Below are 48,847 nucleotides of genomic sequence, written 5' to 3' on the forward strand. Positions count from 1 at the left end.
ATCGCTCGTCGGAGAAAGCGAGTGACGTCGAAGGGTTCATCGAGAAGTTCGGCAAGCGGGCGTGCGTGAAGATCGTCGACCAGAAGTCCGAGCCGTCCGTGCGCAGAGACCAGTTCGCGAGGCCGCACGATGATGTCCGGGTCGAGGTCCCGTGCGATCTCGAATTCCTGCGCAAGGCGCTGAGCGCCTGCCGGGTCGCTCGGCTCCCCCAAAAGCAGCAAGCTTGCCGGATCAGTTCCGTCTTGAAGTTGATAGATCTCGTACGGCCCGCTCCGCCGCACGATTCGCAATGGGGCAGTGATGACGCGCAGCGAATCCGGTCCACCCTGGAGCGGAGCCGGGGCCATCAGTTCGATCCGCTGTCGTTGGGCGACGCGATTGCCCGGTGGATGCACTCCACGAGAACCTGGGCGTCGAACGGCTTGCTCAAGAATCCGATGGCTCCCAGCGCGCGTGCCCGGGCCTCGATCCGTTCGTCAGGAAAAGCCGTGATGAAGATCACCGGAGGTGCGCGACCTTCGGCAAGTAATCGTGCATGAAGGTCCAGACCATTGAGGCCGGCCATTTGCACGTCGGTGATGAGACATGCCGTAGCCGCGATCAGCTTTGAGTCGAGATATTCGTGCGCGGACGCGAAGCCAAAAGCGGCGAGGCCCAGTGATTTGACGAGGCCCTCAATGGCGATTCGGACATTTTCGTCGTCGTCAATCACCGAGATGATCTTGCCGATGGTCAAGTCTGCCATCCTCAAGCGGGAATCCAGCACGATCCGGCGACGTCCGACACTGCGGTAGCGGTCCCAGCCTTATAAGTCATACGATGGTTTTATGCCGGTTCCGTCCGAGCCGGGGCCGATCAATTCCGCCATCCTGACAAGATCGGCAAGCGAGCGCGCGCCCATCTTCTTCATGACGCGGCCGCGATGAATTTTGACCGTAATCTCGCTCAGGCCGAGGTCTGCGGCGACGATCTTGTTCATCGATCCCGCTGCCACCATTTCGAAGATCTGTTTCTCGCGCGGGGTCAGAACCCGGACGCGCTGCAGGAGCTCGTCACGTTTGCCATCCGCCTCGCGACGCTTGCGATCGAGCTCGGTCGCAGCGGCGACGGCGTCGAGCATCTCCTGATCGCGAAAAGGTTTGGTGAGAAAGTCGACGGCTCCCGCCTTCATGCCGCGGACCGTCATGGGGACATCGCCGTACCCGGTCATGAAGATGACCGGGATGCGGACGTTCAGCCGCGACAGAATGTCCTGCAGATCAAGGCCGCTGGTACCGGGCAGGCGGACATCGAGGATCATGCAGTTTGCGTCAGCCGGGACGCCGGCAGTCAGAAGCTGCTGAGCTGACGAAAACAAAGCAACTCTGTTACCTACCGAAAGAAACAGGCCGGCCAGCGCCTCTCTGATACCGGCGTCGTCATCGACGACGACCACGAGTGGGCCGGGCGCTGAAGTCATGAATCCCGCTGCTAGTTTTCGACCAGCGCAACATTAGCCAAAGTCATGGGGCTGCGCCAGTTGGCGGCGTGCCACGGGTAGAGCGGCGCCCATGCAGCAATTGCATCGCTCGCGTGAGCAACCGTCGCAGACGTCATTTCGGAGACGCGTTCGATAGTGTCGCTGTGGACAGCAGGATCAAACTGCAGCGCGGCGAGGCCGGTCTCGTCGGGGAGAGCCGCCTCGCCGAGGGCATAGAGCTACTTCGATTTCTGCCGATTCTTGCTGCTTTCGGCGGCCTTTGCCAAGGCCGCGGCGAAAGCGCCGCCGCCGCCGCTCGTCTCGGGGCGGGGTTTGTGGCGATCAATCAGCTTGGCACTGGCGCCGCCACCGCCTGCCTGACGTCGCTCGCCTGGCTTTGGAATCGGATCGGACATCCGCAGCGTCAGGCCGATGCGATTGCGCGGCACGTCGACCTCGAGCACCTTGACCTTCACCACTTGGCCCGGCTTTACGACTTCGCGCGGGTCGTTGATCCGTCGTTCCGACATCGCCGAGATATGGATCAGGCCGTCCTGATGCACGCCGATATCGGCGAAGGCGCCGAACGCAGCGACGTTGGTGATGGTCGCCTCGAGGATCATGCCGGGCTTGAGATCGGTGATCTTCTCAACGCCTTCCTGGAAGGTAGCGGTCTTGAACTCGGGCCGCGGATCGCGACCGGGCTTGTCGAGCTCCTTGATAATGTCGGTGACGGTCGGGATGCCGAACTTATCGTCGGCGAATTCTGCCGGCCGCAACGTCTGCAGCGTTTTGGTCTGGCCGATCAGCGCTTTGATGTCGCTTTTGGTCGCCGCGAGGATCTTCTTGACGATCGGATAGGCTTCCGGATGCACGCCGGAGGCGTCGAGCGGGTTCTCGCCGTCGCGGATCCGTAGGAAGCCGGCGCATTGTTCGAACGCCTTCGGGCCGAGCCGCGGCACTTCCTTGAGCTTGGCGCGGCTGGGGAAGGGGCCGTTGGCGTCGCGATGTGCGACGATGTTCTGCGCCAGGGTTTCGCCGATGCCCGATACGCGTGCCAAAAGCGGCGCCGAGGCGGTGTTGAGATCGACGCCGACGGCGTTCACGCAGTCTTCCACTGTCGCATCGAGCGCGCGCGACAGCGTGTATTGATTGAGGTCGTGCTGATACTGGCCGACGCCGATCGACTGCGGCGGCACCTTCACCAGTTCGCCCAGCGGATCCTGCAGCCGCCGCGCGATCGAGACCGCGCCGCGGATCGACACGTCGAGATCGGGGAATTCCTTCGAAGCGAATTCGGAAGCGGAGTAAACCGACGCGCCGGCCTCGGAGACGATCGCCTTGGTGAGCTTGAGATCGGGCTTCGCCTTCATCAGGTCGGTGACCAGCTTCTCGGTCTCGCGTGACGCGGTGCCGTTACCGATCGCCACAAGCTCGATGCGATGCTTGACGCAGAGTTGCGCCAGTTCGAGCATGCTCTCGTTCCACTTCCGCGCCGGCTCGTGCGGGTAGATCGTGGTGTGATCGACGAACTTGCCGGTGCGATCGATCACCGCGACCTTGACGCCGGTGCGGAAGCCGGGATCCAGGCCCAGCGTGGCGCGGCCGCCGGCAGGGGCGGCAAGTAGCAGGTCGCGCAGGTTAGCCGCGAACACCCGCACCGCTTCCTTCTCGGCCTGCTGCCACAGCCGCATGCGGACGTCGAGCGCCAGCCCGGTCTTGATGCGGGTGCGCCACGCCCAGCGCACGCAGTCGGATAAAAAGCCGTCGGCCGGACGGCCCTTGCGCGAGATGCCGAAGGTGGCGGCGATGCGGTTCTCGTACTGCGTCGGCTCCCTGGACTCGGGATCTTCGCCGTCGCCGAAATCGAGCGACAGGATCTCTTCCTTCTCACCGCGCAGCAACGCCAGAATACGGTGCGACGGCAGCTTCTCGTAGGGCTCCGAGAAGTCGAAGTAATCGGCGAACTTCGCGCCCTCGGTCTTCTTGCCGTCGCGCACGCTGGCCTTGATCTGGCCGCGGCTCCACATCGCCTCGCGCAGGCTGCCGGTGAGGTCGGCGTGCTCGGAGAAGCGTTCGACAAGAATGGCGCGCGCGCCCTCGAGCGCCGCTTTCACGTCGGCGACCGGGTGCTCGCCCTCGGTTTTCACATAGACCGCGGCCTCGACCTGCGGATCCTTGTCCGGATTCTGCAGAAGCAGATCTGCGAGCGGTTCGAGGCCAGCCTCACGCGCGATCTGCGCCTTGGTGCGGCGCTTTTCCTTGAACGGCAGATAGATGTCCTCGAGCCTCGCCTTGGTGTCGGCGGCGAGCAGGGCTTTTTCGATCTCCGGCGTGAGTTTGCCCTGTTCCTTGATGCTGTCGATGATGGCAATGCGGCGCGCGTCCATTTCGCGGAGATAGGTCAGGCGCTCTTCCAGAGTGCGCAATTGTGCGTCATCGAGCATGCCCGTCGCTTCCTTGCGGTAGCGTGCGATGAACGGGACGGTCGACCCGCCGTCGAGCAGGTCGATGGCGGCTTGGACCTGCTCTTCACGGACGGCGAGTTCGGTGGCGATGATGGACGCGATTTTCGGCACTTGAAGTCTCTCGAAACGATGGCAAGGACGTCGACGCTTCGCTGAACGGCGCGGCGAATCGAAGGCAACCTACGACATCTCGGCAGGGAGGTGGACGGCCTGCAGGCGGTGGCCCACAGGCCTGTTCAGATGGGCGGCCGATTGCTCGCAGAAATTCGGTTGAGCGTCAGGCGGCCGGCACGCCTCGGGCGCGCGGGGAGAACGCGCCACGGACCGTCCGTCCAAGGCGAATCCCAGGCAACTCCACGAAGGAGTAGCAGATGTATGCGAGTGTCAGCGCCACGATGGTGCTGGCCGAGAAGATCAGCAGCGCAATCGCCGGCCGCGGCATTCCTACAGTGTCGATCAGCCAGACCAGGAACTCCGGATGATTCCACACCGGCGTGATCGTCAGGAAATGAAACAGGTAGTAGCTGAACGACAGTTTGCCCAGCCAATGGGCGGCCGGGTGGTCGAGCACGTTGAGAAGCGATGCGCGAGGTCCATAGGCGACAAGATAGATCATCGCCCAGGCGCTGAGGGAGTTGACCAGAAATCGCCAAGTCGATGCCGGGCCGAGCAGCGGGCGCGCAGTGAAGAACAAGATGATGAAGATCGCGATCGCGATATTGACCTGCATCGGCGTCAGTCGCGACGCCAGACGGCCGGACGATGCTGCGCAGAAGCAGCCGAATGTGAAAGCGTAGAACAGCTGCAGCGGCGGCTCGCCCAGGATTTTGTGGATGGAGGGATCGAACGACGTCACGACCAGAGCCAACGATATCGCGATCGAGCCAAGTGTCGCGAGCCGCGTTCGTCGCCGCAGCAGCAGATACATCACATAGATCACGGGAATGGCCATCAGCTCGAGCTGGAGTGACCACATTACGCCGTTCAGGGACGTGCTGATCAGCGCCATGTTCTTGACGATGGTCGATGGTGCGGGTGCTGCACCGAGCAGCGCCAAGGCGGCGGCGAACAGTCCGATCGCGAAGATGATCGCGGGATACAGCCGGAACAGGCGCGCAATTACGAAGTCCACCACCTGAGCAGGGGAGGGGTTCGGCTCCCGCAGCAGAGAACGCGTCAGGACAAATCCGCTGAGCACGAAAAAGAAGATCACCGCCTGCAGACCATCGACGGCGTGAACGATGGTTGCGTACAGCAAACGGCTGCCGGTGCCGAGTTCGACACCCGGGTGGGTCAGCAATTCGGTGGTCGGACCGGTCGGGGCCTGCACCACATGAGATGCCGCGACCAAAAGGGCGGCGATGCCGCGCATCGACTCGAGGCGCGGGATGAAGGTCTGGGTTCGGGTCATTCGGAGATGCGTCTGCAGATCTGACGATCGACGTTAGAAGCCGCGACCGGGGTCGTAAAGGGTCGGCGGCCAACCGCCCCAGCCCGACATTGGTGGTTCATGGGTATCTTGATCCGGGTCCGGGCTGCGCGTTGATTTCAGGATAATTCACATCGACCGATTGCGCGCGACGGGTTAGCGCGCGGCCAACCACTGGTGGAACTTGCGCTTTCCCTTTGCCACATCGAGGTGCATCACAATTGTCAGAAGCATCGTCCTGATTGAGCCGGCTCTGACGCAGGCCGACTTAGCCAAGGACCAGCGCTTTCGCAATGCGCGCCTCCGAGCTCGGTCTCTCAGTCCCAGCCCGAAGCTTTCGTTGCGAACCGACTGTCAGCGCCGAGACCTCCCCCGGTCGGCGGTGACTGCAGCCCCGGGGCTTTCCCCGCCCAGCCCCGGGGCTCCTTCTTTTGGCGTCCGTCTCCTCCAGCTCTCTCCTTCTTCTTAGAGTTGCAATCGGCCTGGATCTCTGGTTCTTTAATGCGAATAAGTCGCATTTGCATATGGGCCATGGGAGGGCGGATTGGCGGAAACAGAGCAGGAAGCCCGGTGGAGGTCGCCGCGGAGCCGGATTTCGCCTTGGCTGTCAGCAACTCTGTTGTCCTTCGGCGTGCTCGGCGAGGCTCCGTCGGTGCTCGCTGAGGAGGAACGGGCTTCGAAAACGGCCGGCAGGCCGCTGCAGACGCCCGTTGGCCATCCAGGAGGCAATGAGTCGTCCGGTCATGCTGACGGCGCGGATACCGAGCACATCTTCGGGTTCACCATGGGATCCGACATCGGGCGGGTGGGCGAAATCGAACTGGAAATGGAGAACGTTGCCGCGTTCGGAAAGCGTGACGGCCGCTATGCCACGCTCGCGACGCTCAACCAGGTCAAGTACACGCTGTCGGATCGTTTCCGCATGGCGCCAGGCTTTGCCTTCGGTGCGCAGCGGATCGATGGCGTTGCGGGCTTTGACGACCGCCATCATGTCAGCTTCAACGGCGCCACGTTGGAATTTCGCGCCAAGCTGATCGATCGTGCCAATGCTCCGTTCGGATTGACCTTGCATGCGCAGCCCGGTTGGAACCGGGTCGACGACGGCAGTGGTTTGCGGGTCGAGCAATACGGTGCCGAGTTCGCAGCGCTGTTCGATAAGGAACTGGTCGAGGATCGCTGGTTCGCCGCCTTCAACATCTGGTACGGGATAGGCGCGACGCGTGTTCATGCAACGGGGCTAACGGCACACGACTCCGAATTCGCGCTGCACGGGGCTCTATCTTATCAGCTCAGGCCTGGCCTGCTGATCGGTCTCGGCTCCCGCTATCTGCGCAGCTACGACGGTAGCGGACTGGATCGCTTTGTAGGGGAGGCGGTCTATGTCGGCCCCACGTTTTCCTACAGCCTCACCAGCACGCTTGGACTATCCGGCACCTGGCAGGTCCAGGTCGCAGGCCGGGCTGTCAACGACAGTCGGTGGCTCGATCTCGACAATCACGAGCGCCACCAGGCGATGCTTCGGATTAACGCACATTTCTGAGCGACATCCGGCCACAACGCGCTGATGCCATCTCACCATAATCTGGTCCGAATTCACAACTAATCGTTGTGAGGTACGAACCTGCGGGGGCGTTGGTCGTGCGCAATTGTCGCATCATCCGGATATGCCCATGCAGCCTGCCGCCGAACCGGCCGCTACCCCGTCGTCAACTTCTTCCACTGATTACGCCACCAAGCTGGTTCCCTCATCGCTGCAATTGTCGCGCGGGGTAGATCGGCTCGAGGTGATGCTCAAGCTCACCACGGCCATCCTCGCACTCGGCGCCGGCGTTTACACTTATCTGGGCGTTCGCGAACTGCTCAACGGCAGTCCGACCACGGTGTTCTTCGCCGCCCTGATCTATTCAGTCGCGGTCTCGGTCGGCATCTACGCGTTCTGGGTTTTCCTGATGCACTTCATGCCGCACGTGGTCGATCGCACCGGGCGTGCGCTGATGTTCGGATGCATGATCTTCGGCTCGCTGATGATCGTCGCGATGTCGTCCTGGCTGAATGCGTCGGCTCTGGCCGGCGCAGCCGCCATTCGTCAACATCTGTCCATCACGGTGCAGGATTATACGCGTGATCTCGATGCCGCGAACAGCAACGCCATCGCCGCGCAAGGTCTGTTGCCGGACATCCAGATCGCCGCATCCCGCTTCGCCAAGCTTGCAGACGCCGAGCGCGCGGGCTCGCTGACCGGCACCTCGGGCTCCGGCACCGTGGTTCAGCTGCTCACCCAGATGTCGGCCCAGCTCGACAGTCTTGGCAAGGAAGTCGAATCCTCGGGCAAACGGGTAGCCGCGCTGTTCGAGGAGGGCGGCAAGCACCTCGCGAAGATGCGCGAGCTAGTGTCGGATCGCGGTCCGATCAGCGAGCGCAGCGATGGTTTCGCTACCGAATCGCTGGCCCTGATGGGTGTTATCGCCAATCTGCAGCAGACCTCGGTCGCACCCGCGGTCAAGCGCGCTGCAGCTTCGCTGTCGTCCACTTTCATCGCGCCGTCGGCGGGCGGCCGCAGCCTCGATCTGGCAGAGCGACAGACGGCGGTGGTCGGCAAAGTCGAAAGCGCGATTGCCGCGCAGGCGGCGTCGCTCGCAGGAGCGGCCGACAAGATCCTGGAGATGCCTCGGATCGAGCCGGGCCGGTTCCAGGCGATGTCTCCGGCCGAGGCCGTGCTGCGCTACGCTGGCGACTTCATTCCGAGTTGGGCAGGCGCGATCTCGATCGACCTGATGCCCGCCGTCCTTGTGCTGATCCTGTGCGTCGTGCACGCCGCAATTCGCCGCGAAGGTCTCCCGGTAGCGAGCGCCTCGGCTATGACTGCCGCCGAGATGATGGCGGCGCTGAAGATGGCGCGTGAGGTCGAACAGGCGAGCCGCGCTGCACAGGCGCCGGCTGACACCGACACGCGCATGCCTCCGGCTGCGCCCCCCGAGCCCGCCGTCGCGGCGGCCGAAGAGAACGTCACGGCGTTGTCCTCTGCTCGGCAAGTCAAGTGAGTGACGGCAGATCGATGGGCGGTCTGACGCAGCGGTTCCAAGAGTGGATGTCGGGGAATCCCGACGACGCTGTGTTGCGCTTCGTGTTTCGAGGTCTCTTGGCCGTTTCGATTGGCGCGTTGGGTTTCGATCTCGCCAGCGCCAATGGCTGGATTTCGCCGGAGGCGGACGACACGGTTCCGGCTGTCCAGCGCGAGGCCCCGGAAGGGCTGCCGTCCTTGCCATCGATCCTGTCTCCGTGGCTGCCGGGACGCGATCGTCTCGCGCCGCTGCCGCAGCCGGACGGCGCGCTCGGCAAGCCGATGACGTTCGATCTGGTCGGCGGCAACCGGCTGCTCGCGTCTGGCACGATTACCCCGGGCACGGCGACAGCTTTCGCCGCAGCGATCGAACGGCACGGCGAGTACATCAAGACGGTCGTGTTGAATTCCCCCGGCGGTTCGGTCGGTGACGCATTGGCGATGGGCCGGCTCATTCGCGAGCGCAAACTTGCGACTGCTGTCGAAGCCGGGAAATACTGCGCCTCCTCTTGTCCGCTGGTTTTCTTCGGCGGCGTGGAGCGCCGTGCTGGCGACAAGGCGGCGATAGGGGTCCATCAGGTCTTTGCGGCAAAATCGGCAGACGCGACGCCGGTTTCTCGTGATGGCATGAGTGATGCGCAGCGGATCTCAGCGAGGTGCCAGCGCTATCTTGGCGAGATGGGCATTGATCTGCAGGTGTGGATCCACGCGATGGAAACACCGAAGGATCGGCTGTTCGTGTTCAAACCGGACGAACTGACCAAGTTTAATATCGTCACGTCTCAACCATCAATCGTCTCGAAGCCCTGACCCCCGTGCAATTCCGAGGCGTAACCATCGCGCCTGCGAAGGTGGAGCGTTGCCGTACGCGTTTTGCTGCGTTTTCGAACGGCAATTGTCCGGTTCCGGCAACCTTTCAAATATTGCGCGGTTATGGAGCCACGGTCATCTTGCGAAGGGAGTCGATATGAAGAAAACAGCTTTGGTTCTCGGTGCAGCAGCGACACTGGCGGTGGTCACAGCCTCCGCTCCCGCGCACGCGCAGCGCGGCTGGGGCCCGGCAGCCGTCGTCGGCGGCATTGCAGCCGGGGCTTTGATCGCGGGCGCCGCGTCCGGCGGTTATGGCTATGGTTGGGGCCCGGGTTACGGATACTACGGCGGCGGCCCTTACTACGGTTACGGCCCGAGCTATGTCGGCTACTATGGTGGCCCGGGCTATTACGGCGGCTGGGGCTATGGCGGCCCGCGCTATTACGCCCGTCCGCGCGCGGTGTACTACGGCGGCTACCGTCCGTATGGGGGCTATCGGTCTTCATACGGATATTACCGGGGGCCGGTGATCCGGGCCGGTTATGGTGGGCCCCGGTTCGGCCATGGCCACTTCCATCGGCACTGGTAAGCGAAGCTAGGCCAGATACGTATGGCCGAAAGTCGAGGCGGCGGCGCGTGGCGTCGCCGCCTTCTTTGTTACTCGGCGGCCGTCGGCCGCCCGGCGTGGAGCGCCTGGACGAGCGCTTTACGCAAGGTGTCGAGCGTGTATGGCTTCTGAAGTAAGGGAAATCCCTCGGCCAGCGCCGATGCGCTGCGATCGCTGTAGCCGGAGGCCAGCACGACCGGCGTCTCAGGATGATGGTCCCGGATCAAGCGCGCGAGTTCCAGGCCGCTCATGCCCGGCATCACGATGTCACTGAAGACCAGATCGATGTCGCGACGCTTGTTGAGAACGTCGAGCGCCGCCTCCGCGGAGGCCGCCCTTACGACCGCGAAGCCGCATTGTTCCGCATAATCGGTCGCAACCGCTGCGACGTCGGGATGATCTTCCACGAGCAGAAGCACCGCACTCCTGTCGGCCTGAACGGGGGCAACGTCGGCATCTGCGGGGGCTTCGGTCGGCGGTTCGGCCGAGCGTGGCAGGAACAGGTCGAAGCGCGTGCCGCGGCCGATTTCACTTTCGACTGTGATCGCGCCGTTCGACTGCTGCACGAAGCCGTAGATTTGACTGAGCCCCAGGCCAGTGCCGCGGTCGACGGGTTTAGTGGTGAAGAACGGCTCGAAGATGCGGTCGCGGATTTCCTCCGGAATGCCGATGCCGGTGTCGGCGAAACCGAGGATGGCGTAGTCGCCAGTCAGCTTGCGGGGACCAAAGTTTTTCAGCGTCTCGGTCCGGATTGAAACCGTGATGCGACCGCCGTCCGGCATCGCATCGCGCGCGTTCAAGGCCAAATTCAGCAGGGCGATCTCGAACTCGTTTGGGTCTATCTGCACCACGATTTGTTCGGTCGGCGGCTCGATGTCGATCGTGATGTCGCTGCGCACAGACTGACGGAGAACATCGGCGAACCTGGTCACGCTGTCGCCGAGGTCGACGAGCTTTGCCGCCATGTTGTGCCGGCGCGAGAACGACAGCAGTTGCCGCGTCAAACCGGCGCCTTTCGCGACCGCAGAATCGATCATGTCGAGCGTGCGGCGATCCTGCAGATCGGTGTGACGCCGCCGCAGCTTCTGTACTGAGCCGCCAACCACCATCAGCAGATTGTTGAAATCGTGAGCGACTCCGCCGGTCAGGCGACCGAGCGATTCCAGCCGCTGGGATTGCTTGAGCGCATTCTCGGCGATCGCGCGGCGGCCGGCTTCTTCGTACAGGCGACGTGTTCTGGCGAGCGCGAGCAGCACAATCGCGATCAACGCCGCGGTTGCGGGCAGGCCGACCAGCAGATAGGCGCTGAGTTGCGACAGCCACATGTTGCGGATCGTGCGCGTCTCGAGGCCCGCATATACGTAGATCGGCAGGTTCGGAAGCTTGCGATACGCGACACGTCGTTCAATGCCGTCAAGCGAGGACACTTGGGTGATCGTGCCTTCTACGCTTCGCGCCGTCATCGCCCTGCCGATCAGGCCGTCGGTCTTGACCGTCGCGTCATTCTGCTCGATGGCCGGATAGCGGGCGAGGATGGCGCCGTCCTCACGAACCAGCGCCGCATAGCTGCCGCTCTCGCGGCCGACCTTGGCGTAAAAGCCCTCGAAGTAATCCGGCAGGACCGACGTTTCGATCACTCCCGCAAAATTTCCATCCGGCGCGTTGCGACGAACGCTGACGCTGAAGAACGGCGCGCCGTCGAAAGGCGGCCGAGGCTGCAGCGTGCGGCCGACGTACAGTCCCGTTGCCTTCGCCAGGTGCGCCTGGAAGTAATCGCGATCGGAAAAATTACCGGGCGGCGAGGGATACAACATGCTGTTGACCAAGGCGCGCCCGTTCTTGTCGAAGATCCACATCGACTTGATCTGCTCGGAACCGTCGGCCAGACGTTTCAGCCTGTCGTGGAGTACGGCCTCGTTGGCGCGGATCTGATCGTCCGACATGTCGCGGATGATCTCTGCCGTCTCTGCAATCGACCGCTCGACAGATTCGAAGATTTTCAGCGCATGTTCGGTGACGATATCGCGGGTCTTGTCGATCTGACGCTCGGCACTGTCCTCGTTCGAGCGATAGGCGAGCCAGCCTGCGTAGCTGAACAGGGCCGCCGGCAGAATGATCGAAGCGACCAGGATTGCGCGCAGCAGGCGGAGGGAATCGCGCTGTGCGGTCAACATCGGAGAGAGGTATTGGAGCTAGTTGCCATTGACTATCAATTAAGCATTTTTCTTCGCAGCGGGAAACCTTTTGCAGGCCGCAGCGCGATGAACGGTATTCCCGGCCGAGGGTCTAACTATCGGGAGTGGAACCTATGCGGTAAACAGCTAGGATCTCCGGTTTCGCCGATTGCGCGGCTTTACGGCCGACCGTCGCACAAGAGGATTTAAGATGCGTGCATTGATGCTCTCACTGGCGCTTCTGCTCACCGCCAATGTCCCTTCTTTCGCAGCCGATGTCGTGAACGGCGAAACGCTGGCAAAACGTTGGTGCGCCAGCTGCCATCTGGTGTCGGAGGACCAGCGCAAGGGCAGCGATCTGGTGCCATCCTTCGCATCCATCGCATCGCGCCCGGACTTTGACGAAGACAAGTTGGCGGCCTTCCTGCTCGAGCCGCATCCGAAGATGGAGAGCATGGCGCTCAGCCGAATCGAAACCCGCAACATCGCCGCCTTTATCGCGGAGCAAAAGCGGCGGTGACGCATCCGCGCAGGACCTAGGTGCGCATTCGCATCAGCGTCTCGACGCAAGTGGGGTTGGACCTTTCCCGGCATCCTCGCCTGACGCGAGCTGCCGGGTGCCATCTTGACCGACTCCCTTTTTTATACCGCCGACCACGTTGCCTTCCGCGACGTCGTGCGTCGTTTCGTTCAGAAGGAAATCGAACCATTCGCCACTGAATGGGACGAGGCAGGCGGCTTCCCCCGCGAGCTTTATGAGAAGGCCGCGGCCATCGGTCTGCTGGGGCTCGGTTTCCCCGAGGAATACGGCGGTACGCCGACCGACCAGTTCATGTGGATCGTCGCAACCCAGGAATTGGCGCGTGCAGGCGCTGGCGGGGTCAGCGCCAGCCTTAACAGCCATTCGATCGGCGCGCCGCCGATCGCGCGGGCCGGGTCGGCCGAGCTGAAGGCGCGGGTGCTGCCGGAAATCCTGTCCGGCAAGAAGATCTCCGCGTTGGCGATCACCGAGCCGTCCGGCGGCTCCGACGTCGCCAATCTGCGCACCCGGGCGGTGCGGGACGGCGACCACTACATCGTGAACGGCGAGAAGACGTTCATCACCTCCGGCATGCGCGCCGACTACATCACCACGGCTGTGCGCACGGGTGGCGATGGCCCGGGCGGCGTCAGCCTGCTGCTGATCCCGGGCGATACGCCGGGCCTGACGCGCACGCCCCTGAAGAAGATGGGGTGGTGGGCGTCGGACACCGCGACGCTGCATTTCGACAATTGCCGTGTCCCGGCCGGCAACCTGCTCGGGCAGGAAGGCGCCGGCTTCATGATCATCATGATGAACTTCAACAGCGAGCGCTTGACCATGGCGGCCGGCTGCATAGCCGCGTCGCGCGTCTGCCTGGAGGAGTCGATCGCTTACGCCAAGGAGCGCGTCACCTTCGGCAAGCCGCTCACCAAGCATCAGGTGATTCGTCACAAGCTGGTCGACATGGCGCAGAAGATCGCGGCGTCGCAGGCGATGCTGGAGCTGCTGGCCTGGCGCGTGCAGCAGGGCGAGAGCCCGGTCGCCGAAATCTGCATGCTGAAGAACCAGGCGACGCAGACCATGGCGTTCTGCGCCTCCGAAGCGGTGCAGATCTTCGGCGGCGCCGGCTACATGCGCGGCGTCAAGGTCGAGCGCATCTATCGCGACGTCAAGGTCAACGCCATCGGCGGAGGCACCGAGGAAATCATGAAAGATCTCGCCAGCCGGCAGATGGGGCTGTGAACGTGATCTCAAAGTTCGTCATTCCGGATTGCGCCCGAAGGGAGCAAGTTCGGAATCCATAACCACCGTCGGAGATGATGGATTCTGGGCTCGCGCGGAGCCTGTCATCGGGCCGGGCGTAGGCCGGACCCAGTGGCGCGCCCCGGAATGACGAACGATCGGAAAGAACGATAATAACAAATCAGATCCCGGTTCGCCCGCCTGCGGCGGCCGCTCCGGAAGGACGAGGGAAGAGACCGATGCTATTCAGCCAAGAACACGAAGAACCGCGCCGCGTCCTGCAGAAATTCATCGCCAGCGACGTCAATCCGCATGTCGAGGAATGGGAAAAGGACGGCATCTTTCCGGCGCATGAGCTGTTCAAGAAGCTCGGCGATCTCGGCTTCCTTGGTCTCAACAAGCCGGTCGAATATGGCGGGCAGGGCCTCGACTACTCCTACGCGCTGATGATGGCCGAAGAGCTCGGCGCCATCAATTGCGGCGGCGTGCCGATGGCGATCGGCGTGCAGACCGACATGGCGACGCCGGCGCTGGCGAAGTTCGGTTCGGACGAGCTGCGCAAGGAATTCCTGGCGCCGTCGATCGCCGGCGACTTCGTCGCCTGCATCGGCGTCTCGGAGCCGAGCGCCGGGTCCGATGTCGCCTCGATCAAAACCACCGCGCGTTCGGACGGCGACGACTACGTCATCTCCGGCGGCAAGATGTGGATCACCAACGGCACCCAGGCCGACTGGATCTGTCTGTTGTGCAACACCGGCGAGGGCCCGGTGCATCGCAACAAATCGCTGATCTGCGTGCCGATGAAGACCAAGGGCGTCACTATCGCACGCAAGCTCGACAAGATGGGAATGCGCTCATCCGACACCGCGCAAATCCATTTCGACGAGGTTCGGGTGCCGAAGCGCAACCGCATCGGCGAAGAGGGCAAGGGCTTCGTCTATCAAATGGTTCAGTTTCAGGAAGAGCGCCTGTGGGGCGCAGCCGCCTGCCTCAAGTCGCACGAGAAGACGATCCAGGACACCATCGACTACACCCGCAGCCGCAAGGCGTTCGGGAAGCCGCTGCTCGACAATCAGGTGATTCACTTCCGGCTCGCCGAGTTGCAGACCGAAGTGGAGCTGCTGCGCTCACTGGTTTACCGCGCCGCCGAACAGTTGGTGGCCGGCGAAGACGTGACGCATCTCGCCACCATGGCCAAGCTGAAGGCTGGCCGGCTCGGCCGCGAACTGCCGGACGCCTGTCTGCAATTCTGGGGCGGCATGGGCTTCATGAACGAAACGCTGGTGACGCGCTCCTATCGCGATAGCCGCCTGACCTCGATCGGCGGTGGCGCCGACGAGGTGATGCTCGGCATTCTGTGCAAGGCAATGGGCACGTTGCCGGGGAAGGCGTAAGCTACAGCAAAGAGCAAATTTCGTCATTGCGAGCGAGGCAAAACAAGCCAACGCCGAGGATGGGGCTGGATCGCTTCGTTGCTTCGCACCTCGCAATGACTACAAAAGGGAGCACGCACCGATGATCACTCTGTACCATTGCCATGGCGCGCGGTCGTTTCGGCCGTTGTGGATGCTGGAAGAAATGGGGCTCGATTACGAACTCAAGATGCTGCCGTTTCCGCCGCGGGTGCTTGCCAAGGAGTATCTGGCGATCAATCCGCTCGGCACCATTCCGTTCATGATCGATGGCGAAACCAAGATGACGGAATCCTCCGGCATCTGCCATTATCTCGGCACCAAACACGGTCCGACGCCGCTGGTGGTCGATGTCAACGAAACCGATTACGGCACCTATCTGAACTGGATGTTCTTCAGCGACGCGACGCTGACGTTCCCTCAGACTCTCGTGCTGCGCTACGGCACGTTGGAGCCGAACGAGCGGCGGCAACCTCAGGTGGTCGAGGACTACGCCAAATGGTTCCTCGGCCGGCTGCGGGCGGTCGAGGCGGCGACGGGGCAGACCGAATGGCTGGCCCAGGGCCGCTTCACCGCCGCCGACGTGGTGATCGGCTACGCACTGCGGCTTGCCGAAAATCTCGGCCTGGCGGCCCAGTTTGGCCCGAACGTCGCCGGCTATTGGCAGCGGCTGCAGCAGCGTGAAGGCTATCGCAGGGCCGCCGAGGCCGAAATCCGGGCCGGCGACGAGCAGAAGGTGGCCCGTCGCGCCTGACCGCCGCCCCAGCGCGCCCACCCGGGCGCGCGTTCCGCGGCAATCCTGCCCGGTGACAATGCCTTTCGATGTTGTATTCTGCGCCCGCTCCGAAAGAGGGCGCCGCACGCAAGTGCGGGAACGGGTGCAGATCCCGGGAGGACCCATGAGTGACGAGGCGTGTCCGGCGTCCGGACATCTGATGCTGATCAGCCCTGAACGGGTGTTCTATGCCGGCCTGCTCGGCCGGCCCCGCCGCCGGACCAGCGGCGCCTATTCGATTTACGTCTCGCTGCACGGGCAGTTGCGGGTGACGATCGAAGACGGACAGGCTCAGACCGGGGCCATGGCCTTCGTGCCACCTTACGTTCCTCACAATGTCGACTGCGACAGCCGCAGCGTAATCTGCCTGGTGATCGAGCCCGAGACGGTGCTGCCGACGCCGATGGCGGCCCTCGGTGCGCGGATTGCCGGCTCGGCTGACGGCGCGCTTGCCGAGCGGGTGCGGCAGGCGCATCGCTCGCTGGTAACGACCGGGCGGAGCGAGGGCTTCACGACATCGGAATTCGACAATTTGTTCTTCGGCGAAACGCTGCCGACGCGTCGGGTCGACCGCCGCATCGCGGGTGCGCTGGCGCGGCTTAACGACATCTCCGGCGCTGCGGTGACTGCTGAGGATTGCGCAGTGGCGGCGAACCTGTCGCAGTCGCGCTTCCTGCACCTGTTCAAGGACGAGACTGGCGTCTCGTTCCGCGCGCTACGCGCCTGGAAACGGGCGCGGCATCTGCTGCACTTCGTCAATTCCGAGATCAACCTCGCGCATCTGGCGCAGGATATCGGCTATCCGGACTCGACTCACTTCAGCCATTCGATCCGCCGCTTCTACGGATTGCAGCCGCGCGCGATCTTCTCGGGTTCGCGCGATCTGGCGATCTGGCGCAGCGATCCTCAGGCCGTGAACGCTGCGGAGTTCCGGCAGGGACGCCCCTGACGCAAACGCTCCGCGTGTAGCAGCGCGTGCACGCAAGAAGCCTTCGCCCTGCTTCCGCATCATCCTGATCGACTGGTCTGCGCCGCGGTTCGTTCGCTGGCGCAGCATCACCGAAAGGGTTGATGAGGAATGAGCGACAAGGCCGTAATCACCTGCTCGCTGAACGGCGTGCTGACCGATCCCAAGCAGCATCACGTTCCGGTGACGCCGGAAGAGATGGCGCGTGAGGCGAAGGCCGCGTTCAACGCGGGCGCTTCGATCATGCACATCCATTTGCGCGACCAGCGGCCGAACAAGGGGCATCTGCCGACCTGGGACGTCGCGGTGTCGCGCGAGATCCAGCAGGCGATCCGCGAAGCATGCCCGGGTGTCATCATCAATCATACGTCAGGCACGTCCGGTCCGCACTATGAGGGGCCGCTCGCCTGCATCCGCGAGACTAAGCCGGAGATCGCCGCCTGTAACGCCGGTTCGCTGAACTACCTCAAGGTCAAGGCCGACAACAGCTGGGCCTGGCCGCCGATGATGTTCGACAACTCGGTCGAGAAGATTCAGGATTTTCTTGGCGCCATGAAGGACGCCGGCACCATTCCGGAGTTCGAATGCTTCGACGTCGGCATCGTCCGCTGCGTCGGCATGTATGTTCAGAACGGCATGTACTCGGGCCCGCTCGAGTACAACTTCGTGATGGGCGTGGCGTCCGGCATGCCGGCCGATCCGGACCTGCTGCCGATTATCCTGAAGCTGAAGCGCCCCGACGCGCATTGGCAGGTCACCGCGATCGGCCGTGCCGAGATCTGGCCGCTGCATCAGGCCTGCGCCGATCACGGCGGCCATCTGCGTACCGGGCTCGAGGACACGTTCTACCTGGCCAATGGTGAGAAGGTGACGTCGAACGGCCAACTGATCGAGGAGATCGCCGGCTGCGCGCGTCGGGCCGGGCGCGAAATCGCGTCGCCTGAAGAGGCGCGAAAGATCTACGGCCTTCTCAACTAGCGAGTCGTCATTGCGAGCGAAGCGAAGCCAGAGTTCGGTGCACGGAGCCGGATTGCTTCGTGGTGGAGCCTGTACTCGGACGGCGCTAAGCGCCGATCCGGGTGCTCCTCGCAATGACGGAAGTCGTGCAGCTTTCATCCAAGCAGCCGCAAGAGCTGCCTCACATCGAGGGGAATCCCATGAGCAGTCTTGAGGCGACCGGCGGCGTGCCGAGACCGGGCCGGATCGGCCGCGTTGCGATCGGCGACATCCTGCGCAAGTCGGCGATCCGCTTCGCCGACCGCATCGCGCTGACCGACGGGGCTCGCCAGGTCAGCTATCGCGAACTCGATCGCGACGCCAATCGCTTCGCCAATGCTCTGCTCGCCCGCGGTCTGAAGCCCGGCGACAAGATTTCGACGATTTGCAACAACTCGGTCGACTTCGTCAAAGCGCTGTTCGGCATTCACCGTGCCGGGCTCGTCTGGGTGCCGATCAACACGATGCTTGGTCCCGGAGACATGGGCTACATCCTCGACCATGCCGAGGTGAAGTTCGCGCTGATCGACGACAACCTGCACGCCCAGCCGGAGCGCCGCGCCGCGCTCGAACAGCGCGGCATCTCCCTGGTCGCAGTGGATCTCACCGGCAAGGCGGCGGAAACCGGGCTGCAGCGCTTCGGTGAACTGATCGACGGCCAGTCCGAGATCGAGCCGGACGTGGCGTTCGACGATCGTGACCTCGCGATGATCATCTACACCTCGGGGACCACGTCGCGGCCGAAGGGGGCGATGCACGGCCATCTCGCGGTGGTGATGGCGGCGATGAGCAACGCTATCGAAATGCAGCTGTCGCGCACCGACGGCATCAGCGGTCAGTTTCCGCTGTTCCACTGTGCCGCGCACGTACTGCTGCTGAGCTATCTGACAGTCGGCGGCAAGCTGGCGCTGATGCGCGGCTTCGATCCGGTCGCGTGCATGGAGGCGATTCAGCGCGACAAGCTCTCGGTCTTCATCGGCCTGCCGCTGATGTATCAGGCCGTCCTCGATCATCCGCGGCGCAAGGAATTCGACCTATCGACGCTGCGCTGCTGCATCTACACCATGGCGCCGATGCCGCGGCCGTTGCTGGAGCGGGCGATCGCCGAGCTGTGTCCGAACTTCGTTCAGCCCTCCGGCCAGACCGAGATGTATCCGGCGACGACGATGTCGCAGCCGGACCGGCAGCTGGCGCGTTTCGGCAATTATTGGGGCGAGTCAACGATCGTCAACGAAACGGCGATCATGGACGATAACGGCAATCTGCTGCCGCGCGGCCAGGTCGGCGAGATCGTGCATCGCGGCCCGAACGTGATGCTGGGCTACTACAAGGATCCGGAATCGACCGAGGCCGCCCGCAAGTTCGGCTGGCACCATACCGGCGACCTTGCGCTGATCGATGAGCACGGCGAACTGCTGTTCCTCGACCGCAAGAAAGACATGATCAAGTCGGGCGGCGAGAACGTCGCCTCGGTGAAGATCGAGGAGACGCTGCTCGCGCATCCGGCGGTGATGAACGCCGCGGTGGTGGGCCTGCCGCATCCGCAATGGGGCGAGGCGGTGTCGGGGTTCGTCAAGCTGAAGCCGGGCGCGGCCGCGACCGAAACCGATATAATCGAGCATTGCCGCAAGACGCTCGGCGGCTTCCAGGTGCCGAAGCTGGTGCAGATCGTCGACGAGATGCCAATGACCGCCACCGGCAAGCTGCGCAAGGTCGAACTGCGCAACCAGCATGCGGATTACTTCATGATGGAAAAGACGGGGTAGGGCACAACATCGGAGTTTGTCATTCCGCGATGCGTCGCGTCAGCAGCGCACGCCCGGAATCCATACTCCCAGCAATAGTTATGGCTTCCAGGCTCGCGCTTCGCGCGCTCCGGAATGACGAACGAAAGGTTGAGTTCCAGGGCGGGTCAAGCTCCGGAACGACAAAGGAACGGACATGGCAATCATCGAATCCACCGTCGCGCCGGGAAGCCAGGGCTTCAAGACCAATCGCGACGGCATGCTGGCGCTGATCGAGCGGATGCGGATGCTGGAGGCGCGTGCGCGCACCGCATCTGCGGCGTCCGCCGAACGGTTTCACAAGCGTGGCCAGTTGCTCCCGCGCGAGCGCGTCGCGCTGGTGCTGGATCCGGGCACGCCGTTCCTCGAACTGTCGACGCTGGCTGGCTACATGTTCGACACGCCGAATGCGGAGAAGAGCGTCCCGGGCTGCGGCGTGATCGGCGGCATCGGCTACGTCGCCGGCATCCGTTGCGTGATCAGCGCCAACGACTCCGGCATCGACGCCGGGGCGCTGCAGCCTTATGGCCTCGACAAGTCCATTCGCATTCAGGAACTGGCGCTTGAGAACAAGCTGCCATTCGTTCAGCTCGTCGAGAGCGCGGGCGCCAACCTGCTACGCTACCGGGTCGAAGACTTCGTCCGCGGCGGCAACATTTTTCGGAACTTGGCGCGGCTGTCGGCAGCGGGGCTGCCGGTGGTCACTGTGACGCACGGCTCGTCGACCGCGGGCGGCGCGTATCAGACCGGCCTGTCGGACTACATTGTCATGGTGCGCGGTCGAACGCGGGCATTTCTCGCCGGGCCGCCGCTGCTCAAGGCTGCGACCGGTGAAATCGCCACCGAGGAAGAACTTGGCGGTGCCGAGATGCACACCTCGATCTCCGGCCTCGGCGATTATCTCGCCGAAGACGACCGCGATGCGCTGCGGATCGCGCGTGACATCATGGCCGGCCTGCCGTGGGATCGGTCCGGGCCGGGGCCCGATCCGGCGAACTATCATCCGCCGCTGTACGATGCCGAAGAGCTGCTCGGCATCATGCCGATGGACCACAAGCGGCCGGTCGACATGCGCCAAGTGATCGCGCGCATCGTCGACGACTCGGACTTCACCGAGATGTCGCCCAACTACGGCCCGGCGACGATTTGCGGCCACGCCAAGATCGTCGGTCAGCCGATCGGCATCATCACCAACAACGGCCCGCTCGACCCGGCCGGCGCCAACAAGGCGACGCACTTCATCCAGGCGTGCTGCCAGTCGCGCACGCCGATCCTGTATCTCAACAACACCACTGGCTACATCGTCGGCCGCGCCTACGAGGAGGCCGGCATGATCAAGCACGGCTCCAAGATGATCCAGGCGGTGACCTCGGCGTCGGTACCGCAGATCACCATTTACTGCGGCGCCTCCTTCGGCGCCGGCAATTACGGCATGTGCGGCCGCGGCTTCCATCCGCGCTTCTGCTTCTCCTGGCCGAACGCCAAGACGGCGGTGATGGGCGGCGAGCAGGCGGCCGAAACCATGGCGATCGTCGCCGAGGCGGGCGCGGCGCGAAAGGGCGTGCCGGTCGATCGCGAAAAGCTCGATCAGATGAAGGCGGGCATCACCGCCGTGTTCAACGGCCAGATGGACGTGTTCGCGACCTCGGCGCGCATGCTCGACGACGGCGTGATCGATCCGCGCGACACCCGCGCGGTGCTGGCGGAGGTGTTGGCGATCTGCCGCGACAGCGAGACGCGAACCCCGCAACAGATGCAGTTCGCGGTGTCGCGAGCATGACGATGGCACAGATGCTGAAACCCACGCCCTTCACGAAGATCCTGATTGCCAACCGCGGCGAGATCGCGCTGCGGGTGATGCGCACCGCGCGCCGCATGGGCTACGGCGTCGTTGCGGTGTATTCGACCGCCGACGCCGATTCCGCGCACGTTCGCGAAGCCGACGAGGCGGTCGCGATCGGCGGCGCGCAGCCGTCCGAATCCTATCTCAACATTCCGGCGCTGATCGAAGCCGCGAAGATCGCGGGCGCCGACGCGGTGCATCCCGGCTACGGCTTTCTCGCCGAGAACGAAGACTTCGCAGCGGCGTGCCGCGACGCCGGACTGGTGTTCATTGGCCCGTCGGCGGAATCGATCGCCTCGATGGGCAACAAGGCCGGCGCGAAGGAGATCATGATCAAGGCGGGTGTGCCTTGCGTACCTGGCTATCAGGGCGCCGATCAGAGCGACGCCGCGATGGTTGCGGAAGCCGGGAAGATCGGCTTTCCGGTGATGATCAAGGCCGTGGCCGGCGGCGGTGGTCGCGGCATGCGGTTGGTGAAGGATGCGGCTGCGCTGCCCGACGCGTTGCGCAGCGCGCGTTCCGAGGCGCAGAGCGCGTTCGGCGATCCGACCGTCATCCTCGAGCGCGCCATCATGGAGCCGCGTCATATCGAGATTCAGGTGTTCGGCGATCGCTACGGTCACGCCATCCATCTCGGCGAACGTGACTGCTCGGTGCAGCGCCGGCATCAGAAGGTGATCGAGGAAGCGCCGTCGCCGGCCGTCTCCGAAGCGCTGCGCGAACAGATGGGCGTCGTCGCTGTGAACGCCGTCAAGGCGATCGGCTACGAGGGTGCCGGCACGCTCGAATTTCTGCTCGACGCGCAGGGCCAGTTCTACTTCATGGAGATGAACACCCGGCTGCAAGTCGAGCATCCCGTCACCGAAGCGATCACCGGTCTAGATCTGGTCGAGCTGCAGCTCCGCATCGCTGCCGGCGAGCCGTTGCCGTTGCGCCAGGACGACGTGAGCTTCAAGGGCCACGCGATCGAAGTGCGACTGTGCTCGGAGGATGCCGATAAGGACTTCATGCCGCAATCCGGCCGGATGGCCGTGTGGCGAATGCCGGCTGAGCTGCGCGTCGAGCACGCGCTGCAGTCCGGCTCGGAGATCTCGCCGTACTACGACTCCATGATCGCCAAGATCATCGCGGTCGGCGACAGCCGGGAGGAGGCGCTGCGCAAGCTGGTGCATGGCCTCGACAACACGGTGGCGTTCGGCGTCACCACCAACCGCGGTTTTCTCGCGGCCTGCCTGCGCCACGACGTGTTCGCGCGCGGCGAGGCGACCACGGCTTTCATCGCGCAAAGCCGCGACGCTCTGACACGCGCATTGCCGGAGGATGCGGTGCCGACCTGGGCGGTCGCGTCGCTGCTGCTCTACGTGACCGATCCGCACGCGCACCCGCATCGCGCCGGCCGTTCGCTGGCTGCGGCATTCCCGACATTGCTGCAGTTCGAGCTCGATGGGGCCGCGCATAGTTGCGAAGTGCTGCGCGAGCGCGACGGCCGCTACGTGACTGTCCACGACGGCCGCCGGATCAGCTTCGCGATCGAAACGCTTGGTGCCGACAACATTCGCTTCCAGGCCGAGGACTTCAGCGAGACGGCGGTGTATCATCGCGACGGCGAGCGTCTGTTCGTACAGCGGCTCGGCGTCGCCAACCCGATCGTCGATCGGACGCGAGCCGCGCCGCAACGCGCGGCGGCGGGCGGTGGCGACGGCAAGCTGCGTGCCGCGCTGAACGGCCGCGTCGTCGCCGTGCTGGTCAAGCCGGGCGACCGCGTCGAAGCCGGCCAGCCGGTGCTGACGCTCGAGGCGATGAAGATGGAGCACGTGCATCTCGCGCCGACTTCGGGCATCGTGGCGATTGACGTCGCCGAAGGCGAGCAGGTCACCACCGGCCGCATCGTCGCGCAGATCGAAGCGGCGGCGTAGACTGACGAGCACTGACTATGCCCCGTCATTGCGAGCGAAGCGAAGCAATCCAGCGTAGCGGACCGAGCTGGATTGCTTCGTCGCTTCGCTCCTCGCAATGACGAAGACCGAGGAAACAAGACATGAGCAATGACGCCGTGATCATCGAGCAGCGCGACCAGGCGCTGTGGATCACTATCAACCGCCCGGACAAGCGCAACGCCATCAATGCCGGCGTGGTCGAGGGCATTACCCGCGGCTGGAAGCAGGCGCATGACGATCCATCGGTGCGGGTGATCGTGCTGACCGGCGCCGGCGACAAGGCCTTTTGCGCCGGCGCCGACCTGCAATCGACCGGCGCAGCGTTCGCGTTCGACTTCTCCAAGCCGAATGTCGATTACGCCGACCTGCTGCGGCTGGCGCAGAATTCGACCAAGCCCTCGATCGCCCGCGTCAACGGCACCTGCATGGCCGGCGGCATGGGCCTGCTGTGCATGACTGACATGGCGATCGCGGCCGACACCGTGCAGTTCGGCCTGCCCGAAGTGAAGGTCGGCGTGTTCCCGATGCAGGTGATGAGCCTGCTGCAGGACATTGCGCCGCGCCGGCTGATCGCCGAATGGTCGCTGACCGGCGAGCCCTTTGACGCGGCGACAGCGCGCGATGCTGGATTGCTCAACTACGTGGTGCCGGCGACCGAACTCGATGCCAAGGTCGAATGGCTGGTGAAACGGCTGACCGACAAGTCGCCGACCGCGATCCGCCGCGGTAAGTATGCGATGCGCGCGATCGCCGCAATGTCGTTCGACGAGAGCATCGCCTACACGGAAAGCCAGATCGCGCTGCTGGCGATGACCGAGGACGCCAAGGAAGGGTTGAAGGCCTTCGCGGAGAAGCGCAAGCCGGTATGGCCGGGGAAGTAAGTGTCTTTGTGCAAGGCCCGCTCTCGCTCGGGACGTCGCGCACAGTCTCTCTTTTGTCATTCCGGGGCGCCGCGAAGCGGCGAACCCGGAATCCATACGCCCTGTGATCATTGGGGAGGAGGACGTGGCAGCTACTTTGCCGGAAGACGAAAGCGTAGGGGATATGGATTCCGGGCTCGCGCTTCGCGCGCCCCCGAATGACGAGCGGATAGGTAATTAATAGCAGCCACGCCGCACAAAACCCGCGGGCTAAGCGAGGGAGGCCGGCGATGTTGGCATCCGAGATGATCCGGCGCGGGGCGATCTATCACGGGCCGAAGACGGCAGTGATGTTCGGCGATCAGCGCATGACCTTCACCGAGGTCGACCTGCTGTCCAACCGCATCGCCAACGTGTTGATCGACACGCTGAAGCTCGATGTCGGGCGCCGTGTCGGCCTCCTGCTGAACAATTCGATCTACACGCTGCCGCTCGATTTCGGCTTCGTCAAATCCCGGCTGTCGCGGGTGCCGCTGAATTCGCGGCTGTCGCTGGTCGAGCAGCAGCAGATGCTCGACGGCGCCGGCGTCGACACGCTGATCCACGGCACGGATCTGACCGACCGGGCTCATGAAATCGCCGAGGCGATGCAAGGCCTGAAGCTGATCAGCATCGGTCATGCGTCGGACCCGAATGACCTTCTGCAACTTGCGCAACAGGCCTCCGACGCGCCGCCGTCGCGTCGGCCGGAGCCGGACGATGTGGTCATCACCATCTTCACGTCCGGCACCACCGGCAAGCTGAAGGCGGTCGAGCACACCCAAGCAAGCTGGGGGGCGATGGCCACCAATGTGCTGATCAACATGGAAGTCGGCGAGGGCGACGTGATGCTGCACGCCGCCTCGATGATCCATGCGTCGGGGTGTTTCATCGTGCCGTATTGGCTGCGCGGCGGCGTCGCCGCGGTGCTGCCGGGATTCACGCCCGCGAGCTATCTCGACGCGGTGGAGCGCTGGAAGCCGACCGCGCTCAATCTCGTGCCGACCATGATCGGCATGCTGCTCGATCATCCGAGCATCGAGCAGGCCGATTTCTCCTCGGTGAAGAGTATCATCTACGGCGCCTCGCCGATGCCGCGGCCGGTGATGCTGCGTGCTCTGAAACTTTGGGGGCCGCGCTTCGCGCAGTATTACGGTCAGTCCGAAGCACCGATTTTTATTACGCATCTGACGCAGGCGGATCACGTCGGGCCGAACGCCGAGCAGCGGCTGGCGTCCTGCGGACGACCGTCGATCGATTGCGAGATCAAGCTGGTCAACGAGGACGGCGACGAGGTGGCGCCGGGCGAGGCGGGTGAAATCGCGCTGCGCACGCCGTTTGCGATGAAGGGCTATTACAACGCGCCCGATCTGAACGCGCGGATGTTTCTGCCGGACGGCTGGTTGCGCACCCGCGACGTCGGCCGCTTCGACACCGATGGCTATCTCTATCTGGTCGACCGCACCTCGGACATGATCGTCACCGGCGGCTACAACGTCTATCCGCGCGAGGTCGAGGACGCGCTCGCCGCCCATCCGGCGGTGCGCGAGGTCGTGGTGGTCGGCCTGCCGGACGACAAATGGGGCGAGAGCGTCGCGGCCTTCGTGGCGCTGCGCAACGATGCGTCCGCCGAAGAGGCCGAACTGATCGCATTCGCGCGGGACAAGGTGGCGAGCTACAAGGTGCCCAAACAGGTGCGCTTTATCGACGAGGTGCCGAAGAGCCCGGTCGGCAAGCTGCTTCGCCGCGCCGTGCGCGATCCGTTCTGGCAGGGGCGAGAGCGGAAGATTTGACCAGAATGCAGCTAACCTGCGCCAAGCCTCTCTTTTGTCATTCCGGGGCGCGCCTCTTGGCGCGAGCCCGGAATCCATACTCCCTATATTCGCGATGAGGCGCTGAATCCGCCGTTGCCGTGCTTCACACGCACACGGTGGTTATGGATTCCGGGTTCGCTCGCTGCGCGAGCGCCCCGGAAGGACCAACGAGACGACGGTGCGCGTTGCTAGACGTTGCTCTCCGTCATCGCGCCGTACACTAGCGTCCGCAGTTCGCGGCGGATCGGGTAGGCGCTCGAGGGCAGCAGCTGCGTCATGAAGATGGTGATCAGCTCTTCGGCCGGGTCGATCCAGAACGCTGTCGAGGCCGCGCCGCCCCAGTAGTATTCGCCGACGCTGCCAGGCAGCAGCGTCAGAGCCGGGTTCATGTTCACCGCGAAACCGAGGCCGAAGCCGATGCCTGCATTGGTGGCTTCGCTGAACATCGAACGTGACAGCTCAGTGAGGTCGCGATTGCCGGGCAGATGATTGGTGGTCATCAGCTTGATCGTTTTCGGGCCGAGCAGGCGGACGCCGTCCAGTTCGCCGCCATTGAGCAGCGCCCGGCAGAAGGTGAGATAGTCGTCAGTCGTCGAGACAAGTCCGCCGCCGCCGGAGATCAGATCGGGCGGCGCCAGGAAGCTGGAAGTCGTCGGATCGTCCGACAGCTGCATGCCGCCTTTGCCGTCGGCGGAGTAGCAGGCGGCGAGACGATGCGCCTTGGCCGGCGGGACCTGAAAATCGGTGTCGACCATGCCGAGCGGATCGAGGATGCGCTGCTTGACGAACTGCTCGAACGGCATGCCGCTGATCTTCTGGACGATGTAGCCGACCACATCGGTCGAGACCGAGTAGTTCCAGGCTTCACCGGGCGAGAACTCCAGCGGGATGCGGGCGAGGTCGGCAATCCAGCTGTCGAGCGTGCCGGCCTTCTCGAAAGCGCCGATGCCTTTCTCGCGATAGGCGGCGTCGACATTGGTGCGGCTCTGGAAGCCGTAGGTCAGCCCCGACGTATGCCGCAGCAGGTCGACGACCTGCATCGGCCGCGCCGGCGGTTTGGTCAGGAAGGCGGGCGCCACACCGGCCTGAAACACGCCGAGATTGGCCCATTCCGGAATGTACTTCGCCACCGGATCGTCGAGCTGAACGCGACCTTCCTCGAACAGCATCATCAACGCCACCGAGGTGATCGGCTTGGTCATCGAATAGATACGGAAGATGGTGTCGTCCTTGATCGGCACGTTGCGCTCGCGATCGGCGTGGCCGAGCGAGGAGCGGTAGGCGATCTGGCCGCGGCGATAGACCAGCGTCTGGGTGCCGGCAAGTTTGCCGGGGCCGACATAGACGCGCTGCAGGTGATCGTCGATGCGCCGCAGCGCCGTTTCCGAGAAGCCGGCGCTGGCGGCCGAACCGGAGGTGATCGCGCGGGGGGACTGGGTCGAGACCTGCATGGGCACTCCGTCAGCAAGCGATGTGCAAGGCCGGCGCGGCTGCGTCGCCTCGCGCGGTTCCACAACTCTGGATAAAGGAAAAGTCGCCGCCGTTCTATCTCGGGGTGCTGGCTCGGCGGTGAATCTGTGCGATTTTGAGCATACGGAACGGGCAGTCCGCAATGAATCTCGACGCAGACCGGTCTGCAAGTCACGCGCTTATCACATTGGAACGCTTGGTGTAGCGTCCGGCCGTTGCCAAACCGGGAATGGAAGATGCCTCAATTCGATGAGACCGAGTTGACCGAAGCGGTCGTCGCAAGCTTTGACGAAACGCCTGATCCGCGGCTGAAGCATTTGATGCGCGAACTGGTCCGCTCGCTCCACGATTATGTCCGCCGCACTGGGCTGACCTTCGAGGAATGGCAGAAAGCGGTCGATTTTCTCACCCGGACCGGCCAGAAATGTACGCCGAGCCGGCAGGAATTCATCCTACTGTCGGATGTGCTCGGGGTCTCGATGCTGGTCGATGCGGTGAACCACCGCGAGCGGGACGGCGCAACGCAGACCACGGTGCTGGGGCCGTTCTATGTCGGCGAGCACAAGCCGATGGCGAACGGCGCGGACATTTCCGAAGGCGTCGAGGGCGAGCGGATGTATGTGCAGTGCCGCGTCGTTGACATCGGTGGTCAGCCGCTCGCCGGCGTGCCGGTCGATGTGTGGCACGCCGACGACGACGGTTTCTACGACTCGCAGAAGCCGTCTTATGCTGAGGCCGGCCCATCGTTGCGCGCGCAATTCGTGACCGACGCCGAGGGCCGCTTTGCTTTCCGCACCATTCTGCCGTGCAGTTACCCGATCCCGATCGACGGTCCGGTCGGCGAATTGATCCTGGCGGCACAGCGTCATCCGATGCGGCCCGCGCACGTGCATTTTCTCGTCAACGCGCCGGGCTACGAGCCGCTGATCACCCACGTCTTCGTCGAGGGCGACAAATATCTCGAAAGTGATGTCGTGTTCGGCGTCAAGGACGATCTGATCTCCAGCATCGAGCTGCGCAACGATGCGGTGATGCCCGATGGTCGCGAGGCGCCGGGGCCGTGGCATTTGATGACTTACGAATTCCGGCTGAAGCCGGGCAGGGGTGCTGCGCCACGGCCGATGATGGCAACGGCGGCGGAATAGACAGAGGACGATATCGTGAACGGGGACAAGCGCGTCTTTGGCCCGGCCGGGCCGAAGATCGCGCCGATCGGCCAAGGCACCTGGTACATCGACCGAGGCAACCGCGCAGCGGCGATTGCCGCGCTGCGACGGGGGCTTGACCTTGGCATGACCCACATCGACACGGCCGAGATGTATGGTGAGGCAGAGCCGCTGGTCGCGGAGGCGATTGCGGGCCGGCGCGACGAGGTGTTCCTGGTCTCCAAGGTGCTGCCGAGCAACGCCTCGCGGAGCGGCACGATCGCGGCCTGCGACCGCTCGCTGCAGCGTCTCAAGACCGACCGGCTGGACTGCTACCTGTTGCACTGGCGTGGTCAGTATCGGCTGGCCGATACTGTGGCTGCGTTCGAGCAACTCGTCGCCGCGGGCAAGATTCGCTCCTGGGGCGTCAGCAATTTCGACGCCGGTGATCTGCAGGAACTGCTTAAGATCGCGGGGCGCGGCAAGATTGCCTGCAATCAGGTGCTGTATCATCTGCGTGAGCGGGCGATCGAGCACTCGGTGATCCCGTGGTGTGAAGCGCATGGCGTCGCCGTGACGGCCTATTCACCGTTCGGGCACGATGAATTTCCCGCGCCGCGGAGTGCGGAGGGAAGGGTATTGCAAGCCATTGCCGACCAGCATGGCGCCACGCCGCGTCAGGTCGCGCTGGCCTTCCTGATCCGCCGGCCCTCGGTGTTCGCGATTCCGAAGGCAGCGGATCCGGCCCATGCGGCGGATAACGCGGCTGCTGGAATGCTACGCCTCTCAGACGACGACCTGGCCGAGATCGATAAGGCGTTTCCGCTGGGCCCTGAGCCGGCAAGCCTGCCAATGCTGTAACGAGCCGACCCAAATGCGGAGCGGATGCGGCGCATAGCGCGATCCCGCTTTCCGGACTTGTGCGACGGCCACGAACATCGTTGTGTCGAATGGAGTATAATTGACGAGGCGCCGCTCACGGCTTGCCTTGGACCTCTCCGTTTTCATCGCATTGCCGGATACTTGTGACCGCCACCTCGCCCAACGCGCCCGATGCGGGCCGCCGCCTGACGCATCGCCATGCTGATCAGCCGCTGCGCGGCATCGCGCTGATCGTGCTCTCGACGGTGTTCCTCGCGTGTTCCGACACGCTGGCGAAGTATCTCGGCCGCACCGTGCCGCCGATCGAGATCGGCTGGATCCGGTTTCTGGTGTTCCTGCTGATCATGACTCCGGTGGCGCTGATGTCGTCGGCGTCGTCGCTGCGATCGGCACGGCCGAAGCTCCAGGTCCTCCGAGGGCTGGCGCTGGTGGCATCGTCGACCTTGTTCATCAGCGGTTTGCAGTTCCTGCCGATCGCGGAAGCATCCGCGACCTCGTTCGTCGCGCCGTTGTTCGTCACCGCGCTGTCGATCGTGTTGCTCGGCGAGAGCATCGGGATCCGCCGCTGGGCCGCCAGCGTAGTCGGTCTGATCGGCGTGCTGATCGTCATTCGCCCGGGATCGGCAGCGTTCAATCCGGCCGTGATCTTTCCCATTCTGTCGGCGCTGACCTGGGCGGTGACGCTGACGTTGACGCGGATGATCAGCGGCGCAGATCGCGCCGCCGTCACCATGACGTTCTCCGCGCTGGTCGGCTTCGTCGCGCTGAGCATGATGGTGCCGTTCGTCTGGGTGACGCCGACCTGGCATGGGATCTTTGTCGGCATTCTGGTCGGCCTGGCGTCGACCATGGGGCAGTGGATCGTGGTGCTGGCCTATCGCTATGCCGACGCCTCGGTGCTGGCGCCGTTCACTTACAGCCAGCTGGTCTGGGTCACGTTCCTCGGCTTCGGCCTGTTCGGTGAGATCCCGGACGTCTGGACGTTCGTCGGCGCCGCCGTGATCATCGCCAGCGGCCTCTACACCGCCCACCGCGAACGCATCCGCCGCAAGCAGCCGGTGGCGGCGGAGCCATATCCGAGTCCGTAAACGCCACATTTCCGTCATTGCGAGCGAAGCGAAGCAATCCAGATGCAGTGCACGAAGCTGGATTGCTTCGTCGCTCCCGTCCTCGCAATGACGGGAGAAGCTGGCCGGCTTACACCGGCAGCGCGATCGAGTACTTCACCTGGCTGAGCGCAAAGCTCGATTCGATCGAGGCGATGCCGTCGAGGCGGGTCAGCTTGGTCTTCAGGAAGGTCTCGTAAGCCGCGAGGTCGGCCGCGACGACGCGCAGCAAATAGTCCCGGTTGCCGGTCATCAGATAGCATTCCAGCACTTCGTCCCACTTCGAGATCGCCTTGGCGAAGCGGGCGAGGTCTTCTTCCTTCTGCCGCGTCAGCTTGATCGAGATGAAAACGCTGACATGCAGGCCCAGTGCTTTCTGATCGACCTGCGCAGTGTAGCGGCCGATGATGCCGCGGCTTTCCAGCAGCTTGACCCGGCGATGGCATGGCGACACCGACAAGCCGACCTGGTCGGCGAGATCCTGCATGGTGATGCGCCCATCGGCTTGCAGCGCAGCGAGTATCTTGCGGTCGATCGCGTCGAGGTTGGACATTAGAATAAACCGCTTCAAAATCAGATCACGCAGTCAATTTATCCCAATACGTTATCTGGCGCTGCCAGAAATTGAGAATTTCCGTACGGCGATTCATCGTACAATTCGGCGGGTGCAACGCAGGTGATCGCAATGCCGTCAAGCTCGGACCGCCTCGACTTGCTGAATGCGCTGACGCGCAAGGCGCTATGGCTGTCGACCTGGATGATTCATCACGCGAACCATGTTCGCCCGAACGTGGACGGTCTCAAGGTCGGCGGTCATCAGGCATCGTCGGCGTCGCTCGCCACGATCATGTCGGCGCTGTACTTTTCGGTGCTGCGGCCGGAAGATCGCGTCGCGGTCAAGCCGCATGCCAGCCCGATCTTTCACGCGATTCAGTATCTCTTCGGCCGGCAGAGCCGCGAACGGCTCGAGAACTTTCGCGGTTACAAGGGCGCGCAGTCCTATCCGTCGCGGACCAAGGACGCCGATGACGTCGACTTCTCGACCGGTTCGGTCGGGCTCGGCGTGGCGCAGACGCTGTTCTCCTCGCTGGTCCAGGACTACGTCACCGCGCATGGCTGGATGAAGGATCGCCCGGAAGGCCGCATGATCGCGCTGGTCGGCGACGCCGAGATGGACGAGGGCAACATCTTCGAAGCTTTGCTCGAAGGCTGGAAGCACGGTCTGCGTAACACCTGGTGGGTGGTCGACTACAATCGCCAGAGTCTGGACGCAGTGGTGCGCGAAGGCCTTTGGGAGAAATTCGAGACGATGTTCCGCAATTTCGGCTGGGACGTCGTCATCGTCAAATATGGCCGGTTGATGCAACAGGCATTCGCCGAGCCGGGCGGCGAGGCTCTGCGGCGCTGGATCGATCGTTGCCCGAACCAGATGTATGCGGCGCTATGCTTCCAGGGCGGCGCCGCGTTCCGCAAGCGCCTCGAGGACGAGATCGGCGATCAGGGCGAGGTGTCGCGCCTGATCGATGCGCGTACCGACGACGAACTGCTGGCGTTGATGTCGAACCTCGGTGGCCACGACATGGCGAGCCTGCTCGACGCCTTCGAATCTATCGATCACGATCGGCCGGTGTGTTTCATCGCCTATACGATCAAGGGCGTCGGCCTGCCGTTCCAGGGCCACAAGGATAACCACGCCGGGCTGATGACGCCCGCGCAGATCGAGGCATATCGCGCCGCGCAGAATATCCGGCCTGGCCACGAATGGGATCGTTTCGAGGGCCTGACGCAGAATGTCGCTGCGCTCGACGCGTTGCTCACGAACGCCCCGATCAACGCGAGTGGTAAGCGTCGCCTGAGCGCACCGGTGATCGAGGTGCCCGAACATCTGTCGTTCAAGCTGGCAGCGGAGATGTCGACCCAGCAGGGCTTCGGTCTGATCCTCAACGAACTGGCGCGCGGGGATAGTGCTCTCGCGTCGCGCATCGTCACCGCGTCTCCGGATGTCACCGTGTCCACCAACCTCGGCGCGTGGGTCAATCGCCGCGGTCTGTTCGCCCGCACCGACAAGGCCGATCTGTTCCGCAGCGAGAAAATCCCGACGACGTTCAACTGGGACTTTTCGCCGAAAGGGCAGCACATCGAACTCGGCATCGCTGAGATGAACTTGTTCATCCTGATGTCCGCCCTGGGCCTGTCCCACAGCATCAACGGCGAGCGACTGCTGCCGATCGCGACGCTGTACGATCCGTTCATCCAGCGTGGCCTCGATGCGCTGAATTATGCCTGCTATCAGGACGCCCGCTTTATGGTGGCGGCGACGCCCTCCGGCATCACGTTGGCGCCGGAAGGCGGCGCGCATCAATCGATCGCGACACCGTTGATCGGCATGGCGCAAGACGGACTCGCGTCGTTCGAGCCGGCCTTCGTGGATGAACTCGCGGTGATGATGCGCTGGGGCTTCGCGCACATGCAGCAGGACGATGTGGGGGGCGGCGCTTCGGACGGCATGCGGTCCGGTGGTTCGGTTTACTTGCGCCTGTCGACCCGCACGATCGAGCAGCCGCAACGCATGATGCCCCCGGATCTGCAGAAGGCGATCGTCGGCGGTGCCTACTGGCTCCGCAAGCCGGGGCCGAATTGTGAACTGGTGATCGCATACGCCGGCGCCGTTGCGCCCGAAGCCATCGAGGCCGTGGGTCTCCTCGGTGACAGCCGGCGGGATGTTGGGCTGCTGGCGATCACTTCAGCCGACCGCCTGCATGCCGGCTGGACCGCGGCGCGTCGCTTGCGCCGAGCCCATCGTGGCTCGCGTCAAGCCAGCCACATCGAAAATCTGCTTGCGCCGCTGCCACGGAGCTGCGGCATCATCACCGTGCTGGATGGCCATCCGGCGACGCTGGGCTGGATCGGCGCGGTGTGCGGCCATCGCATGGAAGCTCTCGGCGTCGAGCACTTCGGCCAGACCGGCAGCATTTCGGATCTGTATCGGCATTACGGCATCGACGCCAACGCGATTATCGATGCTGCGGAAAGTCTGATCGGCGGAGCACCGGTGCTGCATCGGAAGATGGCCGTGTAGTTTTCGCGGCGGCTTATGGTGAATCGTTAGTTGATTGTACGATAAGCGAACTCAGTCGCCAGATTGGGACCAGTATTGCTGGCCGGGGATCGTCTTTCGATTTGAACTTTAAGCATTAGGCAAAACTACGATGGGATATTGGCGCGTCTCCGCTGACCTGGACCGGATATGCTTCAATTCTTTCCCGCATGGGATCAGCAGCACGCAGGGCTGGTAGCACTCGGGCTTTCACTGTGTCTGCTCGGCGGCATGGCCGCGGCGGGTGCCTTGCGGTTCACCTACATCAGTTCCGGCCGGGTTCGGCGCGGCTGGGTCATCGCGGGCTGCGTGGCCGCGGTCTGCGCAGTCGTCAGCGCATTGACGGTTGGGCTGCTGTTGGCTCTTCCTCAAGAAGCCGTCGTTCGTAGCATCGCGCTGTCGGTCATCACCCTGACGATCCTCGGGATGACGGTCACCGTCGCGATGGCGGTGTGGTCGGGTGCGCAGGGGACCAACAATGTCCGCAGCGCTTTGGCCGACCGCGTCATGGTGCTCGATGCTGTGGTTCAGGAGGATACGCTGGGCTTCAGCCTGTTCAGCCCGGACGGCCGGCTTGAATCGTGGAACGAAGCTTTCCTCGAAATCTATGCCATTCCTCCCGGTCAGCCGCTCGCCGGCCGCCCGTTGAAAGAGTTGATCGAGATTCTCCGCGTCAGCGGCAATCAGCTCGTTGATCTCGAACAGCTTGCCGAAATCAAAGCTGCGAGCACCAGCGGCGAAGCGTCGGAAGCGATCATTGCGCTGCGTGACGGCCGACATATCAAGATCGAATTCCGGCCGCTTCCGAACGGCGGCTGGATCGCCAAGCATTCCGACGTCACCGACTACAAGATGGCAGAGCAGCGCTTCGCCTATGTCACGCTGCACGACCTTGCCACAGGCCTGCCCAATCGTGCCGCTTTCAATCAGCGGATCGTGCAGAGCCTCACCATTGCCCGCGAACGGCACGCGACCTTCGCTGTCATCCGGCTCGGGATCGACCGCTTCAAAGAGATCAACGACGTGTTCGGCCAATCCGTCGGCGACGCAGTGCTTGCCAGGATGGCGGCGCAGCTCGCCGACACCTGCCATTGGGGCTTTCTGGCGCGACCGGGTGGTGACGAGTTCTCGATCGTCACGACCCCGGATCAGGCCGAAGGGGCCGTGCAGGAGATTTGCGCCCAGGTCGCGGAGCTCTGCGATATCGAATTCGACATTGAAGGCCACAAGATCCGCGTTGGCTCGACCGCGGGTGTCAGCATCTATCCGCGCGACGGCGACAATGCCGACACGCTGATCGCCCACGCCGATGTGGCGCTGTATCGCGCCAAGACCGAGCGACGCGGCACCGTTTGTCTGTTCGAACCTGCGATGGACCTGCAGATCCGCGAGAAGCGCGCTTTGCAGCGCGAACTCGCGATGGCGCTCGAGAACGATGAGTTCGAGCTTCACTACCAGCCGCAGGCAACCACCGACGGCGAAATCGTCGGCTTCGAGGCACTGCTGCGCTGGCGGCATCCGGTGCGCGGGATGGTGTCGCCCGCTGTATTCATTCCACTGGCGGAAGAGACCGGGCTGATCGGAGCGATCGACGAGTGGGTGCTGCGCAGCGCGTGTCGCGAGGCTGCGTCCTGGCCCAAACCGCTGGCGATTGCGGTGAATTTGTCACCGCTCGATTTTCGGCGGCTCGATGTGCCCGCCTTGATCCTGCAGGTGTTGGTAGAGACCGGGCTCGACGCCAGACGTCTCGAAGTCGAGATCACCGAAGGCGTGCTGATCGACGATTTTGCCGGCGCAATCGCCATCCTGCGGCGGATCAAGAACCTCGGCGTTCGCGTCGCGATGGATGATTTCGGTGCCGGCTATTCGTCGCTGTCCTACCTGCAGTCGTTCCCCTTCGACAAAATCAAAATCGATCAGGTGTTTACCCGGAAGCTCGAAAGCAATCCGGACTCCGCCGCGATCGTTGAGGCGATCCTCGACCTGGCGCGCCGGCTCAAGCTGCCGGTGATCGCCGAGGGGGTCGAGACGGAAAGCCAACTGGCGTTTCTCGCAGGGGCGGGGTGCCAGGAGGTGCAGGGTTATCTGATCGGCAAGCCGCAACCGATCGAACAATATCGTCAAGTCACCGGCGCTGCGGTGGCGGCCGAGCTGATTGCCCAGGCCGGTTGATTTTTGCTGCGCTGCAGCGCGGCCGGCATTGATGTCTGCGCGGTGACGCGGCGAGATCGCACACGTCCAATTGTCCTGTCCGGCCTTGCTCCGCTCGCGGCAGTGTTTTTATATGCCGTCCCCGCATATGGCGGGCTCCGAACTCATTCGCGTTGCCTGGGCGAGGGTGCTCGCCGGAGGCGCCGCCGTCCGCATCGCCTCCTGCAACCACCGCAATCAAAATCAGAAGAAGAGGTTTACGATGGTCAACCGCATGCAATTCTACATCGACGGCGCCTGGGTCGATCCCGTCGCTCCCAAGTCGACGCCGGTGGTCAACCCGGCCACCGAAGAGCCGATGTATGAGGTTGCACTCGGCTCCAAGGCCGACGTCGACAAGGCCGTCGCCGCTGCCAAGCGCGCGTTCGAATCCTTCTCGCAGACCAGCCGCGAAGAGCGCATCGCACTGCTCGAGAAAATCGTCGCGATCTACAAGGGCCGCATGAAGGAGATCGGCGCAGCCGTCTCCGATGAAATGGGCGCGCCGCTGCCGATGGCAGAGAAGATGCAGGCCGGCGCCGGCCTCGGCCACATCATGTCGACGCTCGACGTTTTGAAAAATTATCACTTCGAGGAGCCCATGGGCTCGGCTGTGATCGTGCGCGAGCCGATCGGCGTCGTCGGCATGATCACGCCGTGGAATTGGCCGCTCAATCAGATCGCCTGCAAGGTCGCGCCCGCGCTCGCGGCCGGTTGCACGATGATCCTGAAGCCTAGCGAATTCACTCCCACGTCGGCGCTGATCTTCGCGGAGATCCTGCATGAGGCGGGTGTGCCGAAAGGCGTGTTCAACCTCGTGAACGGCCTCGGCCCGGAGGTCGGCGCTGCGATGAGCGAACACCCGGACATCGACATGATCTCGTTCACCGGTTCGACTCGCGCCGGCATCGACGTCGCCAAGCGCGCGGCGCCGACGGTGAAGCGCGTCAGCCAGGAACTCGGCGGCAAGTCGCCGAACGTGATCCTCGACGACGCCGATCTCACCAAGGCGGTGACCGGCGGCGTGATGCACATGTTCAACAACTCCGGCCAGTCGTGCAACGCGCCAAGCCGGATGATCGTGCCGCTGTCGAAGATGGCCGAGGTCGCCGCCATCGCCAAGGGCGTGGCGGAAAAGACCAAGGCCGGCGATCCGCGTGCCGAAGGCACCACGATCGGCCCGGTGGTCAATCGCGGCCAGTGGGACAAGATCCAGGCGCTGATCAACAAGGGCATCGAGGAAGGCGCTACGCTGGTCGCGGGCGGACCCGGCCTGCCGGAAGGCGTCAACAAGGGCTTCTATGTCCGTCCGACCGTGTTCGCCGACGTCACCGACAACATGACCATCGCGCGCGAGGAGATCTTCGGGCCGGTGCTGGTGATCATGGGCGCCAAGGACGAGGACGAAGCGGTCAAGCTCGCCAACGACACGCCCTATGGTCTTGCCGGCTACGTCTCGGCCGGCTCGGTCGAACGTGCTCGCAAGGTCGGCCGGCAGATCCGCGCCGGCAACGTCAACCTGCAGGGCGTGCCGAACGAACGCACCGCGCCGTTCGGCGGCTACAAGCAGTCGGGCAACGGCCGCGAGTGGGGCAAGTTTGGTCTCGAAGAATATCTCGAGGTCAAGGCGATCGCCGGCTTCAACGCCGCCTGATCACGCCTGACGCAGCTTCACGGTGATCAATGCGCCGGGACGGTTCCGCCGTCCCGGCGTTTGCTTGAGCGGGCCTTGTTCCGAATCCGGTAGTCGTCCGAGTAGTTGGGTCATGACGTCGTCTTTAAAAGCGCGTTCACTGTTGCGGTTGGAGACGAACGATTCGTCGACCGGCGGTGAAGGACAACATGAACACGCTCATTCCCGACGCGCATCGGCGTCAGTTTCTCACCATCGGCCTCAGCGGGCTGGCGATCCTTGTCGCGCTGCTGGTCGCCAAGATCATCACCTGAACTCCCACGATTGACATCCGCGTCCGTCGCCTCTCAATTGCCGCGAAACGGCAGCGAGATGAGACATGTCGGACGGACTGCGCAAGGGCCTGACCTCTTACGGCGACGCCGGATTTTCGCTGTTCCTGCGTAAGGCCTTCATCAAGGCGATGGGCTATTCGGACGACGCGCTCAATCGGCCGATCGTCGGAATCACCAACACCCACAGCGACTACAATCCCTGTCATGGCAATGTCCCGCAGATCATCGATGCGGTGAAGCGTGGCGTGATGCTGGCCGGCGCGATGCCGATGGTGTTTCCAACCATTTCGATCGCCGAGAGTTTTGCGCATCCGACCTCGATGTATCTGCGCAATCTGATGGCGATGGACACCGAGGAAATGATCCGCGCCCAGCCGATGGACGCGGTTGTGGTGATCGGCGGCTGTGACAAGACGCTGCCGGCGCAGATCATGGCCGCGGTGTCGGCCGATCTGCCCACGGTGGTGATCCCTGTCGGGCCGATGGTCGTCGGCCATCACAAGGGCGAAGTGCTCGGCGCCTGCACCGACTGCCGGCGGCTGTGGGCAAAGCACCGCGCCGGCGAGATGGACGAGGTGGAGATCGAAGCCGTCAACGGACGGCTCGCGCCCTCGGTCGGCACCTGCATGGTGATGGGCACCGCCTCGACAATGGCGTGTATCACCGAGGCGATGGGACTGTCATTGCCGATGTGTGCGACGATTCCGGCGCCCCATGCGGAGCGTTTCCGTTCGGCCGAGGAGAGCGGCCGCGTTGCCGCAGAGATGGCCAAGACAAAAGGGCCCAAGCCGAGTGAATTGCTGACTCCGACCGCGTTCCGCAACGCTCAGGTCGTGCTGCAGGCGATCGGCGGCTCGACCAATGGCCTGATCCATCTCACCGCGATCGCCGGCCGCGTCCCGCACCAAATCGATCTCGACGAATTCGACGGCATCGGCCGCGACGTGCCGGTGCTGGTCGATCTCAAGCCTTCCGGCGCGCACTACATGGAGCACTTTCATCACGCCGGCGGGGTGCCGAAGCTGATGGCGCAGCTCGGTGAGCTGATCGACCTCGAGGCCAAAACGATCACCGGCGCGACCTTGCGTGAAGTGGTTGCGAAGGCCGAAGACGTGCCCGGGCAGGATGTCATCAGGTCGCGCGACAATCCGATCCGCCGCGAGGGCGGCATTGCCTTTCTCACCGGCAACCTCGCGCCGCGTGGTGCCGTCATCAAGCACGCGGCAGCCTCTCCGCAGTTGATGCAGCACACCGGCCGCGCGGTGGTGTTCGACTCGGTGGAGGACATGACGTTGCGGATCGACGCCGCCGATCTCGACGTCACCGCCGCCGACGTCCTCGTGCTCCGCAATGCAGGGCCGAAGGGTGCGCCGGGGATGCCGGAGGCCGGCTATCTGCCGATCCCGCTGAAGCTGGCGCGGGCAGGGGTCAAGGACATGGTGCGCATTTCAGACGCGCGGATGAGTGGCACCGCGTTCGGAACCATCGTGCTGCACATCACGCCGGAGAGCGCCGACGGCGGGCCGCTGGCTCTGGTCGAAACCGGCGATCGAATCACACTCGACGTTGCGGCTCGGAAGATCGATTTGCTCGTCGATGATGCCGAACTGGCGCGGCGCCGTGAGGCGGCGCGGCCGTCCGTCGTCGCGAGGCCCGCGCGCGGCTACGCGCAGCTGTTTCATGACACGATCCTGCAGGCGGACGAGGGCTGCGACTTCGATTTCCTCACCGCGGCCGGGCGTAGCGAGCGCTGAGCGCCGTTACATCAAGTGCATTTCGAGCTCTTCCAGCATCGACAGCGTTTCGAGATCGCCATTGTCTTCGAGCAGCTCGCGCAGCGTCGGCAGATAGTTGTGCAGCACGCGCAGATCGTCGAGTCCCTGCTTTTCGCGCAGCTCGGTGCGCTTTTGCGCGAAATAGGCCCAGAACGGATTCTCACCCGCGTCGATATGGGTCTGCAATCGCGCCATCACGCGTTCTGATCGAATCTCCCAGTTGCAGTTCTTGAAGCTGACATAGCGATCGAACGAATCCGACATTCCGTACTCCAAAGGGTAGCGACCGGCCCTCGTAGCAAGCGATATGCCATCGCGATGCATGGGCGGCTTTGTGAGGACGGTGTCGGATGGCCGCGGTCTGGTTCGTCCTTCCGAGGATGTTCACCGCATCCGGAGGATTGTCATGAACCTGAAGCCAGCCGCTGAACTCGCCCGGCTCGGCGAGGCCCGTTTTCCCAATGAAAGCGCGGAGTATCGCCACGCCCGCACCGAACTGCTCGCCGAGGAGATCGAACTGCGTCGCCACATTGAACGGGTCGCCGAGCTCCGCCGTCGGTTGCCGCCCGGCGGCGAGGTCACCGGCGCCTATGCGTTCGAGGGCGAGAGCGGGCGGACGGACTTTGCGGGTCTGTTTGGCGACAAACCGACATTGGTGATCTACAGCTACATGTACGGACCGCAACGGGTCGAGCCGTGCCCGATGTGCACTTCGCTGCTGAGCGCCTGGGACGGTGAGGTGCCCGACATCACCCAGCGGGTCGCGCTTGCGGTCGTGGCGCGATCGCCGATGGAGCGGCTGATCGCCTTCAAGCGCGCCCGCGGCTGGCACCATCTGCCGCTGTTCACGGATCTGACGGGCGCCTACAGCCGCGACTATGGAAGCGTCACGCCCGATGGCGGCGACGACGCGGCGTTCAACGTCTTCAGCCGCCGCGACGGCGTCATCCGGCACTTCTGGGCCGGAGAGATGTTCGCGGCCAGTGCCGATCCCGGACAGGACCCGCGCGGCGCCCCGGATCTGATGCCGCTATGGACGATTCTCGACTGCACGCCGGAGGGGCGCGGGACCGACTGGTATCCCAAACTTCGCTACGGGTGAGGCCGGACGGGCCGTACGCTCCGCGAAGCTGAAAATTTTTTCATCTTGTCGGAGGCAGTCGGAGGGGCCGTCCGACTGCCCGGGGGGCATGGGCGGCGGTGTTCGGGTGTGGTGCGGTGTCCCTTTCGAGCGCTCGCGCCCGGTCCAATTCATTGATTTAGCTGTATGATTCTGTCAGATGGTGCCGTTTAGAAGCCCTTAACCATGGAGGAGCATGGTCGAACCGTTCAGCGCTTAAGCGGCATTTAACTAAAACACGCCTTAATCGCGCTCCTCTGTTCTGCCACATCTGCGTGCGGTAAGATCGTTCCGAAGCACCGCAGAGCCAGTGGGGATATCTGGGTGCTTGGCGTATGACTGTCGGTTCAAGGGCGCGTGATCTGCCCAACCATCGTGGGGCCCGCTTTATGGGGTTTCGTAAATCGCTCGGCGCGATCGCCGTCGCGCTGCCGGTGATCGGCTGCGTCTGGACCGTGTATGCCAACACGGTCGGCGCGAGCATCTACCCCGCCATCGGCACATGGGGCGATGAGCCGGCCACCCGCGTAGCGCGGTCCGACTTCGCGTCGCGCTTCGAGCCGCTCGCCGCCGCAGCAGCTTCCGCCCCCGGCCTGATGTCCCATCTGGCCCTTAAAGCCGCGATGGCCAAGCAGGGCACCGTTCAGGTCGCCTCAGCCGACGCCGGCGACGTCCCGGTCACGTCCAGCGTACAGGTCGCGAACGCCGCGCCGCCGCAGACGAAGTCCGGTCACCGCTATTACGCGCTGCTCGACGCCAATTATTCGTTCGGCTTCGAGCCGGACAGGTTCAAGCCCACGCAAAATAATTCCGCCGCTCCCGCCGACGCCGAAGAGGCGATCGCCGAAGCCATCAAGCCCGACGCCGGCAAGCGCGCCGTCGGTCTGGTGCCGGCGCCGCCGCCGGTGAAGCTGGCGATGGCGGTGCCGACGCCGCCGGAGCGCAAAGCCACCACTCGCGTTTCGCCCGGTCCGACCCGCAATCCGTTCAGCCAGGAAGCCCTTGTGGCTCGTGCCAAGGCCGTGCTGATGGCTCAGAAGTCGGAAAGCAAGTCGAGCTTCTTCGACAAGCTGTTCGGCAAGCCCGATGCCCCGGCGCTCGCTTACGCCTCCGCGGATGCCGGCGTGACCTCGACCGGCGAACCGCGCGATCCCGCCTTCACGCCGTCCGACGACGATCGCTACACGGCAGTCTACGACATCACCGCCAAGACGGTGTACATGCCGGATGGGACTAAGCTTGAGGCGCATTCGGGACTGGGGGCGCGGATGGACGATCCGCGCCATGTCAACGTCCGTATGCAGGGTGCCACCCCTCCGCACATCTACGATCTCAAGATGCGCGAGGCACTCTTCCACGGCGTCGCGGCGATCCGCCTGACCCCGGTCGGCGGCGAGGACATGATCCACGGTCGCACCGGCCTGCTGGCCCACACCTATATGCTCGGGCCGCGCGGCGACTCCAACGGCTGTGTCTCGTTCCGGGACTACAATGCCTTCCTGCAGGCGTTCAAGCGTGGCGAGGTCAAGCGTCTCGTCGTCGTCGCCAGCATGACCTGACGCCAGGGGCGGCTGCGGCCGCCCAGCGTTGCGGTATTCGCGCATCGCGCAATCGGTCCTCTTCAAGGCGTATGCATTGCGCGTCGGAACCATTTTCGGTTTCGAACGATTGGTCGATCTCATCGGAGGATCGACTATGCGCTCACGAACATTCTCTGGCGTACTTGCATTGGCGACGCTGCTCGGCGGCGGCGTTGCGCTCGCCCAGGAACGCGGGACCGAGGCGCAGCGCGAGGCTTGCACGCCCGATGCGTTTCGGCTGTGCGGCCAATTCATTCCTGATGCGTCACGGATCGAGAGTTGCCTGCGCGCGGCGGGGCCGCGTCTGAGCCCGGCATGCTACGTGGTCTTCAATCCGCCCCAGGAGAAGCCTCAGCCGTCCATGCGCACCGTGCGGCGCCAGGCACCGCAGCCGACGGATCGTTCAAACGACGACGACGGCTGGGATCGCCGCAGCTTCGAACGCTGGTGATCTGTTCACCACAGACCTTAGCTCGAGAAAAGATGTCGTCTGATGTTAAGGAGCGGACCCACCGTGGGTCCGCTCCAATGTCGAGGTAATAGTTAGCGGCAGACGCGGCTGGTGCGGACCACGCGGTGGCCGTGCGGACCACGGGTTACGATCTTGCGCACGGTGCAGTGCGGAGCACGGCGGATCACGCGACGCCGTTCGACATAGCGCTGTGCCGAGACGTCAGTCATTGGTTTGACGATGCTGGTCTTCGCCGGACCCGCGGGCGCTGCCGACGCCGCACCGCTGAACGCGGCGAACCCAAGCGCGACGGCGGCGGCCACTCCAAAAGCAATTTTCTTCACAAGCATGTCTCCTCAAACTGATGCTGATCAAGGTCGTAAGACCTGCTCGACCTTGGTCGGCCAGGAGTGAATTCACGGTGAAGGAACCATGGCGGGAAAGCGGCAATTCCTTCGCGTTCTGATTTAGTGCGTACGCGCGCAGACGCTTGGGATGGAACTGCATGTTTCATCGCGCGGATGAGCTGCATCGGCTCGCTCAAGGTAAGAAGCGCGCGATGGTCGGAGTTGTTAGTTCATCAAATCGCCCGGCTTCCTCAATGCCCTTGCACAGTTTGGCGTTCCGCGTTCGCTGCGGCACAAAGGGGGCATCGGTAGGGCCGCGGTCTGCGCGGTTATGCGCAGACCACGATCGCTGCTCTTCTACCGCTTGGCGCGACAAGTCAGCTCATGACAGACGAGCAGAGGGCCTCCGTCGCAGAGGTCTGCGCGCCGTCACTTCAATCCACCGGTCACGTGCAGCGTTTCGCCGGTGACGTAGGAGGCGCCGTCGCCGGCAAGGAAGGCGACGACGGCGGCAATCTCGTCGGCCTCGCCGACGCGACCGAGCGGCGTGATCGCTTCGATCTGCTTGCGCATTTCGCCTTCGTGGAAGCCAGCGGTCTTGACGCCTTCGGTGACGACCATGCCGGGATTGACGGCGTTGACCCGGATCTTGCGCGGAGCAAGCTCCTTGGCGAGCACGCCGGTGATCAGGTCGACCGATGCCTTGGTTGCGCCGTAGACCGCTGTGCCGGGCATCGCCATGGTCGAGACGCCGGACGAGATGTTGACGATGCTGCCGCCGTCATTGAAGTGCCGCGCGGCTTCCTGAGTCACCAGGAGGAGCCCGAGCACGTTGATGTTGAATTGCCGGTGAAAGTGCTCCGGCGTGATGACGTCGAGCGCTCCGAATTCGTAGACGCCGGCATTGTTGACCAGCACCTCGATGTTGCCGAACGCCCTGACGGTCTCGCTGACCAGCTTGGCAACGTCGGTCGGCTCGGCAAGGTTTCCGTGCACGGCCACCGCTTTGCCGCCAGCGGCCTGGATCTTCGCCACCACAGCGTCGGCTCCGGCTTTGCTGGAGGCGTAGTTGACGGCGACGGCGGCTCCTTCCGCCGCCAGCTTCAGGGCGATCTCGGCGCCGATGCCCTTCGATGCGCCGGTCACCAGTGCCACCTTGCCTTGCAGAGTCTTTGTCATGCGTGTCGTCCTGTCCGGAGTCCATAGGTTCAATATTTCGGAAATATGGGACTATTGAACCAGGTCAAGGGGCCGCCTATATTTTTGTCATGGTGCAGTTCGTTCATCCCGCCCGCCAGGACATCACGCTTCCCGGCGTGCTCGCCGCGCTGAGCGATCCGATGCGGCTGCGCATCGTCAAGGCGCTGCTGGAGGAGGGCGACTGCATGTCCTGCACCGCGGCTGCACCTTGCCCCGATATTCCGAAGTCGACGTTATCCAACCACTTCCGCGTGCTGCGCGAGGCGGGTCTGATTCAGACGACCAAGAAGGGCGTCGAGAACCGTAACGTCGTGCGCGAGGCCGACATCAATGCGCGTTTCCCCGGCCTCCTGAAGGCGATTTTAAAGCACGCCGGCGAATAAGCGGGCGGCTGATTTTTCTTATTTAAATAACGATCATAAAATAAACGTGCCGCCACATCGTTGTCAGCGTCTCTCTTGATGGACGGTGGCGCTTCGCTGGCGCCGAATGGGGCGTATCGGGGCCGTCTCCAGCGCGCGCAGTTGCGCCAGCTTCCAGTCCGCCGATTCGCGGCCCACGTACAAAATATACCTTTTGTCCGGGCTTTTCAGGACACCTAACGCTCGACGACGCGTCGGTGCGCGGTGCGTTCGGGTGTCGGTCGCGTATGGCGCGCGCCGCTTGTTCCGCGCGCCGGCATATCCGGCCAAGTCGATGCGGAAATCCCCAAAATTAAACCTCAATTTATTCGCGTGGCGGTCATAAAAATAAACAAGCCGGTTGCCTCGCCGGTTCCATGCAATTAAACAATTTTAAATCGAGTTGCGTCAGTAAATGAGGTTTAATATGTCGGTGCGTGAAAATATTCCCCTTGCTCCCTTTGTTCGCGCGTCGGCCCGACGGCTTCTGATGACCACGGCTCTGAGTCCGCTGCTGCTCGGGGTGGTTTCCGGCGCCACGACGGCACAAGCCGGTTGCAGTTCGTCCGGCGACGTCGTGATGGTCTCGTGCAACAGATTGCTGGTTTCGGCAGTCCCGGTGAAGGGGACATCGTCCATCACCATCGACTCGGTGACGTCCCGCGGCATCGACGTTTATCCGACGATCTTTTCCCGGGCTCCGCTCGATGTGACCGTGAACATCGTCGGAACGACGGACATTTATCGCGCCAATTATCCCGCCTTTGCGTGGGCGACGGCGCGGGCGAACGCCGATCTCTCGGTTGTCATCGGTCCGGATGTGACGCTACGGTCGGATCAGCTGTTCGCCGCGGTCTGGCTGCGCAACGAAGTCTCCGGCAATCTCTCGGTGAACAATGCCGGAACCGTCATAGCCAAGGGCGTGGAGCAGGACGGCATCTCACTGACGACGCATATCGGCAATGTCAGCCTGATCAACTCCGGCAAGGTGACGGCAACTCGCGGTCGCGGCCTTTACGCCGACGGCAACTACGCCGGGACCGATCCGGTGACGGTGAGCATCGTCAACTCCGGAGAGGTCGTCTCGTCGCTCGCCGGCGCCCGGGCCATCAACTACAATGGCCTCGCATCCATCGACAATTCCGGCACGGTCGAGAGCAAGTATCGCCAGGCCCTTGTGGCGTGGTCGGCAAACGGTCCGGCGACGATCACGAATTCCGGCACGGCGACGGCGAAGGACGACTCCGCCATCGTGGCTTGGACCGAGACCGGCGATGTCACGATCGTCAACAGCGGCACAGCGATTTCACTCGACGACCGCAGACATGCCGATCTCGGCAGCGGCCACTACGGACTTTACACAAACGTCGGGACCTCCGGCGTGACGACCATCGAGAACCAGCTCGGCGGCGTGGTCCAGGCTGATCAGATCGGCATTCTGGCGACATCGGCATCGGGAGCGATCAACATCACCCAGGCTGGGTCGGTGACGGCAGGGCAGGGCATCGTCGCTTCGACGGCGAACGGCGCCATCAGCGTGACGAATAGCGGTACGGTCACCGCGACCGGCATCGGCGTGAGCCTCGACGGCACCACTAATTCGCTGGTGAACTCGGGAACGATCACGACCAACTCGGCGACCGATGCGGCGATCGTCACCGGCAACGGCAACTCCACCATCTTCAACAGCGGCATCATCGCCAACACCGGTGGCGGCGCGGCGATCCTGTTCGGCAACGGCACCAACCGGCTCGTCGTCGACGCCATCAACCCGAACATCCAGGGCGTGGTTCAGGCAGGAACGGGCGACAACACCCTGGTTCTCGACAGCGCCGCCGCAGCGTCGCTGGGCATGCTGTCGTTCGGTCCGACCGGTCAATTCCGCGATTTCGATTTCATCGAGAAGACCGGCACTGGCGCGCTGACCCTGTCCGGCAATGGCAGCGGCTTCACCGGCACCATGCTGGTGAAGGACGGCAAGCTAGTCGTCAACAGCGACAGCGGAACGTCCGCGGTGACGGTGTACAGCGGCGCGTCGCTGTCGGGTTCGGGAACGGTGGGCAGCACCGACATGCAGTCAGGCTCGACGATCTCGCCGGGCAACAGCCCGGGCACGCTCACGGTCGCGGGCAATTATCATCAGGCGTCGGGAGCGACGTATCAGGCCGAGCTGGTGCCGGGCAGCAGCGTGTCGGACAAGATCGCGGTCAGCGGCAAAGCGACGATCGACAGCGGCGCCATCCTCAACGTGACACGCTACGGCGCCGGGGCCTACGTGCCGGACGTGCGCTACACCGTGCTGAACGCCACCGGCGGTGTCAGCGGCACCTATACGCTGACCGGCGACACCTATGTGTCGGCGTTCTATGCGCTGATGGCCACGTACGATCCGACCCATGTCTATGTCGACGCGGTGCAGATCCGTGCCTTCGCTGACGCGGCCGCGACCGCTAATCAGCGTGCCGCCGCGAACGGTCTGCAGAGCGTGCCGGTGGGCAATGGCCTGCGCACCGCGGTGTCGTCGCTAACCAGCGACGGTGCGGCGCGCACGGCGTTCGATCAGGTGTCGGGTGAGGCCTATGCGTCGGCGAAGACCGCGCTGCTCGACGACAGCCGCTTCGTGCGCGAGGCGACCACCCAGCAGCTGCAGTCGGCGCGGCGTGGTCCCGACACCTCGGTGTGGACGCGGGGCTACGGCTCCTGGGCCACGGCCGACGGCAACGGCAACGCCACCGGCGTCCGCCGCAGCACCGGCGGCGTGCTGTTCGGCGCCGACGGCGACCTGTACGACGGGCTGCGGCTCGGTCTGGTTGGCGGCTACGGCCACACCAGCATTAATCTCGACGGCGGCCGCGGCTCGGTGTCGGGTGACACGTACAGCATCGGCGCCTACGGCGGAGGCAATTTGAATGCGTTCGCGCTGAGCCTCGGAGTTAACCACGCCTGGCACGAGCTGACTTCGAGCCGCAACGTCGCGCTGTCCGGCTTCGCCGATCGTCTGATGGCGGACTACAATGCCCGCACCACTCAGGTTTATGGCGATATCGGTTACGACGTCGAACTCGGCCGGGCCGCGCTGCAGCCGTTCGCCGGCTTCGCCTATGTGAACCTCGCCACCTCGGGCTTTACCGAGAAGGGCGGGGCTGCGGCTTTGACCAGTGCGAGCGACACGATCGACGCGGCGTTCACGACGCTCGGTCTGCGCGCCAAGGGCGCGTTCGATGTCGGCACGACGGTGCTGACCGCCAACGGCATGGTCGGCTGGCGCCACACGCTGAACCACGTCACCCCGACGGCCACCAACGCCTTTGCAGGCGGCGGCGCCTTCACGGTGTCGGGCGTGCCGCTGGCGCAGGACGTCGCCGTGTTCGAGGCCGGGCTCGGCACCGCGCTGACACCGACGACCGCCATCAGCGTCAATTACTCCGGCCAGGTCGGTACCGGCATTTCCGACCAGGGCGTCCGCGCCAATCTGCGTGTGACGTTCTGAGCGCAGCCCGCCGGCCGGAGCTCGCAGCCGGCCGGCCCTTCCGCTTCGTCCTTCCAACCGTCGCGTCGCTCCCGGCAGCCTGACCAGGCGGCCGGCAGCCGCGCGTCTCACGCCCCGACTGAAAATTCCAAAGGCATGTCATGAAGAGACATCTCCTGCTCACGACGTCGCTCGTGCCGCTGCTGACGAACGGCGTTCTCGCCGCTTCGCCCGCCAGCGCCAGCTGCGCTATCACCGGCACGACCACCGGGATATCCTGCGTTGGCGGCAGCATCTCGAGCGGCAATGCTTCGCTCGGCGAAGGCGCCGGCAATAGCGGCAGCGTGAGCCTCAGCGGCGCGGGGGCGAGCTGGACCGACACCGGCGAGGTCAGCGTCGGCCGTGACGGCGGCGTCGGCAGCATCAGCGTGTCGAACGGCGCGTCG

The 48,847-nt window shown here is 63.9% G+C and carries 38 protein-coding genes and 2 pseudogenes; 29 read left to right on the forward strand and 11 right to left on the reverse strand.

The features are described from left to right. From ACOJTD_RS25045 to ACOJTD_RS25065, 5 genes are all read right to left on the reverse strand, one after another. Window positions 1-347 (reverse strand): hypothetical protein (locus ACOJTD_RS25045; protein ID WP_420135553.1); only part of this gene is annotated, 347 nt, incomplete at its 3' end. After that, on the reverse strand, window positions 347-736 hold the full coding sequence (locus tag ACOJTD_RS25050; RefSeq protein ID WP_420135554.1) for a response regulator transcription factor: 390 nt from the start codon (window positions 734-736) through the stop codon (window positions 347-349). The genes ACOJTD_RS25045 and ACOJTD_RS25050, both read right to left, overlap by 1 nt. A 69-nt stretch (window positions 737-805) precedes the next feature. Next, window positions 806-1,459 carry a response regulator transcription factor gene (locus tag ACOJTD_RS25055; RefSeq protein WP_420135555.1) on the reverse strand — a complete coding sequence of 218 codons (654 nt, stop codon included), beginning with the start codon at window positions 1,457-1,459 and terminating at the stop codon, window positions 806-808. 239 nt (window positions 1,460-1,698) lie between these two features. Then, window positions 1,699-4,038: a Tex family protein gene (locus tag ACOJTD_RS25060; RefSeq protein WP_420135556.1), complete on the reverse strand. Its 2,340-nt coding sequence runs from the start codon at window positions 4,036-4,038 to the stop codon at window positions 1,699-1,701. A gap of 166 nt (window positions 4,039-4,204) precedes the next feature. Beyond that, the gene (locus ACOJTD_RS25065; RefSeq protein ID WP_420135557.1) at window positions 4,205-5,299 is read right to left on the reverse strand and encodes an acyltransferase family protein; all 1,095 of its coding nucleotides are present in this window, start codon (window positions 5,297-5,299) and stop codon (window positions 4,205-4,207) included. 676 nt (window positions 5,300-5,975) lie between these two features. Between ACOJTD_RS25065 and ACOJTD_RS25070 the strand changes: the two genes are divergently transcribed. From ACOJTD_RS25070 to ACOJTD_RS25085, 4 genes are all read left to right on the forward strand, one after another. After that, window positions 5,976-6,896 carry a transporter gene (locus ACOJTD_RS25070; protein ID WP_420135558.1) on the forward strand — a complete coding sequence of 307 codons (921 nt, stop codon included), beginning with the start codon at window positions 5,976-5,978 and terminating at the stop codon, window positions 6,894-6,896. 130 nt (window positions 6,897-7,026) lie between these two features. Next, window positions 7,027-8,397, forward strand: a complete 1,371-nt coding sequence (locus tag ACOJTD_RS25075; protein ID WP_420135559.1) for a hypothetical protein — start codon at window positions 7,027-7,029, stop codon at window positions 8,395-8,397. Window positions 8,398-8,411: 14 nt separating this feature from the next. Next, complete coding sequence (locus ACOJTD_RS25080) at window positions 8,412-9,227, forward strand: hypothetical protein (protein ID WP_420135560.1); 816 nt, start codon at window positions 8,412-8,414, stop codon at window positions 9,225-9,227. A 157-nt stretch (window positions 9,228-9,384) separates the two neighbouring features. After that, window positions 9,385-9,816, forward strand: a complete 432-nt coding sequence (locus tag ACOJTD_RS25085; protein WP_420135561.1) for a hypothetical protein — start codon at window positions 9,385-9,387, stop codon at window positions 9,814-9,816. 68 nt (window positions 9,817-9,884) lie between these two features. Here the strand turns inward: ACOJTD_RS25085 and ACOJTD_RS25090 are convergent, their stop codons facing one another. Continuing rightward, window positions 9,885-12,008, reverse strand: coding sequence for an ATP-binding protein (locus ACOJTD_RS25090; RefSeq protein WP_420135562.1), 2,124 nt, complete (start codon window positions 12,006-12,008; stop codon window positions 9,885-9,887). A gap of 211 nt (window positions 12,009-12,219) precedes the next feature. Here ACOJTD_RS25090 and ACOJTD_RS25095 point away from each other — a divergent pair, with 211 nt between their 5' ends. The 11 genes from ACOJTD_RS25095 (at window position 12,220) to ACOJTD_RS25145 (ending at window position 26,179) form a co-directional block, all read left to right on the forward strand. Beyond that, window positions 12,220-12,528 carry a cytochrome c gene (locus ACOJTD_RS25095; RefSeq protein ID WP_420135563.1) on the forward strand — a complete coding sequence of 103 codons (309 nt, stop codon included), beginning with the start codon at window positions 12,220-12,222 and terminating at the stop codon, window positions 12,526-12,528. A gap of 105 nt (window positions 12,529-12,633) precedes the next feature. Continuing rightward, the gene (locus tag ACOJTD_RS25100) at window positions 12,634-13,773 is read left to right on the forward strand and encodes an acyl-CoA dehydrogenase family protein (RefSeq protein ID WP_420135564.1); all 1,140 of its coding nucleotides are present in this window, start codon (window positions 12,634-12,636) and stop codon (window positions 13,771-13,773) included. 239 nt (window positions 13,774-14,012) lie between these two features. After that, the gene (locus tag ACOJTD_RS25105; protein ID WP_420135565.1) at window positions 14,013-15,167 is read left to right on the forward strand and encodes an acyl-CoA dehydrogenase family protein; all 1,155 of its coding nucleotides are present in this window, start codon (window positions 14,013-14,015) and stop codon (window positions 15,165-15,167) included. A 121-nt stretch (window positions 15,168-15,288) separates the two neighbouring features. Next, window positions 15,289-15,939: a glutathione S-transferase family protein gene (locus ACOJTD_RS25110; protein WP_420135566.1), complete on the forward strand. Its 651-nt coding sequence runs from the start codon at window positions 15,289-15,291 to the stop codon at window positions 15,937-15,939. Window positions 15,940-16,084: 145 nt separating this feature from the next. Continuing rightward, entirely contained in the window at window positions 16,085-16,909 is an 825-nt protein-coding gene (locus ACOJTD_RS25115; RefSeq protein WP_420135567.1) for a helix-turn-helix domain-containing protein, read from the forward strand. 129 nt (window positions 16,910-17,038) lie between these two features. Further along, the gene (locus ACOJTD_RS25120; RefSeq protein ID WP_420135568.1) at window positions 17,039-17,905 is read left to right on the forward strand and encodes a 3-keto-5-aminohexanoate cleavage protein; all 867 of its coding nucleotides are present in this window, start codon (window positions 17,039-17,041) and stop codon (window positions 17,903-17,905) included. A gap of 179 nt (window positions 17,906-18,084) precedes the next feature. Beyond that, the gene (locus ACOJTD_RS25125) at window positions 18,085-19,689 is read left to right on the forward strand and encodes an AMP-binding protein (protein WP_420135569.1); all 1,605 of its coding nucleotides are present in this window, start codon (window positions 18,085-18,087) and stop codon (window positions 19,687-19,689) included. Between the two features lie 175 nt (window positions 19,690-19,864). Next, a complete protein-coding gene (locus ACOJTD_RS25130) occupies window positions 19,865-21,487 on the forward strand; it encodes an acyl-CoA carboxylase subunit beta (protein WP_420135570.1) in 1,623 nt (540 codons plus the stop codon). Then, window positions 21,484-23,466 carry an acetyl-CoA carboxylase biotin carboxylase subunit gene (locus tag ACOJTD_RS25135; protein ID WP_420135571.1) on the forward strand — a complete coding sequence of 661 codons (1,983 nt, stop codon included), beginning with the start codon at window positions 21,484-21,486 and terminating at the stop codon, window positions 23,464-23,466. Before ACOJTD_RS25130 ends, ACOJTD_RS25135 begins: the two co-directional genes overlap by 4 nt. A gap of 122 nt (window positions 23,467-23,588) precedes the next feature. Then, on the forward strand, window positions 23,589-24,368 hold the full coding sequence (locus ACOJTD_RS25140; protein ID WP_420135572.1) for an enoyl-CoA hydratase/isomerase family protein: 780 nt from the start codon (window positions 23,589-23,591) through the stop codon (window positions 24,366-24,368). Between the two features lie 269 nt (window positions 24,369-24,637). Beyond that, window positions 24,638-26,179, forward strand: coding sequence for an AMP-binding protein (locus tag ACOJTD_RS25145; RefSeq protein WP_420135573.1), 1,542 nt, complete (start codon window positions 24,638-24,640; stop codon window positions 26,177-26,179). 209 nt (window positions 26,180-26,388) lie between these two features. Here the strand turns inward: ACOJTD_RS25145 and ACOJTD_RS25150 are convergent, their stop codons facing one another. Next, on the reverse strand, window positions 26,389-27,651 hold the full coding sequence (locus tag ACOJTD_RS25150; RefSeq protein WP_420135574.1) for a serine hydrolase domain-containing protein: 1,263 nt from the start codon (window positions 27,649-27,651) through the stop codon (window positions 26,389-26,391). Window positions 27,652-27,906: 255 nt separating this feature from the next. Between ACOJTD_RS25150 and ACOJTD_RS25155 the strand changes: the two genes are divergently transcribed. The 3 genes from ACOJTD_RS25155 to ACOJTD_RS25165 all read left to right on the forward strand — a co-directional run bounded on the left by ACOJTD_RS25155 (window position 27,907) and on the right by ACOJTD_RS25165 (window position 30,785). Beyond that, complete coding sequence (locus ACOJTD_RS25155; protein WP_420135575.1) at window positions 27,907-28,815, forward strand: intradiol ring-cleavage dioxygenase; 909 nt, start codon at window positions 27,907-27,909, stop codon at window positions 28,813-28,815. Window positions 28,816-28,830: 15 nt separating this feature from the next. After that, a complete protein-coding gene (locus tag ACOJTD_RS25160; RefSeq protein ID WP_420135576.1) occupies window positions 28,831-29,676 on the forward strand; it encodes an aldo/keto reductase in 846 nt (281 codons plus the stop codon). A gap of 164 nt (window positions 29,677-29,840) precedes the next feature. After that, entirely contained in the window at window positions 29,841-30,785 is a 945-nt protein-coding gene (locus tag ACOJTD_RS25165) for a DMT family transporter (protein ID WP_420135577.1), read from the forward strand. 109 nt (window positions 30,786-30,894) lie between these two features. On the opposite strand, the gene ACOJTD_RS25170 is transcribed toward ACOJTD_RS25165, so the two are convergent. Beyond that, on the reverse strand, window positions 30,895-31,356 hold the full coding sequence (locus ACOJTD_RS25170; RefSeq protein WP_420135578.1) for an Lrp/AsnC family transcriptional regulator: 462 nt from the start codon (window positions 31,354-31,356) through the stop codon (window positions 30,895-30,897). 132 nt (window positions 31,357-31,488) lie between these two features. On the opposite strand from ACOJTD_RS25170, the gene ACOJTD_RS25175 reads away from it, so the two are divergent. The 5 genes and pseudogenes from ACOJTD_RS25175 (at window position 31,489) to ACOJTD_RS25195 (ending at window position 39,812) form a co-directional block, all read left to right on the forward strand. Continuing rightward, on the forward strand, window positions 31,489-33,882 hold the full coding sequence (locus ACOJTD_RS25175; protein ID WP_420135579.1) for a transketolase: 2,394 nt from the start codon (window positions 31,489-31,491) through the stop codon (window positions 33,880-33,882). Window positions 33,883-34,407: 525 nt separating this feature from the next. Beyond that, window positions 34,408-35,196, forward strand: a pseudogene (locus ACOJTD_RS25180) (GGDEF domain-containing protein); the annotation flags it as partial. 123 nt (window positions 35,197-35,319) lie between these two features. Beyond that, window positions 35,320-36,072 (forward strand): putative bifunctional diguanylate cyclase/phosphodiesterase, encoded by a 753-nt coding sequence (locus ACOJTD_RS25185; RefSeq protein ID WP_420135589.1) that lies wholly within the window; start codon window positions 35,320-35,322, stop codon window positions 36,070-36,072. A 241-nt stretch (window positions 36,073-36,313) separates the two neighbouring features. Then, window positions 36,314-37,744, forward strand: coding sequence for an aldehyde dehydrogenase family protein (locus ACOJTD_RS25190; protein WP_420135580.1), 1,431 nt, complete (start codon window positions 36,314-36,316; stop codon window positions 37,742-37,744). 358 nt (window positions 37,745-38,102) lie between these two features. After that, window positions 38,103-39,812, forward strand: a complete 1,710-nt coding sequence (locus ACOJTD_RS25195) for an IlvD/Edd family dehydratase (RefSeq protein WP_420135581.1) — start codon at window positions 38,103-38,105, stop codon at window positions 39,810-39,812. Window positions 39,813-39,818: 6 nt separating this feature from the next. On the opposite strand, the gene cowN is transcribed toward ACOJTD_RS25195, so the two are convergent. After that, window positions 39,819-40,097, reverse strand: coding sequence for a N(2)-fixation sustaining protein CowN (gene cowN, locus ACOJTD_RS25200; protein WP_420135582.1), 279 nt, complete (start codon window positions 40,095-40,097; stop codon window positions 39,819-39,821). A gap of 142 nt (window positions 40,098-40,239) precedes the next feature. On the opposite strand from cowN, the gene ACOJTD_RS25205 reads away from it, so the two are divergent. The 3 genes from ACOJTD_RS25205 to ACOJTD_RS25215 all read left to right on the forward strand — a co-directional run bounded on the left by ACOJTD_RS25205 (window position 40,240) and on the right by ACOJTD_RS25215 (window position 42,984). Then, window positions 40,240-40,935 (forward strand): DUF899 family protein, encoded by a 696-nt coding sequence (locus ACOJTD_RS25205; protein ID WP_420135590.1) that lies wholly within the window; start codon window positions 40,240-40,242, stop codon window positions 40,933-40,935. A 353-nt stretch (window positions 40,936-41,288) separates the two neighbouring features. Next, window positions 41,289-42,512, forward strand: coding sequence for a DUF2778 domain-containing protein (locus ACOJTD_RS25210; protein WP_420135583.1), 1,224 nt, complete (start codon window positions 41,289-41,291; stop codon window positions 42,510-42,512). Window positions 42,513-42,540: 28 nt separating this feature from the next. After that, complete coding sequence (locus tag ACOJTD_RS25215) at window positions 42,541-42,984, forward strand: hypothetical protein (protein WP_420135584.1); 444 nt, start codon at window positions 42,541-42,543, stop codon at window positions 42,982-42,984. 92 nt (window positions 42,985-43,076) lie between these two features. On the opposite strand, the gene ACOJTD_RS25220 is transcribed toward ACOJTD_RS25215, so the two are convergent. Continuing rightward, window positions 43,077-43,334 carry a hypothetical protein gene (locus tag ACOJTD_RS25220; RefSeq protein ID WP_420135585.1) on the reverse strand — a complete coding sequence of 86 codons (258 nt, stop codon included), beginning with the start codon at window positions 43,332-43,334 and terminating at the stop codon, window positions 43,077-43,079. 426 nt (window positions 43,335-43,760) lie between these two features. Continuing rightward, complete coding sequence (locus ACOJTD_RS25225) at window positions 43,761-44,510, reverse strand: SDR family NAD(P)-dependent oxidoreductase (RefSeq protein ID WP_420135586.1); 750 nt, start codon at window positions 44,508-44,510, stop codon at window positions 43,761-43,763. An 89-nt stretch (window positions 44,511-44,599) separates the two neighbouring features. Here ACOJTD_RS25225 and ACOJTD_RS25230 point away from each other — a divergent pair, with 89 nt between their 5' ends. From ACOJTD_RS25230 to ACOJTD_RS25240, 3 genes and pseudogenes are all read left to right on the forward strand, one after another. Beyond that, on the forward strand, window positions 44,600-44,914 hold the full coding sequence (locus ACOJTD_RS25230; protein ID WP_420135587.1) for an ArsR/SmtB family transcription factor: 315 nt from the start codon (window positions 44,600-44,602) through the stop codon (window positions 44,912-44,914). Window positions 44,915-45,422: 508 nt separating this feature from the next. Further along, a complete protein-coding gene (locus tag ACOJTD_RS25235; protein ID WP_420135588.1) occupies window positions 45,423-48,422 on the forward strand; it encodes an autotransporter outer membrane beta-barrel domain-containing protein in 3,000 nt (999 codons plus the stop codon). 140 nt (window positions 48,423-48,562) lie between these two features. After that, window positions 48,563-48,847, forward strand: a pseudogene (locus tag ACOJTD_RS25240) (autotransporter outer membrane beta-barrel domain-containing protein); the annotation flags it as partial.

This window comes from Rhodopseudomonas sp. (genome assembly GCF_048594845.1).
In the GTDB taxonomy this organism is placed as follows: Bacteria; Pseudomonadota; Alphaproteobacteria; order Rhizobiales; family Xanthobacteraceae; genus Rhodopseudomonas.

Excerpts from the sequence above, each read along its gene's own strand:
- ACOJTD_RS25075 (WP_420135559.1), top strand. The coding sequence starts at position 7,027 with ATGCAGCCTGCCGCCGAACCGGCCGCTACCCCGTCGTCAACTTCTTCC.
- ACOJTD_RS25175 (WP_420135579.1), top strand. The coding sequence starts at position 31,489 with ATGCCGTCAAGCTCGGACCGCCTCGACTTGCTGAATGCGCTGACGCGC.
- ACOJTD_RS25145 (WP_420135573.1), top strand. The coding sequence starts at position 24,638 with ATGTTGGCATCCGAGATGATCCGGCGCGGGGCGATCTATCACGGGCCG.
- ACOJTD_RS25140 (WP_420135572.1), top strand. The coding sequence starts at position 23,589 with ATGAGCAATGACGCCGTGATCATCGAGCAGCGCGACCAGGCGCTGTGG.
- ACOJTD_RS25195 (WP_420135581.1), top strand. The coding sequence starts at position 38,103 with ATGTCGGACGGACTGCGCAAGGGCCTGACCTCTTACGGCGACGCCGGA.
- ACOJTD_RS25085 (WP_420135561.1), top strand. The coding sequence starts at position 9,385 with ATGAAGAAAACAGCTTTGGTTCTCGGTGCAGCAGCGACACTGGCGGTG.
- cowN (WP_420135582.1), bottom strand. The coding sequence starts at position 40,097 with ATGTCGGATTCGTTCGATCGCTATGTCAGCTTCAAGAACTGCAACTGG.
- ACOJTD_RS25225 (WP_420135586.1), bottom strand. The coding sequence starts at position 44,510 with ATGACAAAGACTCTGCAAGGCAAGGTGGCACTGGTGACCGGCGCATCG.
- ACOJTD_RS25110 (WP_420135566.1), top strand. The coding sequence starts at position 15,289 with ATGATCACTCTGTACCATTGCCATGGCGCGCGGTCGTTTCGGCCGTTG.
- ACOJTD_RS25185 (WP_420135589.1), top strand. The coding sequence starts at position 35,320 with ATGGCGCTCGAGAACGATGAGTTCGAGCTTCACTACCAGCCGCAGGCA.
- ACOJTD_RS25155 (WP_420135575.1), top strand. The coding sequence starts at position 27,907 with ATGCCTCAATTCGATGAGACCGAGTTGACCGAAGCGGTCGTCGCAAGC.
- ACOJTD_RS25120 (WP_420135568.1), top strand. The coding sequence starts at position 17,039 with ATGAGCGACAAGGCCGTAATCACCTGCTCGCTGAACGGCGTGCTGACC.
- ACOJTD_RS25105 (WP_420135565.1), top strand. The coding sequence starts at position 14,013 with ATGCTATTCAGCCAAGAACACGAAGAACCGCGCCGCGTCCTGCAGAAA.
- ACOJTD_RS25055 (WP_420135555.1), bottom strand. The coding sequence starts at position 1,459 with ATGACTTCAGCGCCCGGCCCACTCGTGGTCGTCGTCGATGACGACGCC.
- ACOJTD_RS25205 (WP_420135590.1), top strand. The coding sequence starts at position 40,240 with ATGAACCTGAAGCCAGCCGCTGAACTCGCCCGGCTCGGCGAGGCCCGT.
- ACOJTD_RS25115 (WP_420135567.1), top strand. The coding sequence starts at position 16,085 with ATGAGTGACGAGGCGTGTCCGGCGTCCGGACATCTGATGCTGATCAGC.
- ACOJTD_RS25210 (WP_420135583.1), top strand. The coding sequence starts at position 41,289 with ATGACTGTCGGTTCAAGGGCGCGTGATCTGCCCAACCATCGTGGGGCC.
- ACOJTD_RS25125 (WP_420135569.1), top strand. The coding sequence starts at position 18,085 with ATGAGCAGTCTTGAGGCGACCGGCGGCGTGCCGAGACCGGGCCGGATC.
- ACOJTD_RS25080 (WP_420135560.1), top strand. The coding sequence starts at position 8,412 with ATGGGCGGTCTGACGCAGCGGTTCCAAGAGTGGATGTCGGGGAATCCC.
- ACOJTD_RS25235 (WP_420135588.1), top strand. The coding sequence starts at position 45,423 with ATGACCACGGCTCTGAGTCCGCTGCTGCTCGGGGTGGTTTCCGGCGCC.
- ACOJTD_RS25230 (WP_420135587.1), top strand. The coding sequence starts at position 44,600 with ATGGTGCAGTTCGTTCATCCCGCCCGCCAGGACATCACGCTTCCCGGC.
- ACOJTD_RS25090 (WP_420135562.1), bottom strand. The coding sequence starts at position 12,008 with ATGTTGACCGCACAGCGCGATTCCCTCCGCCTGCTGCGCGCAATCCTG.
- ACOJTD_RS25135 (WP_420135571.1), top strand. The coding sequence starts at position 21,484 with ATGACGATGGCACAGATGCTGAAACCCACGCCCTTCACGAAGATCCTG.
- ACOJTD_RS25150 (WP_420135574.1), bottom strand. The coding sequence starts at position 27,651 with ATGCAGGTCTCGACCCAGTCCCCCCGCGCGATCACCTCCGGTTCGGCC.
- ACOJTD_RS25170 (WP_420135578.1), bottom strand. The coding sequence starts at position 31,356 with ATGTCCAACCTCGACGCGATCGACCGCAAGATACTCGCTGCGCTGCAA.
- ACOJTD_RS25190 (WP_420135580.1), top strand. The coding sequence starts at position 36,314 with ATGGTCAACCGCATGCAATTCTACATCGACGGCGCCTGGGTCGATCCC.
- ACOJTD_RS25220 (WP_420135585.1), bottom strand. The coding sequence starts at position 43,334 with ATGCTTGTGAAGAAAATTGCTTTTGGAGTGGCCGCCGCCGTCGCGCTT.
- ACOJTD_RS25095 (WP_420135563.1), top strand. The coding sequence starts at position 12,220 with ATGCGTGCATTGATGCTCTCACTGGCGCTTCTGCTCACCGCCAATGTC.
- ACOJTD_RS25065 (WP_420135557.1), bottom strand. The coding sequence starts at position 5,299 with ATGCGCGGCATCGCCGCCCTTTTGGTCGCGGCATCTCATGTGGTGCAG.
- ACOJTD_RS25130 (WP_420135570.1), top strand. The coding sequence starts at position 19,865 with ATGGCAATCATCGAATCCACCGTCGCGCCGGGAAGCCAGGGCTTCAAG.